40 protein-coding genes and 3 pseudogenes are annotated in these 47,621 nt (G+C 71.5%); 28 read left to right on the top strand and 15 right to left on the bottom strand.

Annotation, left to right across the window (positions count from 1 at the left end):
* A pseudogene (locus tag ACFV6X_RS32400) lies at window positions 1–142 on the top strand (IS110 family transposase); the annotation flags it as partial.
* On the opposite strand, the gene ACFV6X_RS32395 reads toward ACFV6X_RS32400, so the two are convergent.
* Window positions 139–711: a (2Fe-2S)-binding protein gene (locus ACFV6X_RS32395; RefSeq protein ID WP_385389708.1), complete on the bottom strand. Its 573-nt coding sequence runs from the start codon at window positions 709–711 to the stop codon at window positions 139–141. The pseudogene ACFV6X_RS32400 and the gene ACFV6X_RS32395 overlap by 4 nt on opposite strands.
* 248 nt (window positions 712–959) lie before the next feature.
* Here ACFV6X_RS32395 and ACFV6X_RS32390 point away from each other — a divergent pair, with 248 nt between their 5' ends.
* The 4 genes from ACFV6X_RS32390 to ACFV6X_RS32375 all read left to right on the top strand — a co-directional run bounded on the left by ACFV6X_RS32390 (window position 960) and on the right by ACFV6X_RS32375 (window position 7,303).
* Window positions 960–1,535: a TetR/AcrR family transcriptional regulator gene (locus tag ACFV6X_RS32390; RefSeq protein ID WP_385389706.1), complete on the top strand. Its 576-nt coding sequence runs from the start codon at window positions 960–962 to the stop codon at window positions 1,533–1,535.
* A 224-nt stretch (window positions 1,536–1,759) separates the two neighbouring features.
* The gene (locus ACFV6X_RS32385; RefSeq protein WP_385389705.1) at window positions 1,760–3,199 is read left to right on the top strand and encodes a cytochrome P450; all 1,440 of its coding nucleotides are present in this window, start codon (window positions 1,760–1,762) and stop codon (window positions 3,197–3,199) included.
* Window positions 3,183–4,190, top strand: a complete 1,008-nt coding sequence (locus tag ACFV6X_RS32380) for a (-)-alpha-amorphene synthase (protein WP_385389704.1) — start codon at window positions 3,183–3,185, stop codon at window positions 4,188–4,190. Before ACFV6X_RS32385 ends, ACFV6X_RS32380 begins: the two co-directional genes overlap by 17 nt.
* 203 nt (window positions 4,191–4,393) lie before the next feature.
* Complete coding sequence (locus ACFV6X_RS32375; RefSeq protein WP_385389703.1) at window positions 4,394–7,303, top strand: ATP-binding protein; 2,910 nt, start codon at window positions 4,394–4,396, stop codon at window positions 7,301–7,303.
* A gap of 25 nt (window positions 7,304–7,328) precedes the next feature.
* Here ACFV6X_RS32375 and ACFV6X_RS32370 read toward each other — a convergent pair whose 3' ends face one another.
* Entirely contained in the window at window positions 7,329–8,852 is a 1,524-nt protein-coding gene (locus tag ACFV6X_RS32370) for a serine/threonine-protein kinase (protein WP_385389701.1), read from the bottom strand.
* A gap of 84 nt (window positions 8,853–8,936) precedes the next feature.
* Between ACFV6X_RS32370 and ACFV6X_RS32365 the strand changes: the two are divergent.
* A pseudogene (locus ACFV6X_RS32365) lies at window positions 8,937–9,295 on the top strand (amidohydrolase); the annotation flags it as partial.
* 52 nt (window positions 9,296–9,347) lie between these two features.
* Here ACFV6X_RS32365 and ACFV6X_RS32360 read toward each other — a convergent pair.
* Complete coding sequence (locus ACFV6X_RS32360; protein WP_385389700.1) at window positions 9,348–10,337, bottom strand: pirin family protein; 990 nt, start codon at window positions 10,335–10,337, stop codon at window positions 9,348–9,350.
* 156 nt (window positions 10,338–10,493) lie between these two features.
* On the opposite strand from ACFV6X_RS32360, the gene ACFV6X_RS32355 reads away from it, so the two are divergent.
* The gene (locus tag ACFV6X_RS32355; RefSeq protein ID WP_385389698.1) at window positions 10,494–11,219 is read left to right on the top strand and encodes a maleylpyruvate isomerase N-terminal domain-containing protein; all 726 of its coding nucleotides are present in this window, start codon (window positions 10,494–10,496) and stop codon (window positions 11,217–11,219) included.
* Between the two features lie 21 nt (window positions 11,220–11,240).
* Here ACFV6X_RS32355 and ACFV6X_RS32350 read toward each other — a convergent pair whose 3' ends face one another.
* Window positions 11,241–11,663, bottom strand: a complete 423-nt coding sequence (locus ACFV6X_RS32350; RefSeq protein WP_365450186.1) for a YjbQ family protein — start codon at window positions 11,661–11,663, stop codon at window positions 11,241–11,243.
* 135 nt (window positions 11,664–11,798) lie between these two features.
* Between ACFV6X_RS32350 and ACFV6X_RS32345 the strand changes: the two genes are divergently transcribed.
* The 6 genes from ACFV6X_RS32345 (at window position 11,799) to ACFV6X_RS32320 (ending at window position 17,289) form a co-directional block, all read left to right on the top strand.
* Window positions 11,799–11,882: a putative leader peptide gene (locus ACFV6X_RS32345; RefSeq protein WP_349817350.1), complete on the top strand. Its 84-nt coding sequence runs from the start codon at window positions 11,799–11,801 to the stop codon at window positions 11,880–11,882.
* Window positions 11,883–12,062: 180 nt separating this feature from the next.
* Window positions 12,063–12,977: an ABC transporter permease gene (locus ACFV6X_RS32340; protein WP_385389696.1), complete on the top strand. Its 915-nt coding sequence runs from the start codon at window positions 12,063–12,065 to the stop codon at window positions 12,975–12,977.
* Window positions 12,950–13,678, top strand: coding sequence for an ABC transporter ATP-binding protein (locus tag ACFV6X_RS32335; RefSeq protein WP_385389694.1), 729 nt, complete (start codon window positions 12,950–12,952; stop codon window positions 13,676–13,678). The genes ACFV6X_RS32340 and ACFV6X_RS32335 overlap by 28 nt, the downstream gene beginning before the upstream one ends.
* A 112-nt stretch (window positions 13,679–13,790) precedes the next feature.
* Window positions 13,791–14,825, top strand: coding sequence for an ABC transporter substrate-binding protein (locus ACFV6X_RS32330; protein WP_385389692.1), 1,035 nt, complete (start codon window positions 13,791–13,793; stop codon window positions 14,823–14,825).
* 1 nt (window position 14,826) lies between these two features.
* Entirely contained in the window at window positions 14,827–15,981 is a 1,155-nt protein-coding gene (locus tag ACFV6X_RS32325) for an LLM class flavin-dependent oxidoreductase (protein WP_385389691.1), read from the top strand.
* Between the two features lie 138 nt (window positions 15,982–16,119).
* Window positions 16,120–17,289: an NAD(P)-binding domain-containing protein gene (locus ACFV6X_RS32320; RefSeq protein ID WP_385389689.1), complete on the top strand. Its 1,170-nt coding sequence runs from the start codon at window positions 16,120–16,122 to the stop codon at window positions 17,287–17,289.
* 68 nt (window positions 17,290–17,357) lie between these two features.
* On the opposite strand, the gene mltG is transcribed toward ACFV6X_RS32320, so the two are convergent.
* Together mltG and ACFV6X_RS32310 are read right to left on the bottom strand one after the other, a co-directional pair.
* The gene (gene mltG / locus ACFV6X_RS32315) at window positions 17,358–18,209 is read right to left on the bottom strand and encodes an endolytic transglycosylase MltG (protein WP_385389687.1); all 852 of its coding nucleotides are present in this window, start codon (window positions 18,207–18,209) and stop codon (window positions 17,358–17,360) included.
* A gap of 43 nt (window positions 18,210–18,252) precedes the next feature.
* Entirely contained in the window at window positions 18,253–20,055 is a 1,803-nt protein-coding gene (locus tag ACFV6X_RS32310) for an ABC transporter ATP-binding protein (protein ID WP_385389685.1), read from the bottom strand.
* 94 nt (window positions 20,056–20,149) lie between these two features.
* On the opposite strand from ACFV6X_RS32310, the gene ACFV6X_RS32305 reads away from it, so the two are divergent.
* From ACFV6X_RS32305 to ACFV6X_RS32285, 5 genes are all read left to right on the top strand, one after another.
* Window positions 20,150–20,605 (top strand): MarR family winged helix-turn-helix transcriptional regulator, encoded by a 456-nt coding sequence (locus ACFV6X_RS32305; RefSeq protein ID WP_385389683.1) that lies wholly within the window; start codon window positions 20,150–20,152, stop codon window positions 20,603–20,605.
* A gap of 390 nt (window positions 20,606–20,995) precedes the next feature.
* Window positions 20,996–22,948, top strand: a complete 1,953-nt coding sequence (locus tag ACFV6X_RS32300; RefSeq protein WP_385389681.1) for an ABC transporter ATP-binding protein — start codon at window positions 20,996–20,998, stop codon at window positions 22,946–22,948.
* Window positions 22,945–24,726, top strand: coding sequence for an ABC transporter ATP-binding protein (locus ACFV6X_RS32295; protein ID WP_385389680.1), 1,782 nt, complete (start codon window positions 22,945–22,947; stop codon window positions 24,724–24,726). The genes ACFV6X_RS32300 and ACFV6X_RS32295 overlap by 4 nt, the downstream gene beginning before the upstream one ends.
* 347 nt (window positions 24,727–25,073) lie before the next feature.
* Entirely contained in the window at window positions 25,074–25,544 is a 471-nt protein-coding gene (locus ACFV6X_RS32290) for a DUF5709 domain-containing protein (protein ID WP_385389679.1), read from the top strand.
* A 57-nt stretch (window positions 25,545–25,601) separates the two neighbouring features.
* The gene (locus tag ACFV6X_RS32285; RefSeq protein WP_385389677.1) at window positions 25,602–25,865 is read left to right on the top strand and encodes a type B 50S ribosomal protein L31; all 264 of its coding nucleotides are present in this window, start codon (window positions 25,602–25,604) and stop codon (window positions 25,863–25,865) included.
* Window positions 25,866–25,891: 26 nt separating this feature from the next.
* Here ACFV6X_RS32285 and ACFV6X_RS32280 read toward each other — a convergent pair whose 3' ends face one another.
* Window positions 25,892–26,686, bottom strand: a complete 795-nt coding sequence (locus ACFV6X_RS32280) for a metal-dependent hydrolase (protein ID WP_385389675.1) — start codon at window positions 26,684–26,686, stop codon at window positions 25,892–25,894.
* A 145-nt stretch (window positions 26,687–26,831) separates the two neighbouring features.
* Here ACFV6X_RS32280 and ACFV6X_RS32275 point away from each other — a divergent pair, with 145 nt between their 5' ends.
* Both ACFV6X_RS32275 and ACFV6X_RS32270 read left to right on the top strand, forming a co-directional pair.
* Complete coding sequence (locus ACFV6X_RS32275) at window positions 26,832–29,345, top strand: DEAD/DEAH box helicase (RefSeq protein WP_385389674.1); 2,514 nt, start codon at window positions 26,832–26,834, stop codon at window positions 29,343–29,345.
* 19 nt (window positions 29,346–29,364) lie between these two features.
* Complete coding sequence (locus ACFV6X_RS32270; protein WP_385389672.1) at window positions 29,365–30,237, top strand: acyl-CoA thioesterase; 873 nt, start codon at window positions 29,365–29,367, stop codon at window positions 30,235–30,237.
* 378 nt (window positions 30,238–30,615) lie between these two features.
* Here ACFV6X_RS32270 and ACFV6X_RS32265 read toward each other — a convergent pair.
* Together ACFV6X_RS32265 and ACFV6X_RS32260 are read right to left on the bottom strand one after the other, a co-directional pair.
* A pseudogene (locus ACFV6X_RS32265) lies at window positions 30,616–31,407 on the bottom strand (DUF6397 family protein); the annotation flags it as partial.
* 137 nt (window positions 31,408–31,544) lie between these two features.
* Window positions 31,545–31,955: a roadblock/LC7 domain-containing protein gene (locus ACFV6X_RS32260; RefSeq protein WP_385389671.1), complete on the bottom strand. Its 411-nt coding sequence runs from the start codon at window positions 31,953–31,955 to the stop codon at window positions 31,545–31,547.
* 94 nt (window positions 31,956–32,049) lie between these two features.
* Here ACFV6X_RS32260 and ACFV6X_RS32255 point away from each other — a divergent pair, with 94 nt between their 5' ends.
* The gene (locus tag ACFV6X_RS32255) at window positions 32,050–32,478 is read left to right on the top strand and encodes a PPOX class F420-dependent oxidoreductase (RefSeq protein WP_385389670.1); all 429 of its coding nucleotides are present in this window, start codon (window positions 32,050–32,052) and stop codon (window positions 32,476–32,478) included.
* Between the two features lie 17 nt (window positions 32,479–32,495).
* On the opposite strand, the gene ACFV6X_RS32250 is transcribed toward ACFV6X_RS32255, so the two are convergent.
* The 5 genes from ACFV6X_RS32250 to ACFV6X_RS32230 form a co-directional block, all read right to left on the bottom strand.
* On the bottom strand, window positions 32,496–33,101 hold the full coding sequence (locus ACFV6X_RS32250) for an ATP/GTP-binding protein (protein ID WP_385389668.1): 606 nt from the start codon (window positions 33,099–33,101) through the stop codon (window positions 32,496–32,498).
* A 249-nt stretch (window positions 33,102–33,350) separates the two neighbouring features.
* Window positions 33,351–33,764: a DUF742 domain-containing protein gene (locus ACFV6X_RS32245; RefSeq protein WP_385389666.1), complete on the bottom strand. Its 414-nt coding sequence runs from the start codon at window positions 33,762–33,764 to the stop codon at window positions 33,351–33,353.
* Between the two features lie 22 nt (window positions 33,765–33,786).
* Window positions 33,787–34,224 carry a roadblock/LC7 domain-containing protein gene (locus tag ACFV6X_RS32240; protein WP_385389665.1) on the bottom strand — a complete coding sequence of 146 codons (438 nt, stop codon included), beginning with the start codon at window positions 34,222–34,224 and terminating at the stop codon, window positions 33,787–33,789.
* On the bottom strand, window positions 34,221–36,731 hold the full coding sequence (locus ACFV6X_RS32235) for a nitrate- and nitrite sensing domain-containing protein (protein ID WP_385389663.1): 2,511 nt from the start codon (window positions 36,729–36,731) through the stop codon (window positions 34,221–34,223). The genes ACFV6X_RS32240 and ACFV6X_RS32235 overlap by 4 nt, the downstream gene beginning before the upstream one ends.
* Before the next feature lie 49 nt (window positions 36,732–36,780).
* Window positions 36,781–37,554, bottom strand: coding sequence for an MHYT domain-containing protein (locus ACFV6X_RS32230; protein ID WP_385389662.1), 774 nt, complete (start codon window positions 37,552–37,554; stop codon window positions 36,781–36,783).
* A 152-nt stretch (window positions 37,555–37,706) separates the two neighbouring features.
* On the opposite strand from ACFV6X_RS32230, the gene ACFV6X_RS32225 reads away from it, so the two are divergent.
* The 4 genes from ACFV6X_RS32225 (at window position 37,707) to ACFV6X_RS32210 (ending at window position 41,294) form a co-directional block, all read left to right on the top strand.
* Window positions 37,707–38,306, top strand: a complete 600-nt coding sequence (locus ACFV6X_RS32225; RefSeq protein ID WP_385389661.1) for a class I SAM-dependent methyltransferase — start codon at window positions 37,707–37,709, stop codon at window positions 38,304–38,306.
* A gap of 116 nt (window positions 38,307–38,422) precedes the next feature.
* On the top strand, window positions 38,423–38,719 hold the full coding sequence (locus tag ACFV6X_RS32220; RefSeq protein WP_385389659.1) for a hypothetical protein: 297 nt from the start codon (window positions 38,423–38,425) through the stop codon (window positions 38,717–38,719).
* 134 nt (window positions 38,720–38,853) lie between these two features.
* Window positions 38,854–39,678, top strand: coding sequence for a hypothetical protein (locus tag ACFV6X_RS32215; protein ID WP_385389657.1), 825 nt, complete (start codon window positions 38,854–38,856; stop codon window positions 39,676–39,678).
* A 224-nt stretch (window positions 39,679–39,902) separates the two neighbouring features.
* Window positions 39,903–41,294 carry a tannase/feruloyl esterase family alpha/beta hydrolase gene (locus tag ACFV6X_RS32210; RefSeq protein WP_385389655.1) on the top strand — a complete coding sequence of 464 codons (1,392 nt, stop codon included), beginning with the start codon at window positions 39,903–39,905 and terminating at the stop codon, window positions 41,292–41,294.
* 4 nt (window positions 41,295–41,298) lie between these two features.
* Here ACFV6X_RS32210 and ACFV6X_RS32205 read toward each other — a convergent pair whose 3' ends face one another.
* Window positions 41,299–41,481, bottom strand: coding sequence for a hypothetical protein (locus ACFV6X_RS32205; protein WP_385389653.1), 183 nt, complete (start codon window positions 41,479–41,481; stop codon window positions 41,299–41,301).
* 243 nt (window positions 41,482–41,724) lie between these two features.
* On the opposite strand from ACFV6X_RS32205, the gene ACFV6X_RS32200 reads away from it, so the two are divergent.
* The 3 genes from ACFV6X_RS32200 to ACFV6X_RS32190 all read left to right on the top strand — a co-directional run bounded on the left by ACFV6X_RS32200 (window position 41,725) and on the right by ACFV6X_RS32190 (window position 47,440).
* Window positions 41,725–44,583: a DEAD/DEAH box helicase gene (locus ACFV6X_RS32200; protein ID WP_385389652.1), complete on the top strand. Its 2,859-nt coding sequence runs from the start codon at window positions 41,725–41,727 to the stop codon at window positions 44,581–44,583.
* Complete coding sequence (locus ACFV6X_RS32195) at window positions 44,580–45,845, top strand: SWF or SNF family helicase (RefSeq protein WP_385389650.1); 1,266 nt, start codon at window positions 44,580–44,582, stop codon at window positions 45,843–45,845. Before ACFV6X_RS32200 ends, ACFV6X_RS32195 begins: the two co-directional genes overlap by 4 nt.
* A gap of 254 nt (window positions 45,846–46,099) precedes the next feature.
* Window positions 46,100–47,440: an esterase-like activity of phytase family protein gene (locus ACFV6X_RS32190; RefSeq protein ID WP_385389648.1), complete on the top strand. Its 1,341-nt coding sequence runs from the start codon at window positions 46,100–46,102 to the stop codon at window positions 47,438–47,440.
* Window positions 47,441–47,621: the final 181 nt, after the last annotated feature.

Genomic DNA, 47,621 nt, shown 5'->3' with positions numbered 1-47,621 from the left:
GCGGAACGAGGGAAAGCGGCACCACCAGGCCCTCATCGCCCTGGCGCGACGCCGCGTGAACGTCCTCTACGCCATCCTCCGCGACCGCCGTCCCTACGAGAACCGGCCCCAACTGCGTCTCGTGGCTGTACTTCAGCATTAGGCAGCCGCCTCCTTGCTCCGGTGGGTCTCGCGGGACCCGCTGGTCTCGTCGGCGGCGCGGCCGACGGCCTGGACGATCGACACATAGGCGGCGCAGCGGCAAAGGTTGCCGCTCATCCGCTCCCGGATCTCCTCCGGGGTCAGGGGTGGCGGTCCCGCTTCAGGCCGTATGTCGTCGGTGACGGCGCTCGGCCAGCCGGCCGTGTGCTCCTCGATGACGGCGATCGCCGAGCAGATCTGTCCCGGTGTGCAGTAGCCGCACTGGAAGCCGTCGAGGTCGAGGAACGCCTGCTGCACCGGGTGCAGCCGATCACCGTCGGCCACGCCCTCGATGGTGGTGATCTCCCGCCCGTCGGCCGCGACCGCGAGCTGCAGACAGGACACCGCCCGGCGGCCGTCGACCAGGACGGTGCAGGCACCGCATTGCCCCTGGTCACAGCCCTTTTTCGTGCCGGTCAGATCGAGGCGCTCGCGCAGGGCGTCGAGCAGGGTGGTGCGGTGGTCGACGGACAGCGGATATTTCTCGCCATTGATGTTCAAGGTGATGGCGCTGGACGTCGAGGGGGCCATGATCAGCCTTCTTTCACGTATCCGAGGCACGCGGACGAGGAAGAATGAGGGAGACGAGGGCGGAGAAGGGGTCGGGAGACGGAGCAGGAGAGTGGGGAAAGACGCCGTGATGGCGCTGTACATGGCGAAAACCGCTCGCTCGCCGCTATGGTGGTGTTAACCGGACAGCTGTCCACTATCACCAAACGTACCGGACAGTTGTCCGCTTAGCAAGACCGGGTTGGGGACACGACCCGCGGGGAGGACGAGTGCAGGAGAAGAAGGCGGGGCCCCAGCGCTCGGACGCCCAGCGGAACCGGGAGCGCATCCTGGAGGTCGCGGTGGCCGAGCTGACCCGGTGCCCGGACGCTCCGCTGAGCGCGATAGCCAAGAAGGCGGGCGTGGGGCAGGGCACGTTCTACCGGAACTTCCCCCATCGCGAGGCACTGGTCCTGGAGATCTACCGGCACGAGATGCAGCAGGTCGCCGACAGCGCGACCGAGCTGCTGGAGAGCCGGGAGCCGGACGAGGCACTGCGGGCGTGGATGGACCACCTCGCCCGGTTCGCCATGACCAAAGCGGGCCTGGCGGAGGCGATCCGGCAGGCCACCGGCACGCCGGGAGCACAGAAGCCCGGCCCCACCCCGGTGATCGCCGCCGCCGAGCTCCTGCTGCGCGCCGGCGAGAAGGCCGGCACCATCCGCCCCGGCGTGTCCGCGGACGACTTCATCCTCGCCATCTCCGGCCTCTGGCAGCTCGACCCCCACACCGACTGGCAACCGCGCGCCACCCGGCTGCTGGATCTCGTGATGGACGGGCTGCGAGTGGGGGCTCCGGGGCGCTGAGGCCCCCGGCGTGCGGTACACCGCATTCCGCAGAAGTCAATAGTCGATTCGTATAAGCGATATCCACTGCCGTTCACCGGCGCTTCTTTGTGCTCCCGTGCGCCCCCGCCAAAGAGTATTCGAGGGGCCGATCCCGGGTTGCACTGGGCAGGACAAAGATTCAAGAGCGGGGCCGGTGGGCAGTCACCGGCTTTCCGTGTGTCCGCTGAGGCAGGGGGTATTCGATGAGCGGTGCCGTGACCGATCCGACGCGAGTATCGAGGGTGGGTACTGCACCAGGCATATTCCCATCCGTCGGTCATGCTATTGCCTTGTTCCACCGCCCGCTCGACTTTCTCAATTCCCTTCCCGCGCAAGGGGATCTGGTCGAGTTACGCCTCGGCCCGCAGCGCGCCTGGATGCTCTGCGATCCGCAGCTGGTCCACCGGATGCTCATGGACCCCCACACCTTCGACAAGGGCGGCACGCAGTACGACCGGCTCGGCGCGCTGATGGGCAACGGCATCGTCACCTGCCCCCAGTCCGAGCACCGCCGCCAGCGCACGCTCCTGCAACCCGGCTTCCATCCGTCACGCATCGCCGCGTACACCGCGCTGATGGCCGAGGAGGCCGGGGCGCTGTGCCGTGAGTGGCGGGCGGGTGAACAGGTCGACGTGACCGGGGCGATGATGACCCTGACGACGCGGGTGACCAGCCGGGTGCTCTTCTCCGGCTCGCTGGACGCCGAGCGGGCGGCCGTGGTGCGGGAGTGCCTCGCCGCCGTGGTCCGGGGCCTGTTCGTGCGCACGGTCGTGCCGGTCGACGCCGTCTTCCGGATACCCACGCCGGCGAACCGGCGCTACCGGGGAGCGCTGCGCCGGCTGCACGGACTGATCGACGCGATCATCGCGGAGCGACGGGCGGCTCCGCCGCGCGAGGATCTCCTGGGCACCCTGCTCGCGGCGCGGGTCGAGAAGGGCGACGGGGCCCCTCAGGGGGATGGCGAGGAGCCTTCAGGGATCACCGACCGGGAAATCCACGACCAGATCCTCACCCTCCTGCTCACCGGGGTGGAGACCACGGCGATGTGTCTGGCCTCGGCGTTCGGCCTGCTGGCGGAGAACCCGGAGGCGGAGCGCGCACTGCACCGCGAGGTCGACGCGGTGCTCCCCGACGGACGCGCGCCGGGTCACGAGGAGCTGGCGCGCCTGGAGTACACCCGGTGCGTGGTCACCGAGACACTGCGGGCGCGGCCGCCCGGCTGGCTGTTCACCCGGATCACCACGCGCGAGACGGAGCTCGGCGGGCGGCGGTTGCCGCGGGGGTCGATGGTTCTGTACAGCCCCTATCTCCTGCACCACGATCCGGCGTCCTTTCCCGAGCCCGAACGGTTTCTTCCCGAACGCTGGCTGCCGGAGCGGCAGTCGGCCGTACCGAAGGGCGCGATGCTGCCTTTCGCCGCGGGGAACCGCAAATGCATCGGCGACCGGTTCGCCGTCGCGGAGGCGATGGTCGGGGTCGCGACGGTTGCCGCTCACTGGCGTTTGCGCCCGGCGTCGGGACAGGAAAGCCGGCCGCGTCCAGCAATGACATTGGGTCCGAGGTCCCTGATGATGCTCTGCGAGCCGCGTCATCACAGCCACCACAACCGAATGGCAGGTGACAACGGTGTCGACAACGTATGAGGGAATACCCGTCGCGTGCGGCAGCGGAATTCCGGCGGGCACACTCAAGGAACTGATCGAGACCACCCTCTACATGCCCTTCCCCTTTTCGATCAATCCCCATGAACGCGAGGCCGCGGCAGGCGTCGACTCCTGGCTGCGCACCTGGGGGCTGAACGACGATCCCGCCACGGCGGAGATGATCGTCCGCACCCGGCCCGCCGAACTCGCGGCCTGCAACAGCCCGACGATGGCCGCCGACGTGCTCCAGCTCGTGGCCGACCAGATCGCCTACCAGTTCATCTTCGACGACCGGGCGGAGGAGGTCGGCCGCCGACGGCCCGGTCGGCTGCTGCCCATGCTGAGCGAGAGCATCGGCATCCTCCGCGACGACCAGCCTCCCAGCACCGCGCTCGGGGCGGCCCTGGCCGACCTCTACCGGCGGGTCCAGGAGCGGTGCACACCGGCCCAGGCCGCACGATGGGCGTGGAACTCCCGTGAGTACGTGCACGGTCTGCTGTACGAATCGGTGGCCCAGACGCTGACGTCTCCCGTACGCATCAGGCTGTGCAGCTCGATACGCGCGCTGATCGCGGGTGTCGAGCCGTTCTATCCGCTGTGCGAAGCCGCCGCGCCCCATGAACTCGACCCCGGGGAACTCCATCACCCCGTCATGCGGCGGCTGGGGCGCCTGTCGGCCGACGCGGCGGTGTGGATACCCGACCTGTATTCCGCCGTGAAGGAGCAGCGCGAGGGCGGGGTCATCAATCTGGCGCTGGCCCACCAACGCGCGTACGGCTGCTCACTGCCCGAGGCCGTCATGCTGGCGATCCGCCAGATCAACGGCACCATCGAGGAATTCGAGCGGCTTCGCGCGGAGATCGGACCGGAACTGAGCGCGGCCGGCGTCGCCTATGTGGAGGGCATGGCGGGCTGGATCCGCGGTTGCTACTACTGGTCCCGCACCGTGCCACGCTACGCGGACACGGCCACAACGGCCGCCGTCCTCTGACGGTCCGCCGACGGCCCCCTGACGCCATTCGCAGAGAGCCGATCCGATCCAAACTACCCCGAAAAAGCCTGTCGAACCCGACAGGGCGGAGGATTCACCCATCCCTGTCGTCATCGGGCTCAGGTTTGGCCATGGCGCAGCGGTGTGCGCGTACGCTCGGCGCTGTCCTCCGAGGGCCGACGACAGGAATTCGGGTACAGCACATGGCCAATGGGCTGCGACAACCGAACAGCGAGCACCAGCCGTTGCTGGAGCGTCACCGTGAACTCCTGGCGCTGAACGCGTCGTTGGCCAACCTGCGCGACACGGTCGACGGTGTGTCGCGGACGCCGCAGGGCGGACTGCTGGCCTTCACCGGTTCCGGCGGGCTCGGCAAGACGACGCTCGTGGCCCAGGCCCGCGCCCGGGCCGGCGCTCTGGGGTTCACGGTGCTGTCCGGCATGGGCGGTGAGACGGAGCATGAACTGGCGTTCCGCGTGGTGCGCCAGCTCATGCAACCCACCCTCGCGGCGATGGACGAGACCACCCGGCGTGAGCTGCTGGGGAGTTGGTACGACATCGTCGCGACCGCGCTCGGGCTGGAGGCGGCGGGCACCGCGCCGGTTCCGGACCCGACCGGCGTGCGCGACGGCCTCGACTGGGTCATGACGCGTCTGACCATGAAGAAGGGGCCCGTCGTCCTGCTGCTGGACGACCTGCAGTGGGCCGACGCCGAGTCCCTGGGCTGGCTCGCCTCCTTCGCGCCGCGCACCGCCGACCTTCCGCTGCTGATCATCGCCGCCTACCGCCCCGACGAACTGCCCCCGGAGGCGGCCTCGTTCCGCTCCCTCTTCGAGGGTCACGGCAACCGTCCCTACGCCCTGGCCCCGCTCACCGCGGTCGCCGTGGCACGGATCATCCGGCATGAACTGGGGGACGGAGCCGAGGACGCCTTCTGCGACGAATGCTGGACGGTCACCGGAGGGAGCCCCTTCGAAACCGTCGAGCTCGCCATCCGGCTCGGTGAGAACGGGCTGAAGGGCACTCAGGAGGAGTTGCCCGCTATGCGTGGTCTCGCCTCCGCGGTGAAGGGACCCGGGCTGCTCGACCAGCTGAGGCGGCTCGGGACGACCACCGTCCGCTTCGCGTGGGCCGCCGCCGTGCTCGGCACGTCCATCTCGCCGGAACTCGCGGCCACCATCGCGGTGATCGGCAGCGAGCAGGCCGCCGTGGCGACGGAGCAGCTGCGCGGGCGCCGGATCCTGGCGAAGGCCGCGGGGCCGGACGGCGGCCTGGAGTTCGTCCACCCGCTGATCGCCACGACGATCTACCGGGACATCCCCCCTCACCTGCGTGTCGGCCTGCACAACGCCGCCGCGGTAGCCGTCCGGGCCGCGGGGCTCGGGCCCACCGCTGCCGCGCGGCATCTGCTGGAGGTTCCCGCCGAAGGCAACGCGGAAGCCGTCGCGTGCCTGCGCGAGGCCGCCCGCGAGTACCTGCGCGCCGGTGCTCCGGAAGCCGCCCGTCGGGTCCTGAGCCGAGCACTCCAGGAACCGCCCCTCCTGGATGAGCGTGCCGAACTCCTCAACGAGCTGGCGTCCTCGACCTTCCTGATCGACCCCGCGTCGACCGTCAACCATCTCCGTGACGCCCTGGCGGAGCCCGAGGTCGCCCCCGAGCTGCACGCCTCCATCGTCTACCGGCTGACCCAGGCGCTGGCCCACACGGACCAGATGGCGGAGGCGGCGGCCGTCGCCGAGCAGGAAGCGCGGCAGACCCCCAACGCACGCGTCAGGCTGCGCATGCAGGCGGATCACTTCGTCTGGAGCATGTTCCGCGCCGACGAGCCCGACTCGCCCGTCCGTTCCCGCAGGCTGACCAAGCTTGCCCGGCAGCTTCCGGGCCGTGGCCTGGAGGAGCGCTACATCCTGGGCCTGCGCGCCTGGGACGCGCTGGTGCGCGGCGAGCCCCGCCGGACCGTCCTCGGAACGGCCGAGGAGGCGCTGCGTGACGGGATGAGCTGGACCGACGAGAACCGAGGCTTCGAGGTGCCCGTCTCGGTCGCCCTCGTGTTCATGTACTGCGACCAGCCGCACCGGGCCGAGGAGCTGTTCTCCAGGGGCATCGCCGAGTGCGTCGCCAAAGGCTGGCGCGGGTCCCACCTGGCCCTCGGCAACACCCTGTCCGGTTACATCCGCTACCGGCGCGGCAGCCTCGCCGAAGCGGAGGACCTGGTCCGCGACGGACTGCGCATCGCCGAGAAGGTCGAGGGTGCCGTACCGGCCCTGTGGTTCGCCGTCGGCATCCTCATCCAGACACTGCTGGCCCGCGGCCGCACCACCGACGCGCGTACGCTCGCCGACGCGTACCACTACGGCGAGGTCGCACCGAACGCTGTCATCTACCCGGACCCCCACGCGGTCTACTCCGAGCTGCTCCTCGCGGAGGGCCGGCACGCCGATGCGGAGCGGGTGCTGACCACCCTCGGGGACCGGCTGGAGGCCCGGGCCTGGCGCAATCCCGCCTGGTGCCCGTGGCAGTCGAACCTCGCGTACGCCGTCGCGCCGACGGCGCCCGACCGGGCGGTCCGGCTCGCCCGGGACGCCGTCAAGCGGGCCCGCGACTTCGGCGCGGCCTCCGCGATCGGCCAGGCGTTGCACACCGAGGCCGAGGTGACCGGCGGGACCGCCGCCCTGGACGTCTACGCCGAGGCCGTGGACCAGCTCCAGCGGTCGCCGGCCGCGTACCAACTGGCTCGCGCGCTGGTCGGGCACGGCGCTGCGCTGTCCCGCAGCGACCGCGTGCAGGAGGCCGCCGACCGGCTCTACCAGGGCCTGGAATGCGCGGTGCACTGCGGTGCGGAGGCCTTGGCGACGCGAGCCCGGGACGAGCTCTCGGCAGCGGGGCTACGGCCGTTGCCCCTCCGCTACGCCCAGACTGACACCCTCTCGGCCCAGGAACGCCGGGCCGCCGAGATGACCGCGCTGGGCAAGCCGGTGGCGGTGGTGGCCAAGGAGCTGCGGCGCACCGAGCAAGGGGTTCGGCAGTTGCTGTCCCTGGTGTACCGCAAGGTCGGTACGGATGCGGCGGGGCTGGCGCGGGCGTTGGAGACGTTTCCCCGGCAACGGTCGTGACCCGCACCCCGGACCTCACCCACCTCTACGTCGCGCGCGTACAGCGCCCCGTCGGGCTCGTGGCCGGGGGCCGGCACTGGAGGGCGTAGTCGGCCGGGCTGGTGCTCAGGTAGCGGCCCACGCAGTCGTTCGCCGTGGTACGCCCACGCTCTGCACAGAAGGTCAGCGCCGCGCGGCCGTCCGTGAACGGACCCGGGGCGTAGATCACCCAGTAGCCCGGTCGCAGTGACGCGTAGTCGTCGCTGCGGACGAAGACGGCCTCGGGGACCGACTCGCGTACCCGGGCGAGGCGCTGGTCGCGGACCGCGGTGCCCGTGGAAATCGGCTCGGAGTGCAGCTGGGCGATCCAGCGGCCGTCTCCGGCCGGGGCGGAGGGCGAGGGTGCCGGCGGCTCGGGCGCGGCCGGCGTCGGGGTCGGAGTGGGTGTCGGTGTCGCGCCGGGCGTCGGGGTCGGGGTGGGGTCGGCCGGAGCCGAGGAGGAGGCGGTGGTCCTGGAGCCTCCCTGCGCTCCGACCGTCTGTCTGTCGTCCCCCTCGCCGTCGTCCGGTGTGAACACGGTGAGGGCGAGCGCGGTGACCACGCCCACCGCCAGCACGGCCGAGACGGCGGCGAGCAGGATCGGCCTACGGCCACGGGACGGGCTGCTGGGACGCGGAGTGTCCAGCCGCGTCGGAGTCGGCGTCGGGAACGGCCCAGGCGGCGGAGCCGGTGTCACCGTCTGCGTCGGCCGGGCCCAGTGCGGTGCGGCGCCGGACTCGACCTGTGCGAGCATCGCGTCCAGTTGCCCGGCGCCGGGCCGTGCCGCCGGGTCGCGTACGAGGAGGGACTGCAGTACGGGAGCGAGGGGGCCGGAGCGTACGGGCGGGGGCACGGGGTCGTCCAGGACCGCGGCGAGGGTGGCGAGGGTCGTCTCGCGGCGCAGCGGGCTGACGCCCTCCACACAGACGTACAGGACGAGCCCCAGGGACCACAGGTCGGCCGCCGGGTCGTCGCCGTGGCCACGGACACGCTCGGGCGCCATGTACTCGGGGGAGCCGACGAGTTCACCGGTGACCGTCAGCGCGCTCGCGCCCTGGAGGGCGGCGATGCCGAAGTCGGTGAGGACGGCGGTGCCGTCGGGGCGGAGCAGCACGTTGGCGGGCTTCACGTCCCGGTGCTGGATGCCGGCGGCGTGCGCGGCACGCAGCCCGGAGAGCAGCTGACGGCCCACGCGTGCCGCCTCCGCCGGTGCCAACGGGCCCTCGGTGAGTCGCTGTTGCAGCGAGACGCCCGGCACCAGCTCCATCACGATCCACGGATGGGGGTCCACCTCGACGATCTGGTGGATCGTCACCACATAGGGGTTGTTGAGCCGGGCCAACGCCCTCGCCTCGCGCATCACCCGTTCCCGTACGGCCTCGGACGCCTCGGCGTCCGGGCGTACGGCCTTCAGGGCGACGTCGCGGTGGAGCACGGTGTCCCGCGCCCGCCAGACGGTGCCCATCCCCCCGCTGCCGAGCCGCTCGATCAGCTCGAAGCGTCCGTCGACCATGTCCCCCGGTGCGTTCACCCGCCATAGGTTAGGGCAGGAAGCAGCACGGTCGCGGGGTGAGGTCGATGATCCACCCTTCACCCAGGGGTGAAGATCTCCCTTACCCTGCTGTACCTTTCCGCGGGCCGCCTGCGCCTGGTCGGCGTCGACGGCGGTCAGGCCCGTACCGTCCGGGTCCCGCTGGAGTACCGCCGGCCGCGGCCGGCCGACACGGTCGTACGCGCGGGACGCTTCTGGGACGGCACCGGGTCGCAGGTCCGCGAGGACATCGATGTCGTGGCCCGTGACGGCCGGGTCGTGGAGGTCGTCCCGCACCGCACCGGCCGGAGGGCCGCGCGACGGGTCGACGCGAGCGACCGCACGGGATCCCGGGCCTGTGGGACGCGCACACCCACCCTTGGCAGCCGCCATATGCGACGGGAAGGGTGCTGCGACATGGAGAACGGGGGCTGACGGGGGCTGACGGAGGGCTGAGAAACGGGGCGCGCCGGGCGCCGTCGTGCTCTGCGGCGCTCAGTGGCGCGGAGGGTTCCGGCGCGGCGTGATGACGGCGTTGGGCAGGCTCGGCGCGGGAAGACGGTCACCCGGGTAGCCCTCGACGGCGCCGAAGCGGTCGGAGGACGCCTCCCAGTCCTCGCGGGCGCGCACGATGTCCTCGTGGCTGCGACCGACGAAGTTCCACCACATGACGATCTCCTCGTCGAACGGCGTACCGCCGAGCAGTACCGTGCGCGCGGGTCCGTCCGACTCGTTCACCAGCGTCAGGGAGTCGGCGCCGGGGTGCACGTAGCCCAGCTCCGCCGGGGCGAGCGCGGTGCCGGCCAGGCGGACGTCCCCGCTGTCGACGAGGAGGCCGTGCTCGAAGGCCGTGTCCACGGGGAGAGTGATCTCCGACTGCGGTGCGAGGCTGATCTCGGCACCGAGCAGGGGCGAGAAGGTCCGCACCGGGGAGGTGTCGCCGGCGAGTGAACCCAGGAAGACCCTGATCTCGGCGTCGTCGAGCCGCACGGTCCCGGGCACGTAGTGCTGGAAGTCGCGTGCGGTGTTCCGGTGCTCCTCGGGCAGCGCCACCCACAGCTGGACGCCGTGCAGGACGGTGGTGCCGGGGGTGGAGACCTCCGTATGGGCGATGCCGTACCCGCCGGTCATCAGGTTCATCTCGCCGGGCCGGACGAAGGCGTGGCTGCCGAGGGTGTCGCGGTGCTCGATCTCCCCGCTGAAGAGCCAGCTCACCGTCTGGAGGCCGGTATGAGGGTGCGGGGCGACGTCCATGCCGCCCGTCAGGGAGACGTCGTCCGGGCCGTAGTGGTCCGCGAAACACCAGGCGCCGATCAGCGACCGGGCCCGCTGCGGCAGCGTACGCCGTACGGGCATCGCACGCGGGCCGCCCAGGGGGACCTCCCGTGCGGAGAGCACGTCGACACGCGGCGCCGCCGTGCGCCGCCTGTCGTCGACCCGCGCCCCGCACCGCACCGCCGAGGGCTCCGCTTCCACGTTGCTCATCAGGATCACCTTCCGCCCATTCCACGCGGTCAGCGACCACGCCTCGTCCACCACGTGGAAAGTGTAATCGGTTGAGTATTCAACCATTCGGATGGGTGGCCACGACTGCCGGGAAGGCGCTTGTACGCCCGCGCGGCACCGCACTACGGTCCCGACGTGGATCTCTTCTCACCGTCATGGGCGGCGTTGCGCGCGGCGGTCGCCGAGCTCGCGGACGAGGACTTCGCGCGGCCGTCGGGCTACGCCGGCTGGCTCGTCCGGGACCTGGTGTGCCATCTGGTCATCGACGCCCAGGACGTCCTGATCACTCTGGCGACGCCCACCGAGGCGCCACCGACCCGCGACGCGGTGACCTACTGGGAGGTCGCCGACACGCCTCCGACCGGCGATGACCCGCTCGACGCGCTGATCGTCCGGCTGGCGGCGGCGTACCAGGAGCCGTGGCTGCTCAAGTTCCACCTCGACGACGTCGGCTCCGCCGCCGGGCGCGCCGCCGGGCTCGCCGACCCCGGTCTCCGGGTCAGCACGCGCGACCAGGTCCTCACCGCGGGCGACTACCTCTCGGCGTACGTCCTGGAGTGGACGCTGCACCACCTCGACCTGATCGCGCACCTCCCGCATCTGGCGGAGCCACCCGCGGAGGGGCTCGCCCGGAGCCGCGCGATGCTGGAGGAGATCGCCGGGGGCGCGTTCCCCACGTCGTTCTCCGACAAGGACGCGCTGCTCGTGGGGACCGGGCGGCGGGGGCCGACCGGTGCGGAGGAGGCCGAGCTGGGTGCGGCGGGGGCGGGAGGGCTGGGTGCAGCGGGAGCGGCAGGCGGGGCGGGAGGGCTGGGTGCAGCGGGAGGGCTGGGGGCGAGACTTCCGCTGATCCTCGGGTGATCGGCCGCTCGTAGGGTTCGGTCAGCCCAGGAAGCTCAACCGCACCTGCCGGTTGGGGTTGTCCCGGTTGGTGTCCACCAGGCACACCGACTGCCACGTCCCCAGCTCCAGCCGCCCGCCGACGACCGGCAGGGTCGCGTGGGGCGGGACGATCGCCGGGAGGACGTGGTCGCGGCCGTGGCCGGGGCTGCCATGGCGGTGCTGCCAGCGGTCGTCGGCGGGGAGCAGGGTGTGCAGGGCGGTGAGGAGATCGTCGTCACTGCCGGCACCTGTCTCGATGACGGCGATCCCGGCGGTCGCGTGGGGGACGAAGACGTTGAGCAGGCCGTCGCGGCCCGCGGCCACCTCCCCCAGGAAGGACTCGCAGTCACGGGTCAGGTCGACGACCGTCTCCTCGGTGCCGGAGGAGACCTGAAGGACTCGGGTGGTGAACGCGTCTGACATGTGTCCCATCCTGACCCATGGCTGACTCGTATCTCGACCTCCGTGCCCGGACGGTCGCCCGGACGCTGATACGAAGGGTCCACTTCGCGAGACGGCCATTGACCGCGAACATGCCATCTGGCTACGTTCAGCGGCATGTTGCGTTCAGCTCTGCTCACCACGCGCGGTCACATCGACCTGCTGCGGGTGGCCTCCGCCGCGTGTCGTCGCGGCTGCTGACGCCCTTCTTCCTTCTCGTTGCCTCTGTGTCCGCCCCTGCCCCGGGTGGGTGAACTGATCCTGCCGTGAGCGGGAGCACAGAGGGCTCCCTCCTTGCTTCCCGCCGTGTCGCCACGTCGCTGTGTCGCCGGCCCACTCCGTCGTCGGCCCACTCCGTCGTCGTATCGCCCTGGAGCAGCCATGAGCATCAGCCATGCCCCACCCAACTCTCCTGAACCCGATATTTCGCCTATATCACCTGAGCGATCAGCTCCTCCCACCAAGGCCGCGGACTCCGGCCCACACCTCGACCTCCGCCTCGAACCCCTGCTCCCCGCCTCCTCCCGCCGCACCCGCGTCCCCCGCTGGCTCCGCCGCACCACCGGCCCACTCATCCTGCTGGCGTTGTGGCAACTCCTCAGCACAACCGGCGTGCTGACCGCCGACGTGCTGGCCTCACCGGGCCGTATCGCCCAGGTCGGCGGCGATCTGATCGCCGACGGTTCGCTGCCCTCCGCCATGGCGACCTCGCTGCAGCGCGTGGCGGGCGGACTGCTGCTGGGCACCCTGATCGGCACCGGACTCGCCCTGGTCTCCGGGTTGTTCAGGATCGGCGAGGACCTGGTGGACGCCTCGGTGCAGATGCTGCGGACTGTGCCCTTCGTCGGGCTCATCCCGCTGTTCATCATCTGGTTCGGCATCGGCGAGGCGCCCAAGGTCGCCGTCATCACGCTGGGCGTGACCTTCCCGCTGTACCTCAACGTCTACGCCGGTATCCGCGCAGTCGACTCCCAGCTCATCGAGGCGGGTGAGTCGCTCGGGTTGTCCCGGTGGGGGTTGGTGCGGCATGTCGTCCTGCCGGGCGCGCTGCCCGGTGCGCTGACCGGCCTGCGCTACTCGCTGGGCATCGCCTGGCTCGCGCTGGTCTTCGCCGAGCAGATCAACGCGGACGCGGGGATCGGCTTCCTCATGGTGCAGGCACGGGACTTCCTGCGTACCGACGTGATCGTGGTCTGCCTGATCGTCTACGCCTTCCTCGGCCTGCTGGCCGACTTCGTCGTCCGTTCCCTCGAAAGGCTGCTGCTGCAATGGCGACCGACGTTCACCGGCCGGTGAGCACCCGCACGGCGGTGCACGTCCAGGGGCTCACCCGGTCCTTCGACGGCCGCGCCGTCATCGGCGACCTTCGACTGGAGGTGGAGCGGGGCGAGTTCGTGGCCCTGCTCGGCCGCAGCGGCTGCGGCAAGTCCACCCTGCTGCGCATCCTCGCCGGACTCGACCGTGACATCGAGGGCACCGTACTGGTGCCGCGCCGCAAGGCCGTCGCCTTCCAGGCGCCGCGGCTGATGCCCTGGAAGAAGGTGTGGCGCAACGTCCTGCTCGGGCTGCCCGGCAGGCCCGACCGCGCCGTCGCCGAGCGCGCCCTCGAAGAGGTAGGCCTGAGTCACCGTACGAACGCCTGGCCCAAGACGCTGTCCGGCGGTGAGGCCCAGCGGGCCTCGCTGGCCCGTGCCCTGGTGCGCGAGCCCGATCTGCTGCTGCTCGACGAGCCCTTCGGCGCCCTCGACGCGCTCACCCGGGTCAACGCCCAGCGCCTGGTGGGTGAGTTGTGGCAGCGGCGCGGCTGCGCGGTGCTGCTGGTCACGCACGACGTCGAGGAGGCCGTACTGCTCGCCGACCGTGTTCTGGTGATGGACGGGGGCGTGATCGCCCACGAGCAGCGGATCGAGCTGGACCGTCCGCGCGACATCGCCGACCCCCGGTTCGCCGAGCTGCGTGCGGGACTGCTTCAGCGCCTCGGTGTCGAAGCCGCCTGACGTCCTCGGGCCGTCACCGACGTGCCCTGCCTGGCAACGCCCTCAACAGGCACTTCCTCAACAGGCACTCCCTCAACAGCCACTTCCGCAACTGACCATGAACGGATCCAGCATGCGACCACGCCGACCACGCCTCGCCCCGGCCGCCCTGCTCCTGCCCCTGGCCCTCCTGCTCACCGCCTGCGGAGGCAGCTCCGCGGCCGACTCCGGCTCGGACACCGACAGCGAGGGCTCCCTGACCCTCGACGTGGGTGACCAGAAAGGTGGTTCCGAGGCGCTGCTGCGGGCCGCCGGTGAACTCGACGACCTCGACTACAAGATCAAGTGGTCCACCTTCACCTCCGGCCCGCCGCTGCTGGAGGCCGTGAACGCGAAGGCCGTCGACATCGGCGGAGTCGGCAACACCCCGCCGGTGTTCGCGGCCGGCGCCGGCTCGAAGATCACGGTCGTGGCCGCCTGGCACGGCACGTCCGACGGCGACGCCCTCCTCGTACCGAACGAGTCGAAGCTCACCGGCACCGAGCAGCTCAAGGGCAGGTCCGTTGCCGTCGCCCAGGGGTCGTCCGCGCACTACCAGTTGGTCGCCTCGCTGCGGAAGGCCGGACTCGCGCTGAGCGACGTACAGGTGAAGTACCTCCAGCCGGCGGACGCGCTGGCGGCGTTCACCAGCGGCAAGGTCGACGCGTGGGCCGTCTGGGATCCGTACACCTCGCAGGTGCTCCAGGCCAAGCAGGGCCGCGTCCTGACCACGGGCCAGGGCGTGACCAACGGCCTGACCTTCCAGGTGGCCGCTCCCGGCGCTCTGCGGGACAAGGCCAAGGCGGCGGCGATCGACGACTACCTTGACCGCCTTCGACGCGCCCAGGACTGGGTCCACGAGCACCCGGAGGAATGGGCGAAGGTGTGGGCCAAGGACACCGGGCTGCCCTACGAGGTGGCGCTGGCCTCGGTCAAGCGCTCCAACGGCACGCGGGTACCGGTCGCCGTCGACGCACCGCTGATCAAGTCCGAGCAGGAGATCGTGGACGCCTTCGCCGACCTGAAGCTGATCGCAAGCAAGGTCGACTTCGGCGCGTTCGTGGACACCCGCTACAACGGCGACCTGCCGCCGTCGAGCACCGCTCCCCGCGTCTACAAGGAGAAGTGACATGGCCGTTCGTCTCCACTGGTTCCTGCCGACGGGCGGCGACGGCCGCACGCTCGTGGACCGGCACGCGTACGCCGCGAACAACTCCGGCGCCGCCAGGAAGGTCGGCGGGGTCCGCGCCCCCGACCTGGACTATCTCGTCCAGATCGCCAAGGCGGCCGAGCGGTTGGGCTTCGAGGCGGTACTGACGCCGACCGGCACCTGGTGCGAGGACGCCTGGCTGACCACGGTGGCCCTCGCCCAGCACACCGAGCGGCTGAAGTTCCTGGTCGCCTTCCGGCCCGGGGTGATCTCGCCGACCCTCGCCGCGCAGATGGCGTCGACCTACCAGCGCCTCACCCGCGGGCGGCTGCTGCTCAACGTCGTCACCGGCGGCGACTCCGCCGAGCAGCGCCGCTTCGGCGACCACCTCGACCACGACGAGCGGTACTCCCGCACCGACGAGTTCCTGTCGGTCGTTCGCGGGGTGTGGCAGGGCCGGCCGTACGACTTCCACGGCAAGCACTACGACGTCGAGGGCGGACTGACCGCGCTGCCGCCCGACCCGCTGCCGGAACTGTTCTTCGGCGGGTCCTCGGCCGCGGCCGGGCCGGTCGCGGCACGGCATGCCGATGTCTATCTGACCTGGGGGGAGCCGCCCGCCCAGGTCGGGGAGAAGATCGGCTGGATCCGCACGCTGGCCCGCCGGGAGGGCCGCACGGTCCGCTTCGGCATCCGGCTCCACACCGTCTCGCGCGACACCTCCGCCGAGGCCTGGGCGGTGGCACACCGGTTGCTGGACGACCTCGACGCCGACACGATCGCCGCGGCGCAGGCGACGCTCGGGCGCAGCGAGTCGGTGGGGCAGCGGCGGATGCTGGCGCTGCACGGGGGCTCGCGGGAGCAGCTGGAGATCTACCCGAACCTCTGGGCGGGCGTCGGCCTCGTCCGTGGCGGGGCCGGGACAGCGCTGGTCGGCAGTCATGCCGAGGTCGCCGAACGGATCGCGGAGTACCACGCGCTGGGCGTCGAGCACTTCGTGCTCTCCGGCTATCCGCATCTGGAGGAGGCGTACTGGTTCGGGGAGGGCGTGATCCCGGAGCTGGCGGCGCGGGGGCTGTTGGGCGGCACGCCCGGGGCGGCGGGTGCGCCCCTGCTCGTGTCGAGCGGACGGTGATCCGATGGCCCCGGTCGCCTCGATTTCCCGGGTCGGGTCGCCTTGATTCCATCGGTCGCGCGCTGATTCCCCTGGTCGCCCGGATCGCCCTGGTTACCCCGCGGGAAGATCCACGGCCGTGGCGCTGTTCGTAGAAATGTGAACAACACGCGCGAGGTCGAGGTTGTCGTCATAGGCGCTGGTCAGGCAGGTTTGGCCGGCGCCTATCACCTGCGGCGGAGCGGGTTCGAGCCGGACCGTGACTTCGTGGTGCTGGACCACTCCCCCGGACCTGGCGGCGCCTGGCAGTTCCGCTGGCCCTCGCTGACGTACGGCAGGGTGCACGGGATGCACGCGCTGCCGGGGAGGGAGCTGACGGGCGCCGATCCGGCGCGGCCGTCCTCCGAGGTGATCCGGGAGTACTTCGCCGCGTACGAGCGGGAGTTCGACCTGCGGGTGCGGCGGCCGGTCGACGTACGGGCGGTCCGGGAGGGCGCCGACGGGCGGCTCCTTGTCGAGACCTCCGCCGGGGACTGGGCCGCACGGGCGCTGATCAACGCGACTGGGACCTGGGACCGGCCCTTCTGGCCGCGCTACCCGGGCCAGGAGACCTTCGGCGGACGGCAGTTGCACACCGCGGAGTATCCCGGGCCCGAGGAGTTCGCCGGTCAGCGGGTGGTCGTGGTGGGCGGTGGGGCCTCCGGCACGCAGCATCTGCTGGAGATCGCCCCGTACGCGGCCGCCACCACCTGGGTGACCCGCAGGCCGCCGGTCTTCCGTGAGGGACCGTTCGACGAGAACGCGGGACGCGCGGCGGTGGCACTCGTCGAGGAGCGCGTACGGCAGGGGCTGCCGCCGCGGAGTGTGGTCTCGGTGACCGGGCTGCCGCTGAACGACGCCGTTCGGCAGGGTCTGGCCGACGGGGTGCTGGACCGGCAGCCGATGTTCGACCGGATCACTCCGGACGGCGTGGAGTGGAAGGACGGACGGCACGTCGACGCCGACGTCATCCTCTGGGCGACCGGCTTCCGGCCCGCCATCGAACACCTCACGCCCCTACGGCTGCGCGAGCCGGGCGGCGGCATCCGGGTGGACGGGACCCGTGCGGTCGCCGACCCCCGGGTCCATCTCGTCGGCTACGGCCCGTCGGCCAGCACCATCGGCGCCAACCGGGCGGGCCGGGCGGCGGTGCGGGAGATCAGCCGCTTGCTGGCGAAGACGGAGGAGAGGGAGGACAGCGGGGACAAGGAAGACAGGGACGAAAGGGATGAAAGGGAGCGGGGAGGGCGCGGAGAGCTGGGGGAGCAGGGAGAGTCGGTCGCCGCGTGACCCCTCCGCTCCTACGGGACACCAGGCCGCCCACGCCGCGGCAGGGCCGGTCATGATGTCCCGTCGGCTCAGCGTGCCGGGCTCTGACTCCTCTGGTGAGCGTTGAACTCGGTGACGTTGCGCTGGTGCTGCGCGTAGTCGGCCGTGAAGCGGGTGTCGCCCGGCTTGACCGTGACGAAGTACAGCCAGTCCCCCTGGGTCGGGTTGATCGCGGCGCGCACCGCCTGCTCGCCGGGGTTGTCGATGGGCGTGGGCGGCAGACCCATGCGCTGGTACGAGTTGTAAGGGCTGTCGATACGCGTGTCGCCGAGCGTCGTCTTGAGCGTGTGGCGGTTCAGCGCATAGTTGATGGTGGAGTCCATCTGGAGCGGCATTCCGCGCTCCAGCCGGTTGAAGACGACTCGGGCGACCTTCCCCATGTCGGCCTTGGTGGCGGCCTCGGCCTGAGCGATGCTGGCGATGGTGACCGCCTGATAGACATTCATGGCGTTGCGCTGCGCACCGGCGGCGACCGGCGCCCCGTTGAACTTCTTGTTGGCGGTGTCGACCATCGTGGCCAGCACCTTCTCCGGCGTCGTCCCCTCCGGCAGCGGATAGGTGGCCGGGAAGAGATAGCCCTCGGGGTTGCCCTCTGCGTCGTTCGGCAGTTGGAGGTGGGCTCGGGGAACGGCCTTCCTCGTGGTGCCGGCGGGCAGGGCAAGGGCTTTGTCGATGGCGGCGTAGACCTGGCCGGCTCGCCAACCCTCCGGGATCACCAGCGTGGCCGGCTTGGCCGGCTTTTCCTCGCCTCCGAGGGTCAGCAGCGGCACCGCCACGGCGGTGCCTGCCACGACGGCTCCGGTCGCGACGAGGGCGGCACGGCCCCGGCGCGTCAGTCGAATCGTGCGAGTCGTGCTCCGTGGCGGAGTGTTCATCTGCATGCGGGCACGGTAACCCGCATATCGCCACAAATCCGGCATATCTTCATCTTGTCGGCTCCAGTTGGGCGTCCCGCCGGACCAGCGCCGCATACCTCCCGTCCAGTTCCAGCAGTTCCTCGTGCGTCCCCCGCTCGACCGCACTGCCGGAGTCCAGGACGAGGATCTGGTCGGCGCCCCGGACAGTGGACAGCCGGTGCGCGATCGTGAGCGTCGTCCGGTTGGCCGACAGGGCGTCGATCGCCTGCTGGACGGCGTGCTCGGTGCGGGTGTCCAGCGCGCTCGTCGCCTCGTCGAGGATCAGCACGGGCGGATCGCGCAGGATGGTGCGCGCGATGGCCAGGCGCTGCTTCTCGCCGCCGGAGAAGCGGTGGCCGCGCTCGCCGACGATCGTGTCGTAGCCGTCGGGCAGGGCCGCGATGTGGTCGTGGATCTGGGCCGCTCCGGCAGCCGCGTGCAGTTCCTCGTCGGTGGCGTCGGGCTTGGCGAAGCGGAGGTTATCGGCGACCGAGGCATGGAAGAGGTACGTCTCCTGGGAGACGACGCCGACCGCTCGCGCGAGGGTGTCGAAGTCGAGGTCACGGACGTCGACCCCGTCGAGGGTGACACGGCCGCCCGTGACGTCGTACAGCCGCGGCACGAGGTAGCCCAGCGTTGACTTTCCGGCGCCGGTCGGGCCGACGATCGCGAGGCTGCCGCCGGCCGGGACGGTGAGGTCGATGCCGTCGAGGATCGGGCCGCCCTTGCCGTCGTAGCGGAACTCGACGCTCTCAAAGCGGACCTCACCCCTGACCCGGTCGAGGTGGGTCGGCCGCTCGCGTTCGGTGATGTCGACGGGCAGGTCCAGGTACTCGAAGATGCGCTGGAACAGGGCCAGCGACGTCTGGATCTGCACTCCGGTGCTCAACAGGCTGACCGTCGGGCGGAACAGGCCCTGCTGAAGGGAGACGAAGGCGACGATCGTGCCGATGGAGACGCCGGGGCCGCCGACATGGAGGACGAGGCCCGCGGTCCAGTAGATGACGGCCGGCATGGCGGCCATGACGATCGTGATGACCGCCATCCGCCAGCGACCTGCCATGTTCGACCGCACTTCGAGGTTCACCAGGCGGTCCGACTCGTCCGCGAAGGACTGCGTCAGCGACTCGGCACGACCCATGGTCCGGCCGAGCAGGATGCCGCTGACCGAGAGCGACTCGGTGACCGTGGCCGCCATCGTGGCCATCTGCTTCTGGCGCTGGGTGGTGATCTTTCTGCGCTCGTCGCCGACCCTGCGGCTGATCCACACGAACACCGGCAGCAGAAGCAGCGAGACGACGGTCAGCCGCCAGTCCAGGGCGAGCATCGCGACGACCGTGGCGACGACGCTGGTGAAGTTGGAGACCAGGGAGGTGGCGGTGGAGGTGACGGTCGCCTGCATGCCGCCGATGTCGTTGGCGATGCGGGACTGGACCTCGCCGGTCCGGGTGCGGGTGAAGAAGGCGAGGGACATGCGCTGCAGGCGGCCGTAGACCGCGGTGCGCAGGTCGTGCATGACGCGCTGGCCGACGGTGGTGGAGATGAGGGTCTGCAGGACGCCGAAAACGCTGGTCAGGACGGCACTGAGGATCATACCGAGGGCCAGCAGGGTGAGGAGGCCGGTGCGGCCCTCGGGGATGGCCGTGTCCAGGATCGCCTTCAACAGGAAGGGCGTGGCGACCGATACGACCGACGCGGCGGCCACGAGCAGGCCCACGACGGCGAGCCGGCCTCGGTAGGGGCGGAAGAGCTTGAGGATGCGGCGCACCTGCCGCGGCTGCTCCTGACTGTCGGCAGGCGGCGTCCAGGCGGGTTCATGGTCGGGCTTCATGGGCTCCTACGTAGATGAGTCGACGCTGACTGAATGGAGCGTAGCTCATTGTTACCTATACTCACAATGAACGGCGTCCTGATATTGTTCCCGCATGACCACGCCCGATCCCGACGGACTGCTCGCCGAGCAGTTGCTGCGGCTCACCCGCCGGGTGCACCGGATCCAGAAGCGCCATCTCCAGCAGCGCATCCTTGGCATCACTCCAGCCCAGTCCCGCCTGCTGCGCACCCTCGGGGAGTACGACGCACCACCTCGCATGGCCGACCTGGCCGGGCGGCTGGAGGTCGTCCCGAGGGCCGTGACCACGCTGGTCGACGGGCTGGAGGCGAACGGCCAGGTGCGCCGGGCACCCGATCCGACCAACCGCCGGGTGATCCGGATCGAACTGACGGACCACGGACGCGAGACGCTGCGCGAGCTGCACGGGGCGCGGAGGTCGGCGGCGGAGGAGATCCTGGCGCCGCTGACGGATGTGGAACGGCGGGTGCTGGGGACGCTCCTGGACACGTTGGTGGACGGCGGGAGCGGCGGTGAGGGGCAGTGCTGAATCCTTTTGCCCACGCAAGGGACCGCGCGCTGCCCTCGGGTGAGAAGGGCAGCGCGCGGTCCGTTTCCGAGTCTTGGGCGACCGAACTGGGGGGCGAGCTTCCTGCCGGCCTCAGTGGCTGGTGCCTCGCAGCCCTCGGGTGACCGGATCGTGCCAGTCGGTGCCGAACTCCGCGGGGACCGGTGTTCTACGGCGAGTAGGGCTCACCCGCAATGAGGCCTCTGGGGCGGGGGGCCACGCGAGGGGACGGGCTGTAGCCGGTTCTGCGCGATGGTCCGGAAAACCGGTTGCCTCCGACCTGCCTGTGGCGCGAGCCTTTCACGGCTTGGTGCCCACCCGCGCGCTCCGCGCTCGCACCCCTTCCGCCCTGACAAGAGCCACTGGGACGTCATGCAGATTCAAGACCTTCCGTACCCCGACCCTGGTGTGCCGGACGCGCGTTCGGGGCCGCGGTTCCTGTGGTGGCTGGGCCGGAACCAGTTGCGCGGCCAGCTCATCGCCCTGACCTGGGGCCTGGTGCACTTCGTCTCGGTCTCCTCGCTGCCGTTCTGCGTCGGCTTCGCCGTCCAGGCCGTGGTCGACGGCTCCGGGGAGCGGCTCGCCCTCGCCGGCGGGCTGATGGTGCTGGCGTGCGCGGGCAACGCCCTCGGCGACACCTTCCTGCACCGGGCCGCCGTCACCAACTGGATCACGGCGGCCGCCCGGGTCCAGCAACTTCTGGCCCGCAAGGCCGCGCATCTGGGTTCCGCCCTGACCCGGCGGGTCGCGGCCGGCGAGGTCGTCGCGGTATCCACCGGTGACGTCGAGAAGATCGGCTGGTTCGTGGAGGCGGTGTCCCGCTTCACCGCGGCTGCCGTCACGATCGTGCTGGTCTGTATCGGCCTCGTCGTCTACCAGCCGGCCCTCGGCGTCGTCGTCGCCGTCGGCCTTCCGGTGCTGGCGGTGGCCGTACTGCCCCTGCTCCCCCGCGCGACCCGGCGTGCCGACGTCCAGCGGGAGAAGGCGGGGTACGCCACCGAACTCGCCTCGGACACCGTCGCCGGGCTGCGCGTCCTGCGCGGCATCGGCGGTGAGGAACTGTTCCTCGACCGCTACCGCCGCGCCTCCCAGGAAGTCCGTCACGCGGCCGTGCACAACGCGCGAATGTGGTCGCTGATCTCGGCGATCCAGGTGCTGCTGCCCGGCCTGCTGCTGATCACGGTCGTCTGGTACGGCGTGCATCTGGCCCGGCAGGGCCGCATCACCGTCGGGGAACTCGTCACCGTCTACAGCTCTGTCATGCTCCTCACCTATCCCTTGCGGCACTTCGAAGAGATCGCGATGGCCTATTCGTTCTCGCGGCCCTCCGCCAAACGGGCGGCCCGTGTGCTGTCCCTGGAGCGGGCCACGGACGCCGAGGGAGCGCGTGAGGACTCTGCTGAGCCATCCCCCGGGGGCGTGCGCACGGACTCAGCGGGCTCATATGCGGGCTCGCAACCAGGCGACCTGCCGTCCGGGGACCTGCCCTCCGACCTGCCTTCCGGGAACCTGCCCTCGGGGGACCTGTACGACCCGGTCACCGGTCTGCTCGCGCCGTCCGGTCGGTTCACGGCCGTGGTGTGCGGCGACCCCGACGCGGCGGGGCGGCTGGCCGAGCGGCTCGGCGGCCACCCCTCGGAGGCGGGTACGCCGGTGCTGCTCGGCGGGGTTGCGCTCGACGAACTGCCGCTGGATCGCGCGCGGACGGCCGTCCTGGTCCAGGACAAGGATCCCGTCCTGCTCTCGGGCTCCCTGCGCGACCTGCTCGACGTCCCCGCGTCCGGGAACGTCCGCCCGGACGAGGCGCTGGCGGCCGCGCAGTGCGAGGACGTGCTGACGGCGCTCGTGCAGGGCTCGCTCGACGCCGACGACCCGATGGACGCCCGGATCACCGAACGCGGGCGCTCCCTCTCCGGTGGCCAGCGCCAGCGGCTCGCCCTCGCCCGGTCGCTCATCACCGACCCGGAGGTGCTCGTCCTGGACGAACCGACGTCCGCCGTCGACTCCCACACCGAGGCACGGATCGCGGAAGGCGTGCGCGAGCTGCGGGCCGGGCGCACGACGGTCGTGTTCACCTCCTCGCCGCTGCTGCTGGACCGCGCGGACCGGGTGGTGCTCGTCCACGAGGGCGAGGTCGCCGCGGTCGGTGTGCACCGGGACCTGGTGCACGAGGAGCCCCGGTACCGGACCGTGGTGACCCGGGAGACCGAAGAGGAGGCCGCCGCGCTGAGCGGCGTACTCGCCGAGTTCGACGCCGACGAACTCAACAAGCTGGATGAACTGGACGAGCTGGACGAACTGGACGAGATCGAGGAGACAGCATGATCGGCGTGGCGCCACCGGCGTACGACCCGGCGGCCCCGACGACGGCGCACACCCTGCCCGTCGGTGCCCCCGCGACCGTGCGCGCCTACGTGGCCGAACTGTTCCGCCGGCACCGCCGGGCGCTCCTGCTCCTCGTCGTCGTCAACACGATCGCCGTGATCGCCTCCATGGTCGGCCCCTACCTGCTGGGCGGTCTGGTCGAGCGGGTCTCGGACGACGCGCGCGAGCTGGACCTGGGCCTCACGGTGACGTTCTTCCTGATCGCCCTGGTCGTGCAGGCCGTGTTCGTGCGTGAGGTGCGGTTGCGCGGCGCGATGCTCGGCGAGCGGATGCTGGCCGAGCTGCGCGAGGACTTCCTCGTGCGGTCGGTCGGGCTGCCGCCGGGAGTCCTGGAGCGGGCGGGAACGGGTGATCTCCTGTCCCGGATCACCACCGACATCGACCGGCTCGCCAACGCCATGCGCGAGGCCGTTCCCCAGCTGGCGATCGGTGTGGTGTGGGTGGCCCTGCTGCTGGGCGGCCTGGTCGTCACGGCACCCCCGCTGGCCGGGGCCGTGCTGCTCGCTCTGCCGCTGCTGGTGATCGGGTGCCGCTGGTACTTCCGCCGGGCGCCTGCGGCCTACCGGTCCGAGGCCTCCGGGTACGCCGCCGTGGCCGCCGCGCTCGCCGAGACCGTGGACGCCGGGCGCACCGTCGAGGCACATCGGCTCGGCGACCGCCGGGTGGAACTGTCGGAGCGCCGGATCAAGGAGTGGACCGCCTGGGAGCGCTACACGCTCTGGCTGCGGTCGGTGCTGTTCCCGGTCATCAACGTCACCCATGTGACCGTGCTCGCGTCCGTCCTGATGGTCGGCGGGGTGTTCGTGCTCCAGGGCTGGCTCGGGGTCGGGCAGCTGACCACGGGCGCGCTGATCGCGCAGATGCTCGTCGATCCGGTCGGGCTGATCCTGCGCTGGTACGACGAACTGCAGGTGGCCCAGGTGTCGCTGGCCCGGCTCGTGGGCGTCCGCGACATCGAGCCGGACGCCGGGGACCCGGCGCTGGCGCCCGACGGCCGGGACGTGCACGCCCACCAGGTGCACTTCGGTTACGTCGAGGGTGTCGACGTGCTGCGCAAGGTGTCGCTTGACGTCGCCCCCGGCACCCGGCTGGCGCTGGTGGGCCCCTCCGGCGCGGGCAAGTCGACACTGGGCCGGCTGCTCGCCGGGATCTACGCGCCGAGGGACGGCCGGATCACCCTCGGCGGCGCGGAACTGTCCCGTATGCCCGCGGAACGCGTCCGCTCGCACGTGGCTCTCGTCAACCAGGAGCATCACGTCTTCGTCGGCGCCCTGCGCGACAATCTGCTGCTCGCCCGCACCGACGCCGTCGACGCCGAGCTGTGGGCGGCGCTCGGCGCGGTCGACGCGGACGGGTGGGCGCGCGCCCTGGAGAAGGGGCTGGACACCGAGGTCGGCTCGGGCGGGCTCGCACTCACCCCGGCCCAGGCCCAGCAGATCGCGCTGGCCCGGCTGGTGCTGGCCGACCCTCACACGCTGGTCCTGGACGAGGCTACGTCCCTCCTCGACCCGCGCGCGGCACGTCACCTGGAACGGTCCCTTGCCCGCGTCCTCGACGGCCGCACCGTCGTAGCCATCGCCCACCGCCTGCACACCGCCCACGACGCCGACGTCATCGCCGTCGTCGAGAACGGCCGCATCAGCGAGCTGGGCAGCCATACCGAGCTGGTCGAGGCGGACGGGGCGTACGCGGCGCTGTGGAGGTCGTGGCATGAGTGAGAGGTGACGGCTCGCGGCGCCCGGCCCCCTGGGGACAACAGGGTGCGAGCGGCGCGCGGCCGCTCTTCGATGGCCCCCGGCGTCGCCGCGCACCGTCCCGGCCGAAGCCCCCCGTCCGGCCCGGGCACCCACTGGCCGGGCCGCGCGGCTTCGACGGCTCGCCCCCTGTCGGTGCCCGTGCCGTTGCGCGGTGGCGAACAGGGGTGGAAGGCTGGAAAGCGGCGCAGGCTCGGGGAGCGTCCGCGAAGTGCGCGGGACAGCGTTGGGCGCAGTCTGTGTCCCCGGTACGGACGGCGCGCCGCCGACCGTGGCGGGAACGGCCCCGTCCTCACCACCTGGAGGTACCCGTGAACAGCGCCGACGGATGGGGAGACGACGTCTACCAGCCCGACGGGTCCGAGCAGCGCGAGGACACGGGGCTGCTCGACGGGGAGGACACTCTGGACAACGACGGTGTCAGCGACCCCCTGGATCGGGGCTGGTCCCCTCCGGAGCGGCCGTGGGCGGTGGAGCGCAGCGGCGTGACGGCAGCCGAGCGGGTGCGGGGCGAGACCCTGGACCAGCGGCTGGCGGAAGAGCTGCCCGAGTCGGCGGTACCCGAAGGCGACGGCCTCGGCGACGCCGACGGCACCGACGGGGAACTCCTTGACAACGAGGTCGGCGGCGCCCGGTCCGGGCGGCTCGTCGCCCCGGACGAGGGAGCGCACGAGGACGACGAGTCCGCACTGATCGCCACGGACGTCGGGATCGACGGGGCGGCCGCCTCCGCCGAGGAGGCCGCCGTCCACATCGTCGACGAGGACGCCCTGTCCGGCTGACGCCGGCCGCGCCAGCCCGACGCCCCCGCCCATGCCACCTCCGCACCAGGAGCAGCCATGCAGCAGGACAAGCACCCCGACTACCACCCGGTCGTCTTCCGGGACCGCGCCGCCGGGTACGCCTTCCTGACCCGGTCCACCGCCACCAGCGAGCAGACCATCGAGTGGGACGACGGCCAGAACTACCCCGTCGTGGACGTCGAGATCTCCTCGGAGAGCCACCCGTTCTACACCGGCAAGGCCCGCACGGTGGACACCGAGGGCCGCGTCGCCCGCTTCGAACGCCGGTACGGGGAAGGTACACGTCAAGGCACCGACTGACGCCTCCGCGCGCGCCGTGCGGGGCCTCAGATCACGTTGAGTGCCGCCGCGCCGCCCACTCCCCCGAGCACCATGAACGCCGGCATCAGCACCTTCAGCTCCACCCAGCTCCCCGCCCTGAACCGCATGACCTTCGGCGGCCCGATCGGATACCAGCGCTTGCGGCCCACCGGGATCGGCCACAGTATCGGGCAGCCCGAGACGGTCAGCGCGTCCCCGATGTCGTGCACCAGCGCGCCGAGCACGATGGGCAGGCCCAGCCACAGGTACTCCTGGCCCGGCTCTGTGAACAGCCAGTCCGCCCCGTTGCCGGGCTGGTCCAGGACACCGGCGACGATCCAGGCGCTCGTCGCGGCGAGCAGCCACACCAGGACATCCGCGCTGGCACCGCGGGTCGCCCGCCACAGCAGGCCCTCGATGGCCAGCACCATGTGGACGAAGAGGATCGCCAGCACCGTCCAGCGCCCGCCGGTGATCGCCAGCACCGAGGCGCCCGCGCCGATCAGGACCGCCCACAGCCAGGTGTGCGTGAGCGTGCGGTGCCCCCCGGAGCGACGCGGATCGCCCTGCTTCTTCGTGGCCTTGTAGACGGCGTAGGAGAGTTTGTCGACGATCTCGCAGAGCCAGCGCGACAGCGGTCCGAAGGAGCGCGAGATGGTGGCGGCCTTGTGGTCGAGGTCGGGGGCGAGCGCGGCTCCTGCGCAGATCAGCGCGCCGCACAGCAGGACCGGCCAGGGCATCCCATGCCCTGCCGCGGTGGCGGCGGCTCCGACGCCGAGCCAGGCCGCGGCGCCCGAGAGAGAGTGTGCTGGTCCCATCATTGCCGCTGCCCGCCCCATTCTTCGTGCGCCGCTGTCCAGTTGACTCGTCGCGCCGACGTCGTGTCGGCGACACAGCGTAGCGTTCGCGATCTTCATGCGGGCATCCGATTCCCGCATCGGCCGGAAGGCCAGGCAAGATGGGGGCGTGACCCTCATCGATCAGCTGCCGCAGACCGCCGACCCCGACGCACTCTACGAAGCCTTCGAGTCGTGGGCGCAGGAGCGCGGTCTCACGCTCTACCCCCACCAGGAGGAGGCGCTGATCGAGGTGGTCTCCGGTGCGAACGTGATCGTGTCGACCCCCACCGGATCCGGCAAGAGCATGATCGCCGCGGGCGCCCACTTCGCCGCGCTGGCGAGGGACGAGGTCACCTTCTACACGGCTCCGATCAAGGCGCTGGTCTCGGAGAAGTTCTTCGAGCTGTGCAAGCTGTTCGGCACCGAGAACGTCGGCATGCTCACCGGCGACGCCTCCGTGAACGCCGACGCCCCGGTCATCTGCTGCACCGCCGAGGTGCTGGCCTCGATCGCGCTGCGCGACGGCAAGCACGCGGACATCGGCCAGGTCGTCATGGACGAGTTCCACTTCTACGCGGAGCCGGACCGCGGCTGGGCCTGGCAGATCCCCCTGCTCGAACTGCCGCAGGCGCAGTTCGTCCTCATGTCGGCCACCCTCGGCGACGTCTCGATGTTCGAGAAGGACCTCACCCGGCGCACCGGCCGCCCGACCTCGGTGGTCCGCTCGGCGACGCGTCCGGTGCCGCTCTCCTACGAGTACCGGCGCACCCCGCTCACGGAGACGCTGACGGAGCTGCTGGACACCAAGCAGGCACCTGTCTACATCGTGCACTTCACCCAGGCGCAGGCGGTGGAGCGGGCGCAGGCGCTGATGAGCATCAACATGTGCTCGCGTGAGGAGAAGGACAAGATCGCCGAGCTGATCGGCAACTTCCGCTTCACCACCAAGTTCGGCAGCAACCTCTCCCGTTATGTCCGGCACGGCATCGGCGTGCACCACGCAGGCATGCTGCCCAAGTACCGCCGCCTGGTGGAGAAGCTCGCCCAGGCCGGTCTGCTGAAGGTCATCTGCGGCACGGACACTCTGGGCGTCGGCGTCAACGTACCCATCCGCACCGTGCTGTTCACCGCCCTGACCAAGTACGACGGCAGCCGGGTACGCACGCTGCGCGCACGCGAGTTCCACCAGATCGCCGGGCGCGCCGGGCGCGCGGGCTTCGACACGGCCGGTTTCGTGGTGGCCCAGGCTCCCGAGCACGTCGTCGAGAACGAGAAGGCGCTCGCCAAGGCGGGCGACGACCCGAAGAAGCGCAGGAAGGTCGTCCGCAAGAAGGCGCCGGAGGGGTTTGTCGCCTGGAGCGAGGACACCTTCGAGAAGCTCATCTCCTCCGAGCCGGAGCCGCTGACGTCCCGCTTCCGGGTCACGCACACCATGCTGCTGTCCGTGATCGCCCGGCCCGGCAACGCCTTCGAGGCCATGCGGCACCTTCTGGAGGACAACCACGAGCCGCGCAGGCAGCAGCTGCGGCACATCCGGCGCACGATCGCCATCTACCGCTCGCTGCTGGACGGCGGCATCGTCGAGAAGCTGGACCAGCCCGACGCCGAGGGCCGCATCGTCCGTCTCACCGTGGACCTTCAGCAGGACTTCGCGCTCAACCAGCCGCTGTCCACCTTCGCGCTCGCCGCCTTCGAGCTGCTGGACCCCGAATCGCCGTCCTACGCGCTGGACATGGTGTCCGTCGTGGAGTCCACGCTGGACGATCCGCGCCAGATCCTCGCCGCCCAGCAGAACAAGGCGCGCGGTGAGGCCGTGGCCGCGATGAAGGCGGACGGTGTCGAGTACGAGGAGCGCATGGAGCGGCTCCAGGACGTCTCCTACCCGAAGCCGCTGGAGGAGCTGCTCTTCCACGCGTACGACACGTACCGCAAGAGCCACCCGTGGGTCGGAGACCATCCGCTGTCGCCGAAGTCCGTGATCCGGGACATGTACGAACGGGCGATGTCCTTCACGGAGTTGGTCTCCTTCTACGAGCTGGCCCGGACCGAGGGCATCGTGCTGCGCTACCTGGCCGGCGCGTACAAGGCCCTTGAGCACAACATCCCGGACGACCTCAAGTCCGAGGACCTCCAGGACCTGATCGAGTGGCTCGGCGAGATGGTGCGTCAGGTCGACTCCAGCCTGCTGGACGAGTGGGAGCAGCTCGCCAACCCGGAGGTGATGACGGCCGAGGAGGCTCAGGAGAAGGCCGACCAGGTCAAGCCTGTCACCTCCAACGCGCGCGCCTTCCGGGTCCTGGTCCGCAACGCGCTGTTCCGCCGCGTCGAACTGGCCGCGCTCGACCAGGTGGCGGAGCTGGGCGAACTGGACTCCGAGTCCGGCTGGGACGCCGAGGCCTGGGGCGAGGCCATGGACAAGTACTGGGACGAGTACGACGACCTCGGCACCGGCCCTGACGCCCGCGGCCCCAAGCTGCTGCTGATCGAGGAGGAGCCGGAGCACGGGCTGTGGCGCGTCCGGCAGATCTTCGACGACCCCAACGACGATCACGACTGGGGTATCAGCGCCGAGATCGATCTTGCGGCCTCCGACGCCGAAGGCCGTGCCGTGGTCCGCGTCACCGACGTCGGCCAGCTGTGAGCACAGGAGACACACAGTCATGACAAACCCGGCCGAGAGGCTCGTCGACCTGCTCGACCTGGAGCAGATCGAGGTCAACATCTTCCGGGGCCGCAGCCCCCAGGAGTCGCTGCAACGGGTCTTCGGCGGCCAGGTGGCCGGCCAGGCGCTGGTCGCCGCCGGGCGTACCACCGAGGGCGACCGGCCGGTGCACTCGCTGCACGCGTACTTCCTGCGGCCCGGGCGACCGGGCGTGCCGATCGTGTACCAGGTCGAGCGGGTCCGCGACGGGCGGTCGTTCACGACCCGCCGGGTCACGGCCGTGCAGCAGGGCCGCACGATCTTCAATCTCACCGCCTCCTTTCACAAGCCTGAGGAAGGGAACTTCGAGCACCAGTTGCCGCCGGCTCGCGAGGTGCCGGACCCGGAGTCGCTGCCGACCGTCGCCGAGGAGATCCGGAAGCATCTTGGTGCGCTGCCCGAGCAGTTGGAGCGGATGGCGCGCCGCCAGCCGTTCGACATCCGGTATGTGGACCGGCTGCGCTGGACGCCGGAGGACATCAAGGGCGCGGAGCCGCGCAGTGCCGTGTGGATGCGCGCCGTCGGGCCGCTCGGTGACGACCCGCTGGTGCACACCTGCGCCCTGACGTACGCCAGCGACATGACCCTGCTGGACGCCGTGCGCATCCCCGTCGAGCCGCTGTGGGGTCCGCGCGGCTTCGACATGGCGTCGCTGGACCACGCGATGTGGTTCCACCGGCCGTTCCGCGCGGACGAGTGGTTCCTGTACGACCAGGAGTCACCGATCGCGACCGGCGGGCGAGGGCTCGCCCGTGGACGGATCTACGACCTGGAAGGCCGTCTGCTGGTGTCGGTCGTCCAGGAAGGGCTGTTCAGGGCGCTGCAGCTGTAGCTGCAGGGGAGGGTCCGGCCGCGCGTGGGCGGGCCTTCATGAGCTTCTGCGGCGAAGCCGGCTCAGCAGTCCTCGGGGGCGCTCCGGTTCGGGTGCGCGAGCGTGGGTGTGGGCGTCGGGTCGGGGCGTGGCAGGGCGTGTGGGGGGTCGGGACGCGGGCGGGCGCTCCTTGTGCAAGGCACCCGGCCGATGCACCGCACGGTGCGGGTGGGCGGGTCCGGCCGGGTGCACCGTACGGCGCGCGTCACCGTGATCGGCCCGTCGCTCCGTACAGTGCCCGTCACCATGGCCCGTCCGACGGTCCGTACGGCGCGCTTCAGCGTCGTCGGCCCGACGTTCCACACCGTGCGCGTCGTCCTGTTCGGCCTGGCGTTCGCCCCGAGGTGCTGGTCGCGGCGCCGGACGATGTGCTCGGGCCTCGTCCAGCACCTGGCTGAGCTCGGCTCGCAGCCAGCTGATCTCGCCCGGGTCGTCGGCCGTCATGAGCCTCTCGGCGCGCTCCGCCGACGGTGAACCTGGCGCGCCTTGGGTCGGCGGCACCGGACGGAACCGGTTCATATGGGCGCGCTCGTAGGGATCCTTGACGATCTCCGCGACCTGAACGGGATCCAGCAGCGCGGCCAGGGCACCGGCACGCTCCCAGGGATCCTCGGCCCGGCGCAGCAGGAACCCCACATACCGTCCCCGCCAGTTGCGGGCGCGCAGGTCCACCCCGTCCCGCAGCCGAAGCCGCATCCCCTCCGGCAGCGCGCGGCCCTTCACCAACGGAGCGTTCCGCTCGTCGGCCGCGAACTGGCACACCTCGTCGGCCAGATAGAGCCACACGAGCGTCCGATAGCGGTTCAGATAGAACGCGACCGGCACCACAAGCCCCAGTCGGGCCAGGCGCGTGAACCGGTCACCCGTCACGCCCATGAGGTGCGCGGCCTCGTTCGTGCTCACGGTCCGCACCCGTGCGAGGAGCGCTTCCGGGAAGCCGTCCTCCGCGCGCAACCGCTCGATCTCGGCACGGGTGACACGACGCCCTCCGCCGCCTTCGTCGGGCAGTGTGCGGATCCGTCCGAGACTCACCGCGAGCTCGAGTTCGCGTCGCTTCAGTCCCAGTTCGCGTGCGGCGCGGCTCGGCGTGTACGTGAGCACTTCCGGACTCGCGATGGTGTTGCCCGACATGGCGTGTCTCCCCCGTGGAGTCGTGATCGATGGGCTCCGCTCACGCTCTGTGCGTTCGCGGTCACACCACCGTAGCCGCTCCGGCCGATCACGTGGCGAGCCTGTGGAAAACTTCGCGAGGGCTGAAAACGCACAGGTCAGAGGTCTGTGGAGGGGAACCGCTCAGGCTGGCGGGCGTCCACACCGAGGTGCTCGCCGACCCGGTTGACGAGCAGTGTCATCTCGTAGGCGATCTGGCCGATGTCGGCCTCCGCGGCGCTGAGTACGCACAGACAGCTGCCACTGCCGGCCGCCGTGACGAAGAGCACCGCGTCGTCGAACTCGACCATCGTCTGGCGCACCTGCCCCGCCCCGAAGTGGCGTCCCGATCCCTTGGCCAGACTGTGCAGTCCGGACGCGACGGCGGCGAGGTGTTCGGCGTCCTCGCGCCGAAGCCCGGTGCTCGCCCCTGTCACGAGTCCGTCGTTGGACAGGACGAGTGCGTGCCGCACATGCTCCACGCGCTCGGTCAAGTCGTCCAGCAACCAGCCCAGTCCCTTGTGCACCATGATGTCGATCTCCCCGTGTGACGACTCCCCCTGGCCGGAGGATCTCTCCGCCAGCCTTCACCACGTCCGGCTGACGGGCAAGCAGGATGGGGGCATGGCACAGAAGATGACCGACACGGAATGGCGGGCCTTTCTGTCACAAGGCACCCGCACCGCAAAGCTGTCCACCGTCAGGGCTGACGGGAGCCCGCACGTGGCGCCGATCTGGTTCCTGCTCAACGGGGACGAGGTGGTGTTCAACACCTCCAAGGAAAGCGTGAAGGGGCGCAATCTGGCCCGGGACGGGCGGGTCGCCCTCTGCGTGGACGACGACCGGCCGCCGTTCGACTTCGTCGTCGTGCAGGGGCGGGCCCAGCTCTCCGAGGACCTCGACGAACTTCGGGAGTGGGCCACCCGGATCGCCGGGCGGTACATGGGTGAGGAGAACGCCGAGGCGTTCGGGGAACGCAACGGCCAGCCGGGAGAACTCCTGGTGCGGGTCACGATCGACAAGGTCCTGGCCCAGAAGGCCGTCGCCGGCTGAAGCCCCTCCGGAACCGATCAACTCACGGAGTCGAGCAGCCGGGCGGTGTGCACCCGCCCGGCGTACTCGACGAGCCGGATGAGCACTTCCTTCCCCGAGTCACGGTCACGTGCGTCGCAGAGCACGACCGGAATTCCCCGATCGAGGTCCAGCGCGCGGCAGACGTCCTGTGCGCCGTAGGCGCGGGCGCCCGTGAAGCAGTTGACGGCCACCACGAAGGGGATGTGGCGGTGCTCGAAGTAGTCCACCGCGGGGAAGCAGTCCTCCAGGCGGCGGGTGTCGGCCAGGACGACCGCCCCCAGCGCTCCCTGCGACAGTTCGTCCCACAGGAACCAGAAACGGTCCTGTCCCGGCGTACCGAACAGGTACAGGGAGAGCCCGGAGCGGATGGTGATACGGCCGAAGTCCATGGCGACCGTGGTCGTGACCTTGTGGTCCACGCCGTCGGTGTCGTCCACCAACTGACCGGCCTCGCTCAGCAGCTCCTCGGTGCGCAGGGGCCTGATCTCGCTGACCGCGCCCACCAAGGTGGTCTTGCCCACGCCGAACCCGCCGGCGACAAGTATCTTCAACGCCAGGGCGGCGGTATCGCCCTCGGTGGCGTCGGACGTCTCGAAGACCATCGATCACTTCTCTCGGGAGTGCCTGCAAGGGTCGACGTCGGTACGCGCGTGCCACGCCGGGACACGGCGTCCGCACACGGCTTCGGTGCTCGTGTGCGAAGGCAGCATCATGGCAACGACCGGTCCCCGCAGGGCGCTCGGACCGCTCTTTGCCTGATGTGACCGACTCGCATGCGTTCCGCGCCCACAAAGGTGCGTAAGGCGGCGGTCTGTGCGGCCGTACGCGCGCGGGTTGTCGTGAGCGTTCATCTACAGCGCCCGCAGTCCGTCGATGACCTCGCGCAGAATCCGCTCGTCGGGCAGTTGGGCGGGGGGCACGGGACGGCTGACGGTGACGCGGCCGAGTTCCAGGAGGTCTCCCAGCAGGACCCGGACGACGCCGACGGGGAGGTCGGCGCCCGCGGCGAGTTCGGCGACCGACTGGGTCTCGGTGCGGCACAGATCGACGAGTGCCCGGTGCTCGGGCCCGAGCGTGGGGTCGTCGTCGAGGTGGGGAGCGCCCGGGTCGAGAGTGACCAGGGCGATGAGGTCGAAGCGCACCCCGGTGGGCCCGGGCTTGGTGCGGCCGCCCGTCATGGCGTACGGCCGCACGAGCGGGCCTGCCTCGCCGTCGTACCACTGGCTGCCCTGCTCGTGCGGGCTGCCCTTGATGTCCTCGGTCATCTGTGCGGACCGCCTTCTCGCCTCATCCGGCGGCGGGTGGCCGCGCGTTCATGCGCGGCGCCGTGTAGAGGTGCTCACCGACGCGCTTCACCAGCCGTGCCATCTCGTAGGCGACCAGGCCTATGTCGGCGGTGACGGCGGTGAGGACGGCCAGGCAGGAGCCGTCTCCGGCGGCGGCCACGAAGAGGAAGGCGTCGTCCATCTCCACCATGGTCTGGCGCACGCCACCGGCGCCGAAGTGCCGGCCGGCCCCCTTGGCCAGGCTGTGGAAGCCCGAGGCGACGGCGGCGAGGTGTTCGGCGTCCTCACGGCCGAGTCCGGTCGAGGAGCCCACGGCGAGTCCGTCGTTGGAGAGCACCACGGCGTGCCGTACCTCGTGCACGCGCAGTACCAAGTCGTCCAGCAGCCAGTCGAGTTCGCCGGAACTCTGAGCGGCTCTCATGCCGGGGTCCTGGATCATGCGGGGTCTCCTTCGCTGCTGTCACTGCCGCCTGCGGGGTCAGGTGTCGCGCGGCCAGGTGGGCGGCCGCCACCGCGTGCCCATCCGTCGCGGTAGGCCGCCATGCGGTCACGTACGAGTTCGGGTGTGCGCCGGTCGTCGTTCCGGTGAGTGGACGGCTGCGGCGGGTCCGGGGGGCGCCGCTCGCGCAACTGGGGGGCGAGGCTGGCCTGTCGTACCCGGCGGGGGAGGTTCTCGGATCCTTCGTCGGGGTCGGGGGCACGGTGCAGGCGCAAGGTGGTGACTCCGGGGGGCGGGGTTTCGGGGCCGGTCTGCGCCGTGGCCGGGACGGGGGCCACCAGGGCGGGCCGGTCACCGGTGGTGGGGACGGCCTCCTGGTGGAGGGGTCCGCCTGGCACGCGCGCGTACTCGTGTTCCGGGTCCGCCGCCTTTGCGCTGGAACGTTCCGGCACACCGCTGTGCAGCAGGGCGGTGGGCAGCAGGACGACCGCGGTGGTACCGCCGTAGGGGGAGGTGCGCAGGTGCACCTTGATCTCGTGGCGTGCTGCGAGCCTGCTGACGACGAAGAGGCCGAGCCGGTCGCTGTCGAAGAGGTCGAGTGCTTCTGACTGGGCGATACGGCGGTTGGCCTCGGCGAGGGTGTCCCGGCCCATGCCCAGGCCGCGGTCCTCGACCTCGACGGCGTAGCCGTTGCCGACGGGCTCTCCGGTGACACGCACGCGCGTGTGCGGGGGTGAGAACTGGGCGGCGTTCTCTACGAGCTCGGCCAGCAGGTGGGTGAGGTCGGCGACGGCGGCGCCGACGACGAGGGCTTCGGGAAGCTGCCGTACCTCCACGCGCGCGTAGTCCTCGATCTCGGAGACGGCCGCGCGGACCACGTTGGTCAGGGAGACCGGCATGCGCCAGGCCCGGCCGGGGGCCGCGCCGGAGAGGATGATCAGGCTCTCGGCGTGGCGCCGCATACGGGTGGTGAGGTGGTCGAGTCGGAACAGGTCGCTCAGTTCGTTCGGGTCGTCGGAGCGGCGTTCCATGCTGTCCAGAAGGGTCAGCTGACGGTGGACGAGGACCTGGCTGCGGCGTGCGAGGTTGACGAAGACACCCGAGATGCCGCTGGCGAGTTCGGCGCGTTCCACGGCGGCGTGCAGCGCGGCCCGGTGCACCGTGCCGAGGGCCTCGGCGACCTGGCCGACCTCGTCCTCGGCGGGCGGCCCGGGCGGTGCCTCGGCCCGGACGTCGATCTCTTCTCCGGCGCGCAGTTTGCGCATGGCTTCGGGGAGTTTGCGACGGGCGATCTCCAGTGCGCCGTTGCGCAGGCTGATCAGTTCGACGACGAGGCCGCGCCCGATCCGTACCGAGATGACGAGCGAGGCGGCGACGGCGGCCAGGCCGAAGAGGACGGCGGCGCCCGCGGGGATGAGCAGGCCACGGGCGAACGGGTCGGCCCGGTCGGCCACGCCCCGGGCGGCGTCCTGCTCGATGGTGCGCATGCCGCCCTGCACGCGCGCGTGTGCAGGGGTCCAGTCGGTCTCGGGCGCGGCCTTGATCGCCACGGGCCCCGGCCGGCTCGTCAGGACCTTGTCCTCGACGGCGACCACGGCCGTGTAGTCCACGCTCCCGGCGAGGTTCCGCCAGGCGGCGCGCTCGTCGCCGCGCAGGTCGGCGACGGCGCCGTCGGTCAGGGCGCGGCGGGTGTCGACCGCTCCGGTGAACAGCCGCATCCGCTCGCCGTCCAGGCCGCCCGCGAGCCGGGCGCTGGAGAGCAGCACGTCCTCCCGGGCCAGGGCCTCGCCGGCGCGGGAGAACTCCAGCAGCACGCGCGCGTCGGAACCGAGTTCGGCGTCCTGGATGCCGGTGAGGGCACCGCCCACGCCGAAGGCCGTGGAGATGGTGTTCGTGTACCGCTCGTACGCCTCGTCCCATCCGGCACGCCGCTCCAGAACGTCGGCCCGCAGCGTCCGCAGCCCCTCCGTGCCCGTGACGAAGGTTTCGAGCCGCATCGCGACTCCCTTGGGCAGTTCCTGGCCCTCGGCGACGGTGTTGCGGTCGCCGAGCCGCAACCTCGCCACCGCCCGGTCCGTGCGCTCAGCGAGGCGCCGCAGCTCGCCACCGGCGCCGGCCGAGGGGTCGGTGGCATGCCGTACGGCGGCGGCGCGCTCGGCCTGGAGCGCGGCCACGGTGGCCGCGACAGGGGCGCGGACGTCGGAGTCCACGCGCTGCAACTGGCGTAGCCGGGCGACGTCCTGGACGGTGCTCACGGTGGCGTAGGCCCACAAGGCCAGGAGTGACACGGCGGGCACCATCAGCAGACAGACGATCTTGGCGCGCACGGTACGCGGACGGATGTGCCAGCGCTCCGCCGCGCCCGTGGGATCACCTGTCGCCTCCGCGTCCGCGGTGTCCCGCGGGGTTTCGTCGGCCGGTGGTCCGGCGTGGGCGCGCCGGCCGCGCGCGGGGGTCGGGGGCGGCGTCTCGGCGCCTGTGCCGGGTTTCCTGCGGGGGGTACGCATGGCCTCCTCGTTCGGAAAGGGTTCGGTGCGGTCCGGTGCAGGTGCGCCCTCAGTGGGCGGCGTTCCCGAGGGGCCGCTGGGCCGATGCGGAGGCCTCGCGCTCGCCTGCCGTCGGGGACAGCGCCACGAAGGCGGAGGTCAGGAAGAGGTAGGACCCGAGGCCGACGGCGAGGGGGAAGACGAACTGCATCGCCGTGGCCCCGGGCAGGACCTCGCCGGAGGGCGTGACCTGCACGCGCACCGCGAACATCCCGGTGTAGTGCATGCTGCTCACGGCCGCGCCCATGACGAGGGAGGCGACGGTGACCGCGACGGGCGACTTGATGTTGAGCGCCGCCCACAGGGCCGCGGTCGCCGCGACGACGGCGATCACGACCGAGAGGGCGACCCGCATCGGGTCGTACATCACGTCACCGTGCAGGCGTACCGCCGCCATGCCCAGGTAGTGCATGCTCGCGACGCCCAGTCCGGTGGTGAGGCCGCCGATGAGCAGCGCACGGGCCCGGTCGCGGCCGTAGCCGACCGCGAAGACGCCGGCGCTGACCACGATCATGGCCACGAGCAGGCTGAGCACGGTGAGCGGTACGTCGTAGCGGATCTCGGTCCCGCTGACGCTGAAGCCGAGCATGGCCACGAAGTGCATGGTCCAGATGCCGGTGGCGAGGGCCGAGGCGGCCGTGATCAGCCAGTTGCGCCGTGAGCGGCCGGTGGCGCCGAGCGCGCGGACCGTACAGCGCAGGCCCAGTGCGGCGCCTGTGCAGGCCATGACGTACGACAGTACGGGTGTCAGCCAGCCGAGGGCGGCGTGGTCCAGGTGTCCCATGGCCAAGGGACGCTAGTGGGAGCACGGGAGCACAAAGGGGGCGCATTTCGAAAGGTGTTGGAATATGACGCAGATACGTACCTGAACGATCGCGTCCCGCTCGAACATGTGCGCCGGGGCGTCCTCCGTGTCAGTGAGGGATCATGCCGAACATGAGCGACGACCGTACGCACGTCCAGGAGTTCTTCACGGCCCGCGCGGCCGACTGGGACAGCCGGTTCCCCGACGACGACCCCGCCTACGCGGCCGCGGTCGGCGAGCTCGGTCTGCGGGAGGGCGGCCGCGTCCTCGACGCCGGGTGCGGCACCGGACGGGCCCTGCCGCCGCTGCGAGCGGCAGTGGGCGCTTCGGGAGTGGTCCTCGGGGCCGATCTGACCCCGGCCATGCTGCAGGCCGCCGCCCGGGCCGGACGGGACCGTGACGGGTGGCTGCTGCTCGCCGACGTGGCCGCGCTGCCCCTGCGCTCGGAGTCGCTCGACGCGGTGTTCGCGGCGGGCCTCATCGCTCACCTGCCCGACCCGGCGCGAAACCTGCGGGAGTTGGCGCGTGTGGTGCGCCCCGGCGGCAGCCTCGCCCTCTTCCACCCGATCGGCCGCGCGGCGCTCGCCGCCCGACAGGGCCGCCGGATCACCCCGGACGACCTGCGCGCGGAGCCCAACCTTCGCCCCTTGCTGGCCGGTTCCGGCTGGACCATGACCTCGTACGTCGATCAGGACGACCGCTTCCTCGCGCTGGCCGTCCGGGCGGGCTGACCGTCCCGGCGCTTCACCGCGCCTTCCCCCTTCTGCCGCCGCAGCTCCAACTCTACGTTGAACAGCAGCGGGTGAGCGATCGGCGAGGAAAGTCACGAAGGGGGATGGTGGTCACTGTGTTCGACAGAGTTCGCAAGGCGTGGTCCGGGTTCCGTGAGGCGTCGCGCGCGGAGCGCGAGCCCGGCCCGGACCGGCGGGGGCACAATCTGTTCGAGGCCGCCGCGGCGTACGTCTCGGCGTGCGCGGAGGACGACCAGGACCGCATCGACGAGGCGGCGGGATGGGTGTCGCCGGAGGCGCTGTCGTTCGGGGTGAACGAGCTGGCGTGCCGGGCCGTCATCGCCCTGGCCCGGGAGCGCGACCAGTCGCCGCGGAGGGTCGCACGCGAACTGCTGGGGCTGCCGGCGGCGTGAGGGAGGTCGACGAGGGGTCGTTTTGGCCCTGTCCGGCCGGACAACCGCAGGTCCGGTGGTCCGCACAGTCGTGACAAGCGGCTTCCGGTCGCACTAGGGTGCGCGCCGATGGACGAACCCCTGGGGAGGCTGGGATGGCCGGGACGGACGCGGATGCCGTCGCCGCCGAGGACGACGCGCTCTATGTGCTCACGGCGGTGCTGCTGACGCCTGCGCGGTTTCCGAGCGTGCTGGGCGACGACTACCCGGAGGCCTGCGCGGCACTGGGCATCGCGCCGCTGGCCGACGGGTACGGCCTCGTGTTCGGCCAGGACGGCGAGGGCGCGCGGTGGACGGTCGTCACGGACGACGTGTCGCTGGTCGCGGTCGCCATCGCCTCCTGGGACTGCGGCATGGAGTACGACCTGTCGCCCGACGAGCGGTCCGTGGTCGCGGCACTGCCGGGCTGGCCGCTCGCGGTCGCCGTCGCGGCTCCCGGCGTGCCCGCGCCGCACGACCCCGACCCCGAGGACGCGGGCTGCGCGCCGCTGTCGCCGCCGGACACCACGGGCTGGGGGGCGGCCCAGCGCAGGCTGGGGGCGGACGAGATCGCGGTGCAGTGGACGTCGTGGCGGGAGCAGGTCGACGACAAGGAGTTCATCGTCCCCGAGCAGGACTCCGAAGCCGCCGAGGATGAGCCCGTCGGCCCGGAACGCGGCGTGATCCGGCGCGTCCTCGCGGAGGCGCACGCGTACGTGGACACCCCGCCGCCCCTGGGCCGCGTCCGGTCGTCCTTCGCCACGGGCGACGCCCGGACGCTGCGCGCGGACGGCCCGGGCTGGTCGCTGGTGGCGCGGACCGACGACATGGCGTTCCTGCTGGTCGACGAGAAGCCGGGCGAGGTACTGCCGGTGGGCCGGGGACCCAAGCTGCCCGCGCTGCTGGAGGCGCTGGACAAGATGGCGGTACGGCCCAGCTGAGGGGGACCGACGCCACAAGCAGCGGACGGTCAGCGGATCCTCTGTAGCCGTCGGCCAACGGCCCCCTGAAAATAGGGGCCTTCACCACCTGTGTCGGTCACCCATGCCTCAACTGAACGCCATGTGGTGCCACTCCATGGAAGACGAGCGGCGCTCGCCCCACGATGGGGCAGCCCCGGCTCGGCCCGTGTGCCGTGCCCTGTCGTCCCGCCCCGGAGGCCCGCATGCGTCCATCCCCTGGCGTCCCCCTGGTTGCCACCGCTCTCCTCGCGGCTGCCCTCACGGCGCCGGCCCCGGCCCTCGCCCAGGGCGTCGGCGACACTCACTGTGCGCGTCAGGACCACGTGCGGGTGCCGGGCGCGGCGCTTCAGCAGGCGGTGTGTCTGGACGACCTGACCACCACCGGCCTCGCCGGTACCCCGTACACCGACCTGGCCGACCAGGCGGGGCTGACGGCCAAGGCCACGCGCACGCCGTCGGGGGTGCCGGGTGTGCAGGTCGACGGGTACTTCCCGGACTCGTCCCGGTTCAACGCCACGCACGGCTGGCGCCATGACGCACAGTTCGTGATCCGGCTGCCGGACCGCTGGAACGGCGGCCTTGTCGTCACCGGCGCTCCGGGCACCCGCAGGCAGTACGCGACGGACAAGGCGATCTCCGACCGCGTGCTGGCACAGGGCTACGCGTACGCCGCGACCGACAAGGGCAACAACGGCACCGACTTCTACCGCGACGGCGATCGGCCCGGCGACGCGGTCGCCGAGTGGAACGCGCGCACGACCCAGCTCACGCGCGCGGCCCGCAAGGTCGTTGCCCAGCGCTACGGCCACGCCCCGCGCCGCACCTACATGACGGGCATCTCCAACGGCGGCTATCTGACGCGCTGGCAGTTGGAGAACCATCCGGAGCTGTACGACGGCGGGGTGGACTGGGAAGGCGCCCTTTGGACGGCGGACGGCCCGAACCTGCTCACCTCCCTGCCCACGGCGGTGGCGCGGACCTACGGCTCGGCGTCGGACGAGGACATGTACGGCGTGGGCTTCGCGCGTGGCTCGGAGTTCCTGTGGCCGTATCACGAGAAGGCGTACTGGGGTGTCACTCAGAAGACCTACCGCGCGGAATTCGACCCGGCGTACGATCCCGGCTGCCCCGGGCCGTCGGCCGGGACCACGCCCGAGGAGATCCTTGCGCCCTGCACGTCCGACGCGGACTACGACTACGCCTCGCGTCCGTCCTCCGTCCACCGCGCGGTGGCACGGGTGGCGCTGACCGGGCGCATCGGCAAGCCGCTGATCACGCTGCACGGGGACATGGACACGCTGCTGCCCAAGGCCGCCGACTCCGACGTGTACGCACGCATGGTCGACGGGCGGGGGCGGGGGCCGTTGCACCGTTACTACACGGTGCAGGGCGGTACGCATGTCGACGGGCTGTACGACACCTATCCGGACCGGCTGCGGCCGATCCTGCCCTGCTACCGGTCGGCATTCGACGCGCTGGTCGCATGGGTGGAGCGAGGGACCCGGCCGCCCGCGGACCGGACCGTCGGCCGGCCCGCGGGCGGTGATGTGGTCGACTCGTGTGCGCTGGACGGCAAGGCCGCCCCGGGGCGGTAGCGCCTCAGCGGCCCAGCTCCTTGCGCGTGACCCGGCGCAGCCTGCGGCGCTGCGTCGGGTCCAGCGTGAGGTACGCGGCGGCCGGGACGCCCAGCACTATGAGCAGCGCGGCCCACCAAGGCAGCCAGATCAAAAGGATGAGCCCGACCGCCACACCTCCTGCGGCGATCTTCGCGTTCTTCGACATGTGTGTCGCCTCCTTCGCGGCCACTGCCGCTCTCTGTTCTGAAAACGGGCCCGCGTTTCCGGCGGTTCCGGCCGCACCCCTGAGACGCACCCTGAGACATCCCTGACGCTCGACCCCGAGCCACCCCTGAGAGCCAGGGCGTGAGCGGAGTCACAACTCAAGCATGCCGGGCCGCGCCACGAAGTGCTGTACCCTCGGCGACCTCGTCCCGGCTAGTCAAACTTGAGGAATGCGGCCATCTCTGTGCAGAGGATTCCCACGGCAAACCCCTCCGAAATCATCGAACTGGCGGAATGCTGTGCCGTGTTCGTGCCCCGTGACCCGGCCCGCACCGGCCGTGTCGCCTTCTGGCGCCCCGACGGCGCCACCCCGCCGGTCGTGAACGGCGGCACCGTCGAGGAGCTGGCCGTCGTGCTGCCCGGTGGCGCCGGCGTCGAACTGACCGGTGTGCCGGCCGTCCTCCTGCCCGTTCGTGCGGCACTGCCCGTCCTCACGCGCGCGCGTGCCGCCCGGACGGGGCACCGGGCGGCCTTGTTCTGGGGCGCGGCCACCGTGCTGGGGCTGCAGTTCGTGGCCCGGGGTCTGCTGCTGCCCGGCCTGTCACCCGGTGATCACGACGCCTGGCGTGCGGGACCGCTGCGCGCCGAGGACGTCGAGAGCGTCCGTCGGCTCGCCGCCGCGATGCCACCCGAGGCGCACGCCCTACCGCTGGACGGCTCCGAACCACTGCGGCTGCCGGACCCGGAGCGCCTGCTGCGGGCCTTCGTGGACGCGGTCGCCGACACGCTGCCCCGCTCCCCTGCCGCGTCGCTCGTGACGGGCGGCCCCGCCTACGCCGTCCCGGAGCCGCAGCACCTGCCCGGGCAGCGGGCCTGGGCCGCCGATGTGGCCGCCGGCCACGACGTGGGCGTACGGATCTCGCTGCGGATCGAGGTAGGCGGCCTGACAGCGGAGGACGGCACCGCGCCGGACTTCCGGGCCGTGCTCCAGGTCCACAGCGTGAGCGACCCCTCGCTCGTCGCGGACGCCGCCGAGGTGTGGGCCGGAACGGACGCCACCGGGCGGGCCTTCGGCCCCCGCGCGCGGATGGACGCCCTGCTCGCGCTGAGGCGCGCGGCACGGGCCTGGCCGGCGCTCACTCCCCTGTTGTCGGCCGCGGTGCCGGACGCCGTCGAACTCGCCGACGAGGAGGTCACCGAGCTCCTCGGTGGCGGCTCGGCGGCCCTCGCCGGCGCCGGGGTCGACGTGCACTGGCCCAGGGAGCTGGCCCGCCGGCTGACCGCCCGCGCGGTCGTCGGTCCCCCGGACGACGGGAAGACTCCGGGCAAGCTCTCCTCGGACACGCCGTCATTGCTGTCGGCGGACGCGCTGCTCGCGTTCGACTGGAGGTTCGCGCTGGGCGGCCGGCAGCTCACGCGCGGCGAGCTGGACCAGCTCGCCGAGGCGAACCGCCCTGTGGTGCGGCTGCGTGACCAATGGGTGCTGATCGACCCTCAGGAGGTCCGCCGCGCCCGCGCGCGGCAGGAACGCAAGGTCACGCCCCTCGACGCGCTCGGCGCCGCCCTGACAGGTTCTACGGACGTCGACGGCCACCGGGTCGAGGTGGAGCCGACCGGCTGGCTGGCGGCACTGCGGGACCGGCTGGCGGACCCGGAGGCGCAGGAACCGGTCGGGCAGCCTGCCGCACTCGCCGCCGAACTGCGCGACTACCAGCTGCGGGGCCTGTCGTGGCTGGCCCGGACGACGTCCCTGGGGCTCGGCTGCTGCCTCGCCGACGACATGGGCCTCGGCAAGACGATCACCCTGATCGCCCTGCATCTGCACCGCCGGAGCGACCCGTCCGCCGCCGGTCCCACCCTTGTGGTCTGCCCGACGTCCCTGATGGGCAACTGGCAGCGGGAGATCGAGAGGTTCGCGCCCGGCACACCGGTGCGCCGCTTCCACGGCTCACGGCGTGACCTGGACGGTGTGGCCGACGGGGAGTTCGTCCTGACGACGTACGGCACCATGCGGCTCGACGCGCGGCGGTTGGCCGAGGTGCCGTGGGGCCTGGTGGTCGCGGACGAGGCACAGCACGTGAAGAACCCGTACTCGGCGACCGCGCGTGAGCTGCGGTCCATCGGCGCACGCGCGCGCGTGGCGCTCAGCGGCACGCCGGTCGAGAACAACCTCTCCGAACTCTGGGCGATCCTCGACTGGACCACCCCCGGACTGCTCGGCCGCCTCGGCACGTTCCGCAGCCGGTACGCGCAGGCCGTCGAGGACGGCCAGGATCCGGCCGCCGCGGAGCGGCTGTCCCGGCTGGTGCGGCCGTTCCTGCTGCGCCGCCGGAAGTCGGATCCGGGCATCGCGCCCGAACTGCCGCCGAAGACCGAGACCGACCGTGCCGTGTCGCTCACCACGGAACAGGCGGCGCTGTACGAGGCCGTGGTGCGCGAGACGCTCGCGGAGATCGCGAACGCCGACCACATGGCCCGGCGTGGGCTGATCATGAAACTGCTGACCGGCCTGAAGCAGATCTGCAACCACCCGGCGCAGTACCTCAAGGAGGAGCGGCCGAGGATCGCCGGGCGCTCCGGGAAGCTGGAACTGCTGGACGAGTTGCTCGACACGATCCTCTCCGAGGGGGCGGGCGTTCTGGTCTTCACCCAGTACGTGGCCATGGCCCGGCTGATCGAGTGGCATCTGGCGGACCGGGGCGTGCCCACGCAGTTCCTGCACGGCGGAACGCCCGTCCCCGCGCGCGAGGCGATGGTGCGGCGCTTCCAGGAAGGCGGAGTTCCCGTGTTCCTGCTGTCGTTGAAGGCGGCGGGCACGGGCCTGAACCTCACGCGTGCGGAGCACGTCGTCCACTACGACCGCTGGTGGAACCCCGCCGTCGAGGCACAGGCGACGGACCGCGCGTACCGCATCGGCCAGGACCGGCCCGTGCAGGTGCACCGGCTGATCTCGGAGGGAACCATCGAGGACCGTATCGCCGGGATGCTGCACCGCAAGCGGGAGCTGGCCGACGCGGTGCTGGGCTCCGGTGAGGCCGCGCTCACGGAGCTGACGGACGCGGAACTGGCCGACCTGGTGGAACTGCGAGGGGCGACGCGATGAATCAGTACGACGAGAAGGAGCGCACGTTCGCCGCGTTGCCGCCCGCGCGCGGGCGGGGCTTCGCGCTCACCTGGTGGGGCCGGGCCTGGCTGAAGGCCCTGGAGGACGCGGCGCTGGACGCGGAGCAGGTGAAGACGGGCCGCCGGCTCGCGCGCGCGGGAGCCGTGGGCGCGGTCTCGGTGCGGCCGGGACGGATCACGGCGGTCGTGCAGGACCGGGACGGCACGGCGCACCGGGCCGATGTGCTGCTTGAGGAGTTGTCGGCCGAGCACTGGGACCGCTTCCTGGAGATGGCCGTCGAGCGTGCCGGGCATGTCGCGGCGCTGCTCGACCGGGAGATGCCGCCGCACCTGGTGGAGGACGCGGCCACGGCCGGTGTCGACCTGCTGCCCGGCATGGGCGATCTGGAGCCCACCTGCGACTGCGGTGCCTGGGACCACTGCGGGCACACGGCGGCGCTCTGCTACCAGGTGGCCCGGCTGCTCGACGAGGATCCGTTCGTCCTGCTGCTGATGCGCGGGCGCGGTGAACGGGCCCTGCTCGGCGACCTCCAGACCCGCAGTGCGGCGCCCGCGCAGGAGAGGGCCGAGGAGCACGCAGAGCTGGAAGGGGTGGAGGCCCTGGAGGCGTACGCGGCCGGGGACATCCTGCCTCCGTTGCCGACACCGCCCGAACTTCCCGCAGAGCCGGGGCTGCCGCCGTCCTTGGACACCGAGGCTCCGCCCGCGCCCGGCGTGGATACGGCCGCCCTGGAGTTCCTGGCCGCCCGGACGGTGGTGGCGGCGCACCGTCTGCTGTCCGAGGCGCTGCGGGCAGGCGTGGCCGTGGACGAGCTGACGGTGGCGCAGGACGCCGCGCGGCTGGCTGCGGGCGCTCCTGAGCGGTTCGTCGCCGAGCGGCTCGCGGAGGGGTCCGGACGGGGCCCCGGCGAGCTGGCGTCAGCCGTGCGGGCGTGGCAGTACGGCGGGATGGCCGGGCTGTCCGTGCTCGAGGAGGAGTGGTCGGTCGAGGGCGAGACCCTCGCACGCGCGCGTGCCGCCCTGGAAGCGGCCTGGGACGACGACGAGCGGCCGGAACTGCAGGCGCGGGGCAACCGGTGGACGGTCGCCGACGGACGTGGCCAGCTACGCCTCGGGCGCGACGGTCGCTGGTGGCCGTACCGGAACGAGGGCGGCCGTTGGGTTCCTGTGGGCGGCGCGGACCGGGACCCGGCGACAGCGCTGGCCGCCACGGAGGGCGTGCGGATGGAGGAGGCCCGCTGAGCCGATGACGGTGTCGGTGACCACAGACGGCTGACTCGCCGGCGGAGGAAGGAGTCCCGCTGAGCGCGTGACGGCGTCGGTCACCGTGGGCGGCTGACTTGCCATCAGTTGCACCGCCCCAGGCCCGCGCGTGTGCTGACGTGGCGTCGGCCGGACCTGCGGTCGATGTCCGGTGTTCACGCGACGGTCCCGCGGTGTTCCTTCCGGGGTTCGAATGTGGCCGCTGTCAACACACTTGGTCCCCAGGAGGCCCGATGTCCCCGTCCGTCAACGGCCGGCGCCGTGTCCATCGTACCGTCGCGGCGGGTGTGCCCCTCGCCGTGGTCGCCGCGCTCCTGGCGGCGGCCCCGGCCACGGGCGTCCCGTCCCAGGACGCGCGGGTGATCCGCACGGCGACCCTCGGCGACATACCACTCGGAGCCTTCAGCAACGCGCTGCTGCACGGCACGGTGGCCGACGACCGGAACGTGGACCTCGGCGGCATCGGCAGCGACATCCACCCGGCCGGCCGCAGGGGCGAGTTCTGGACGGTCACCGACCGTGGGCCCAACGGCCAGATCAAGGTGGACGGCAAGAACCGCCGCACCTTCCCGGTGCCCGGCTTCGACCCGGCGATCGTGAGGATCCGTGTCTCCGGTGACTCGGTGAAGGTGCTGGACGCCATCCCGATCACCACGTCCTCCGGGAAGCCGGTCACGGGTCTGTCGAACCAGGAGGGGCGCGACGAGGCGCCGTACTCCTACGACGCGCGGACGCCGCTGACGTACGACCCGAACGGGCTGGACACCGAGGGCATCGTGCGCGCGAAGGACGGCACGTTCTGGCTCGTCGACGAGTACGGGCCCTCACTGCTGCACGTCTCCGCGCGCGGGAAGGTGCTCAAGCGTTACGTGCCCGAGGGGCTGAACCTCACCGGCGCAGGCTACCCGGTCGTCGAGGCACTGCCCTCCGTACTCCTGAACCGGAAGATCAACCGTGGTTTCGAGGGCCTCGCTCTGCTGCCGTGCGGCGACCTGGTGATGGCGGTGCAGAGCCCGCTGTCCCTGCCGGACAAGGACGCCGGAGAGGCGTCGCGGACGATGCGGCTGCTGCGGTTCTCGCCGATGAAGCAGGCCGTCACCGCCGAGTACGCGTACCGCTTCGACCCGGTGGACGTCGTCGACCCGGGCGAGGACGACACGTCCGAGCTCAAGATCTCCTCGGTGGTCGCGGTGGGCGGCGACCGCCTGCTGGTCGAGGAGCGCACCGACAAGGCCGCCCGGCTGCAGCTCGTGCGCCTGGACCGCGACGCGAACATCCTCGGCGGTTCCTGGGACGACGTGACGACCTCCCCGTCGCTGGAGCAGCTCGACGACCCGGCCGCCTCGGGCGTCCCGGTGCTCGGCAAGCGGCTGGTCGTCGACCTGGGGAAGGTCACCGGCGTGCCCGGCAAGATCGAGGGCGTCGCGCGCGTGGACCGCTACACGCTCGCGCTGATCAACGACAACGACTTCGGCATGACGGACGGCGTCGAGGCGTTCGACGCGCAGGGCCGACTGGTCGACAGCGGGATCGAGACGTCGGTGGTCCACGTGCGGCTGCCGCGCGGGATCTGAGCGTGCCGGTGCGTCGTGCCGTACACGCGCGTGCGGCACGACGAACCGCTAGGGCCTCGAGGCCACCCCAGCCCTCTGGACCCTTGGGTCCTAGGTGTATTGACCCGCAGGGTTGTTGACTCGGCTGATCGGGGGTTGGCCTCCGAGTGCGGTGTGGCACCGATGGTAGTTGTAGGCGTGA

Source organism: Streptomyces sp. NPDC059861 (assembly GCF_042731435.1).
Lineage (GTDB): Bacteria > Actinomycetota > Actinomycetes > Streptomycetales > Streptomycetaceae > Streptomyces.
The sequence above is the reverse complement of the archived record's forward strand: the minus strand, read 5'-3'. Positions and strand labels throughout refer to the sequence as shown.

What these genes read in the sequence shown, in the direction of transcription:
- ACFV6X_RS32285 (WP_385389677.1), top strand. Translation starts at nt 25,602, where the DNA reads ATGCAGCAGGACAAGCACCCCGACTACCACCCGGTCGTCTTCCGGGAC.
- ACFV6X_RS32240 (WP_385389665.1), bottom strand. Translation starts at nt 34,224, where the DNA reads ATGATCCAGGACCCCGGCATGAGAGCCGCTCAGAGTTCCGGCGAACTC.
- ACFV6X_RS32360 (WP_385389700.1), bottom strand. Translation starts at nt 10,337, where the DNA reads ATGAGCAACGTGGAAGCGGAGCCCTCGGCGGTGCGGTGCGGGGCGCGG.
- ACFV6X_RS32230 (WP_385389662.1), bottom strand. Translation starts at nt 37,554, where the DNA reads ATGGGACACCTGGACCACGCCGCCCTCGGCTGGCTGACACCCGTACTG.
- ACFV6X_RS32340 (WP_385389696.1), top strand. Translation starts at nt 12,063, where the DNA reads ATGAGCATCAGCCATGCCCCACCCAACTCTCCTGAACCCGATATTTCG.
- ACFV6X_RS32205 (WP_385389653.1), bottom strand. Translation starts at nt 41,481, where the DNA reads ATGTCGAAGAACGCGAAGATCGCCGCAGGAGGTGTGGCGGTCGGGCTC.
- ACFV6X_RS32245 (WP_385389666.1), bottom strand. Translation starts at nt 33,764, where the DNA reads ATGACCGAGGACATCAAGGGCAGCCCGCACGAGCAGGGCAGCCAGTGG.
- ACFV6X_RS32310 (WP_385389685.1), bottom strand. Translation starts at nt 20,055, where the DNA reads ATGAAGCCCGACCATGAACCCGCCTGGACGCCGCCTGCCGACAGTCAG.
- ACFV6X_RS32385 (WP_385389705.1), top strand. Translation starts at nt 1,760, where the DNA reads ATGAGCGGTGCCGTGACCGATCCGACGCGAGTATCGAGGGTGGGTACT.
- ACFV6X_RS32395 (WP_385389708.1), bottom strand. Translation starts at nt 711, where the DNA reads ATGGCCCCCTCGACGTCCAGCGCCATCACCTTGAACATCAATGGCGAG.
- ACFV6X_RS32335 (WP_385389694.1), top strand. Translation starts at nt 12,950, where the DNA reads ATGGCGACCGACGTTCACCGGCCGGTGAGCACCCGCACGGCGGTGCAC.
- ACFV6X_RS32295 (WP_385389680.1), top strand. Translation starts at nt 22,945, where the DNA reads ATGATCGGCGTGGCGCCACCGGCGTACGACCCGGCGGCCCCGACGACG.
- ACFV6X_RS32250 (WP_385389668.1), bottom strand. Translation starts at nt 33,101, where the DNA reads ATGGTCTTCGAGACGTCCGACGCCACCGAGGGCGATACCGCCGCCCTG.
- ACFV6X_RS32215 (WP_385389657.1), top strand. Translation starts at nt 38,854, where the DNA reads ATGGCCGGGACGGACGCGGATGCCGTCGCCGCCGAGGACGACGCGCTC.
- ACFV6X_RS32255 (WP_385389670.1), top strand. Translation starts at nt 32,050, where the DNA reads ATGGCACAGAAGATGACCGACACGGAATGGCGGGCCTTTCTGTCACAA.
- ACFV6X_RS32225 (WP_385389661.1), top strand. Translation starts at nt 37,707, where the DNA reads ATGAGCGACGACCGTACGCACGTCCAGGAGTTCTTCACGGCCCGCGCG.
- mltG (WP_385389687.1), bottom strand. Translation starts at nt 18,209, where the DNA reads ATGCAGATGAACACTCCGCCACGGAGCACGACTCGCACGATTCGACTG.
- ACFV6X_RS32235 (WP_385389663.1), bottom strand. Translation starts at nt 36,731, where the DNA reads ATGCGTACCCCCCGCAGGAAACCCGGCACAGGCGCCGAGACGCCGCCC.
- ACFV6X_RS32210 (WP_385389655.1), top strand. Translation starts at nt 39,903, where the DNA reads ATGCGTCCATCCCCTGGCGTCCCCCTGGTTGCCACCGCTCTCCTCGCG.
- ACFV6X_RS32325 (WP_385389691.1), top strand. Translation starts at nt 14,827, where the DNA reads ATGGCCGTTCGTCTCCACTGGTTCCTGCCGACGGGCGGCGACGGCCGC.
- ACFV6X_RS32195 (WP_385389650.1), top strand. Translation starts at nt 44,580, where the DNA reads ATGAATCAGTACGACGAGAAGGAGCGCACGTTCGCCGCGTTGCCGCCC.
- ACFV6X_RS32300 (WP_385389681.1), top strand. Translation starts at nt 20,996, where the DNA reads ATGCAGATTCAAGACCTTCCGTACCCCGACCCTGGTGTGCCGGACGCG.
- ACFV6X_RS32280 (WP_385389675.1), bottom strand. Translation starts at nt 26,686, where the DNA reads ATGATGGGACCAGCACACTCTCTCTCGGGCGCCGCGGCCTGGCTCGGC.
- ACFV6X_RS32260 (WP_385389671.1), bottom strand. Translation starts at nt 31,955, where the DNA reads ATGGTGCACAAGGGACTGGGCTGGTTGCTGGACGACTTGACCGAGCGC.
- ACFV6X_RS32330 (WP_385389692.1), top strand. Translation starts at nt 13,791, where the DNA reads ATGCGACCACGCCGACCACGCCTCGCCCCGGCCGCCCTGCTCCTGCCC.
- ACFV6X_RS32345 (WP_349817350.1), top strand. Translation starts at nt 11,799, where the DNA reads ATGTTGCGTTCAGCTCTGCTCACCACGCGCGGTCACATCGACCTGCTG.
- ACFV6X_RS32305 (WP_385389683.1), top strand. Translation starts at nt 20,150, where the DNA reads ATGACCACGCCCGATCCCGACGGACTGCTCGCCGAGCAGTTGCTGCGG.
- ACFV6X_RS32190 (WP_385389648.1), top strand. Translation starts at nt 46,100, where the DNA reads ATGTCCCCGTCCGTCAACGGCCGGCGCCGTGTCCATCGTACCGTCGCG.
- ACFV6X_RS32375 (WP_385389703.1), top strand. Translation starts at nt 4,394, where the DNA reads ATGGCCAATGGGCTGCGACAACCGAACAGCGAGCACCAGCCGTTGCTG.
- ACFV6X_RS32270 (WP_385389672.1), top strand. Translation starts at nt 29,365, where the DNA reads ATGACAAACCCGGCCGAGAGGCTCGTCGACCTGCTCGACCTGGAGCAG.
- ACFV6X_RS32350 (WP_365450186.1), bottom strand. Translation starts at nt 11,663, where the DNA reads ATGTCAGACGCGTTCACCACCCGAGTCCTTCAGGTCTCCTCCGGCACC.